Source organism: Acuticoccus sediminis, from assembly GCF_003258595.1.
In the GTDB taxonomy this organism is placed as follows: domain Bacteria; phylum Pseudomonadota; class Alphaproteobacteria; order Rhizobiales; family Amorphaceae; genus Acuticoccus; species Acuticoccus sediminis.
Window position 1 is genome coordinate 1 of sequence record NZ_QHHQ01000013.1, and the last position, 56,086, is coordinate 56,086.

Here is a 56,086-nt window from a genome sequence, read left to right on the forward strand (position 1 = left end):
GAGGACGGGCGCGCGGTCGGCGTCGTCTACCGCCGCGACGGCGAGCGCGTCACGGTGCGCACGGCAGGCGAGGTCATTCTCGCAGCGGGCGCGATCGGCTCGCCGAAGATCCTGCAGCTCTCCGGCATCGGCGATCCCGCCTGGCTCGCGGACGCCGGCATCGAGGCGAGGCACTACAGCCCCGGCGTCGGCCGCAACCTGCAGGATCACCTGCAGCAGCGTGCGATCTACACCGTGACGGGCATCAAGACGCTCAACCAGTCCTACCACTCGCTCGCCGGCCGCGCGCTGATGGGCCTCGACTACGCGGTGCGCCGGCGTGGTCCGCTCACGATGGCGCCGTCCCAGCTCGGCATCTTCACCCGCTCCGACCCGCAGCAGGCCCGGCCGAACATCCAGTTCCACGTCCAGCCGCTGTCGCTGGACAAGTTCGGCGACCCGCTGCACACCTTCCCCGCCATCACGGTGAGTGCCTGCAACCTGCGCCCCACGGCGCGGGGTACGGTGCGCCTCGCCTCGGGCGATCCGTCCGCGCCGCCCGTCATCGCGCCGTGCTACCTCAGCACCGAGGACGACCGGCGCGTCGCCGCCGACGCGATCCGCGTCACGCGCCGCCTGATGGCACAGCCGTCGCTCGCCGGCATCCACCCGGAGGAGTACCTCCCCGGCCCCGCCGTCGGCGACGACGAAGAGGCGCTGGCGAAGGCCGCAGGCGACATCGGCACGACGATCTTCCACCCCGTCGGCACGGCGAAGATGGGTCACGACGACGACCAGATGGCCGTGCTCGACGCGCGGCTCCGGGTACGCGGCGTCGGCGGCCTTCGCGTCATCGACGCATCGGTGATGCCGGCGATCACCTCCGGCAACACCAACACGCCGACCGCGATGATCGCCGAGCGCGGAGCCGCGCTGGTGCTGGAAGACCGCCCCTAGGCGCCGTCGGCCGGGCGTCCGGCGCGCCGTCAGTAGGTCGCGCGGCCACCGGAGAGGTCGAACACCGCGCCCGTGGTGAAGGTGTTGGCCTCGCTGGCGAGCCACACGATCATCGCCGCGGCCTCGTCCACCTCCAGGAATCGCCCGCGCGGGATCTTCGAGAGCATGTAGTTGATGTGTTCCTCGCTCATCTGGTCGAAGATCCGCGTGCGCGCCGCCGCGGGCGTGACGCAGTTCACCGCCACATCGACGTCCGCCAGCTCCTTGCCGAGGCTCTTGGTGAAGCCGATCACGCCCGCCTTCGAGGCCGAATAGGCGGAGGCGTTCGGGTTGCCCTCCTTGCCGGCGACGGAGGCGATGTTGACGATGCGTCCGTAGTTGCGTGCCCGCATCCCCGCCGCGACGACCTTGTTGGTGTGGAAGGTGCCGAGAAGGTTGATGGCGCAGATCCGCGCGAACTCCTCCACGGGGTAGTCGGCGACGGTGGCGTTCATCCCGGCGATGCCGGCGGAATTGACGAGGACGTCCACCTCGCCGAGCCTGGCGACCGTGTCCTCGTGCGCGGCGGCGACGCTCTCCCAGCTCGCGACGTCCACGTCGAACGCCGCGGCCTTGCCGATGCGCGCGGCGTGCTCCTCGGCGAGCGCGCGGTCCATGTCCCACAGCGCGACCGTCGCGCCGGCCGCCGCGAGCTGGGTGGCGACGGCGCCGCCGATCCCCTGCGCCCCGCCGGTGACGACGCACACACGGCCGGAGAAGTCGTAGTTTATCATTATCGTTGGCCTCGTCCTGAGTGCGGAACCGTCCAGATGGCGGCCCGTTGCTTCACCTGATCGCGAAACGTGGGCGGCGATCAAGACCGACGACGCGTGATCGCAGGCCGCGCTTCACAACGGCACGCGCTGTTCCCACGTCCATGGTGCCGGTCGCGGCGCGCCGCCGCGCTCCGAGCAACGACGAGTCCGAGTGGGTGTGAGGTCATGTCCCTGCAGAACGCGCGGTCCCCGCTGAGTCTCCCGCCGTTCATCGAGCGCCGGCTCGACGAGGCGGTGCTGCGGCTGACCCGGCCCGCCGACGCCGGGACGATCGACTTTTCCGTCCCGGCCGGAGAGGCGGCGCTCATCGCCCCGGACTCGATCTCCTGGAAGATCTTCAGGAACCCCGTCGCCCTCTTCTGCGGCGGGGTGGCGGCGGTGATCCTGGAGCTCGCCGAGCCCTCGGTGCGGACCGGCGTCTGGGAGCATTCGTCCTTCCGCCGCGACCCGGTGCGCCGCCTGCAGCGGACGGGACAGGCGGCGATGGTCACCGTCTACGGCCCGCGCAGCGTGTCGGAGCGGATGATCGCAGGCGTCGTCCGGATGCACGAGCACGTCAGCGGCGAGACACCCGGCGGCGTCCCCTACCGCGCAAACGACGTCGCGCTGCTCGACTGGGTGCAGGCGACGGCGACATTCGGCTTCGCGACCGCCTACAGCCGCTACGTCCGGCCGCTGGACGACGCGGCCCTCTCCCGGGTCTTCGCCGAGGCGCGGGCGTCGGCGCAGCTCTACGGGGCGGCCGGCGCCCCCGGTTCGGTCGAGGAGTGGCGGGCGATGCTGGACGGGATGCGCGGGCGGCTCGAGCCCTCGCCCATCGTCTTCGAGTTTCTCGAGCTGATGCGCACCTCGCCGGCCCTTCCCGGGCCGCTGCGCCCGCTGCAGCGCCTCATGGTCCGCGGCGCCGTCGAGCTGGTGCCCGCATGGGTGCGCGAGCGGCTCGGCCTCTCGGACCGCGACCGGGCGAGCCGGGCCGAGCTCGCGGTGCTTCGGCGGCTCGGCCGCTCGGCCGACCGTGTGCTTCTGCCGTCGTCCCCCGCGGTTCAGTCGTGCCGGCGGCTCGGCGTGCCGACGACCGTCCTCACCCGCTGGTGAGCTGGGTCAGCGGGGCCGCTGGTACTTGATGAACGGGGTGAGCTGGCCGATCCGGTCGTAGAGCCGGCGCGCGGTCTCGTTGAAGTGCTGCGTGGTCCAGTAGACGCCCGGCGCCCCCGCGTCGTCCGCCGCCTTGTAGACCGCCTCGATCAGCGCGCGGCCGATCCCGGCGCCCCGCACCTCGGGGTCGGCATAAAGGTCCTGCAGGTAGGTGATCCGCTCCTCACGCCAGGTGTGGCTGTGGAAGAGGTAGTGGACGAGGCCCACCGGCTTGCCGGCCACCTCGGCGATCAGTCCGAACGGCTGCCACGGGTCGTCCCCCAGGAGACGCGCGAACGTCGTCCGGTAGACCGCCTCGGGGACCGTCGTCTCGTAGAAGACGAGATAGGCCTCGAAGAGGCGCCGCCACTCCGCCTCGTCGGAGGCAACGATCGGTCGGACGGTGACGCTCTTCGACATGGACGGATCCTCGCTGGCGGGGGCGGACGATCCCGGCTCCCGGCCGTCGATGCATGCCGCCGCAGCGCCCACAACGCAAGGCACCGGGCGCCGAGGGTCCGCCCCTCCGAAGGGCGATGTGCTGGGGAGCACACGGCGAACCGCCCGCCCTTGAAAGGATCATCCGCGACTGCAAGTTAGCGCCGCCGCCCGTGACCCGCCGCCGATCCGCGCCGGGCCGCAGGCACCGCCGTCCCTGCTGCGCGAGGCTTGCGCCCCGCCCCCGTTTCCGGAGTACCCCATGCCCGAACAATCCAGCGGATCCGCGATCCTCTACGGCTTCGTCGCCGTCGCGATCCTCTTCCGCCTCGTCTCCCTCGCCGTCTCCATACGCAACGAGAAGGCGCTCAAGGCGGCCGGCGCGGTCGAGTACGGCGCCGGAAACTCCAAAGCGATCGCGATCGCCCATGTCGGATTCTACCTGGCGGGGCTGGCGGAATACCTCCTTCGCCCGGTCCCGTTCGACGTGATCTCCGGCCTCGGGATCATCCTCTACGCGTTCGGTGCGGCGATGCTGGTGGTCGTGATGGTGCTGCTCGGCCGCTTCTGGACGGTCAAGCTGATCATTGCGAAGGACCACGACCTCGTCACGCACCCGCTCTTCCAGGCGGTGCGCCACCCCAACTACTACCTCAACATCCTGCCGGAGCTGATCGGCTACGCGGTGGCGCTCCACGCCTGGGCGACGCTCGTCGTGGGGCTCTCCATCTACGCCATTCCGCTGATCACCCGCATCCGCCAGGAGGAGCGGATCATGCACGACACCTTCGCGCAGTACTGAGGCCTCAGGCTGTCAGCGACGCTGCCCGTCTCGCGATCCGCGCCACGTCGCGGCTGAGCACGAGGGTCCGGCCGAGCTCGGCAAGCGGGACCCAGCGGGCGTCGAGCGCATCGTCCGCTGCGGCCGGCTCCCCGGCCTGCCACCGGCAATGCACCGCGATGAGGGTGAAATGGGCCCGCAGGGTGCCGTCGTCCGCGATGTCGTAGGCATCGACGGCGTCGATCACCTGCTCCGCCGTGCCGGTGACACCCGTCTCCTCGAGGAGTTCCCGTTCGGCGGCGCGCAACAGCGCCTCGCCGAACTCGACCTTGCCGCCGGGAAAGCCCCAGAGCCCGGCGTCCGGCGGGTTGGCCCGCTGGATGAGGAGCACCTCGTCACCCCGCACCATCACCGCGAGAACCGCCGGGATGGGGCGCACAGGCTGGCCGCTGGCGGACGCCGTCATCGCTCGATGCTCAGACGCCGGCCGCGCGCCAATTGTTCGAACAATTGGGCCCGGTCACTCCCACTCGATTATTTCCTAGCATCGTAACCAATTGAAAATTCAAGAGAAAAAATTTTCCGGCCTCCTCGATACCGTCAGGCGCACCGTCAAAAACACCGGCTATTGAAAACACTGGTTTTTTGACCGATTTCCAGAATCTGACCCTTCGCGGTCTATCGCCCAGCACGGAAATCCAGTGCCGCCCAGGATCGCATTCAGGCCTCCCGCCGCTTGTACGCCGCGGTACGACGGAGGCTCTGCATCGTCCGCCCCGCTATACCGTCAGACCCGCGCTAAACCGTTCAACCTATGTCGTTTTTGCTCCGCTGCAGCATGCTGCCTTCACTGCCACTTCGCCGGAGGCTCAGACCTCCATGTCGGTTACCGACCGCACCTCAGCCGAGCAAGACCTCGATCTCCTTGTTCTCAACAAGCGTGCTGATCTCACTGTAGAGATCGACAGCCTGACCGGGAGCGGAGATCGAGATGACCAGAGCGTACCTCGCTTTGTCAGCCACCCGCTTTTGGCCAACATGCGACTTCCACCATCCACCGACCGGATAGACCGCGATCGCGTCGTGCCCTGCCAGTTCGATCGCCCTACCGCGCCAGAGGTCGCAGTGCAGCGAGCCCGCCTGGATTGCTTTTGGGCCCAGAAGCCAGCAACTGGCCTCGCCATCGGCTTCGGTGCCGTCCTTGGCCTGGCTCGCGGAAATCCGGCTACGAAAGCGGGCAGCCGTCTCGGTGCGCTTCTTCATGTCAAACCGCAGCCCGAAGGAACGATATGTGTCCGGTCGGGTCGCCGCCTTGCCCGCCAAGTTCGGCTCGATGAAATACGACAAGGTCACCTTCATCGTGACAATCTCGTTTTCGAGCGCCTCCAACGCTGCTTTCGGCCAAGGCAGATCGTAGAAATGCATCTCATTGAACACGCCGGTCCGGCCGTCAGCTCCGATCGCGAAGGGCTGAATCTCGGCTTGGGCGACGAGCGTGGCGTCATTGCGCGCCGAAAGGATCGCTCGCTCGATGTCCGGCACGCCGTAGCCGAACTCGCGAAGCATCCCCTGCTTCTTGGCCTTGGTGGCCGCTTTACCGGTCTTCCAGTGGGCTCCGGTGCCGATGAACCCTTTTCGTATCGGTTCGGGCCATCGGGCAGAATCCACGGTCAATGCGCGATGCGTCTCCGCCCAGAGGTCGGGCCGAGCCGCTTGCAGGCGGCCGATGAAGTTTCCGGCCATGCCGGCGGCCGCGCTCGTTGCCCAGAACGGGACGAGCGGTTCAGTCGCGACATCGGAGCCGGCCGACAGGAGGGAGACGGCCGGGTCCCAGCCGCAGAAGCCGGTCGCGTCCGACATCATGTTGCCGGCCTCGAACAACACTTCCGGCTTGATCGGCGTCAGGTCGTCGGGCAGCGACTGTGAGCCACGACTGAAGGGGCTGCGGTGATTGGCCGGGACCGCGGCCTGCAACACAGGCGGCGGTGCCGGCGGCTGCTCCTTGCGCGTGAAGCCCCCAATGGTCAGGGCGTTCCAGCTCTGTGACGGGTCTTCCAACGGCTGCGATGGCAGGACGTCGACGGCCATGCCCCCGGAGACGTTTCCGGTGGCGACGACGATCAGCCTCTTGGGGCGCTCGGCCGCCGGGACGGCGTCGTCAGCCTCGCCTGGCATGGCACCCGCCGCGATCTGGTCGATCGCGCCGCTCCAAGTCGATGGCCGGCTTGGAGGAAAATCGGTGGCGGACGTCGCGATGCAAAAGCTGCGCACCACATCAGGGCGCTCGATCTCGACCGAACTGACAGCGCCCTGGGTCACCACGCCGTAGCTGGGCGGCTTTGTTGGCGGAAACCCGCCGGGCGGCAGCAGCTTCATGGATTCCGCGCCATGGGTAAGTTCGACAGGGCGCGCATTGTTCATCAACGGTTCGAGGTCGCCATAAAGGACCAGCCCCGCAAGCGGCGTGCCGTGACCGCCGTGCGGCTGGTGATCGTCCGCACCCCAGTCCGGATCATAAGCCCAGGCGCCGCGCAGGCCGGGCGCAATCAACGGATGAGCCGCCATGACACCCGTGTCGAGCGTACAGACCACGGGAGCATCAGGAGACGGCGGGCTCACGCGCTGCGCCAACTCCTCCACCCAGTCATGCTGTCCAAGACCGGTCTCCCCACGGTCGAGGAAAGGCTCGATCGTTCCCGTCGCGCGGCGAATTTCGGTGATGGCGCCCGGCACGCGCCCCGCAAACGCCGCCACTGCCGCAGCGGCTGCATGAATGAAGACGACCGTCGTATCGGGAAAGATCAGGCGATCGCCGTGCACATCGATGTTTGCGTTACGGGCCGCCACCACCAGGCGATCTGCCAGTGCGACCGGCTGGCGAACCCACAGCTCCCACCAGAGGATGTCGGGCGCGGCCAGATCCACCTCGCCGGTGAACAGCGATACGGCTTCGACCGCCCTGACTTCCTCGATAACCTCGAACCGCTCGACGTCGGGGCGTCTCTGATTGCCGGGATTGCGTCCATAGTCAGCGATGCGATTGCGCAGGAAGGCGCGTGCATCGTCCGGCACGAACACCAAGGCGCTTTCGGTGCGGTCCTCGTTACGCTCCGATCGCAGAATCACAACGTCCTGTGTGGGAAATTCCAGCGCCGCGGGCACCTTCACAGCCTTGGTCCGCGAGCCTTCCGCCGGTGGCAGCGTCGTGACCTCCACGACAGTACCGGATTTCAGCCCCTGTACGGACAGGCGCGGGTCGGCGCCGGCAGCCGGAACCGTCCCCAGCGCTGCTGCGAGCTGGTCGAGGAGCTGCGTCGCATGCGCCGCATAGTCGCCGCGGAGGGGTTTGCGTTCCTGATTGCGTGAGGGAAAGGTATACGCCGCGGTCTCACGAAAGACATCGATCGAGATATGCGCACGGTCTCTCGTGTCGAAATTATCGGGCTCCGCCATAGGCTCCTACTTCTTCATTCGCGTTCCGTTCGATCCGTTCGGCGGAGCCTGCCTAACGGCCGGGTTGGCGACGGAACTTGCCCTTCAAAGTCTGTCGATTTTCGAGCGCGTCGCGCAAGGCATCGGGCGATACCTTCGAGGCACCTTCCAGAATGGCGTCCTTGACGACGGCATCGGCCGCGCGGACTAGTTCGCCCTGACTCAGCCCTTCTAGTACGCTTTCAATGCCGGGCCACGCCTTCGACGCGAACTTGAATTTGCCAAGCCGGCGTTCAAGGATGGCCCGCGCTGACGCCGCGTCCGGCAATGTATATTCGACCACTTCGTCGAATCGGCGCGCTAAGGCTTCGTCCAGGATCTCGACATGATTGGTCGCGGCCAGCACGAGACTGTCGGTTGAGTTCGGCTCCTCCATGAAGGCCAGCACCGAATTCAGAACCCGTCGTATTTCGCCGACATCGTTCGGGTCGCCTCGGCGAGAGCCGATCGCGTCGAACTCATCAAGCAGATAGACGCCGCGCGTCTGCGCTATCTGGTCGAAGAGCAGGCGCAGCTTGCCTGCGGTCTCGCCGAAAAACCGGCTGAACAGCGATTCGAGCCGTACCGTGAACAGCGGAAGCCGCAATTCGCCGGCCAAGGCCGAGGCCGTCATGGTCTTGCCCGTGCCGGGCGGCCCAACCAGGAGCATGTGCGTGGCGGGGGTCTGTCCGTGCTCGCGCAGGGTCGCACGCTCCTGCTGCTGGCGGACAACGCGCCCCAGCCGCTTGGCGATCTCGTCGGAGAGCACCATGCTCGAGAGCGCAAGCTTGGGATAGGCGCTCTCGACGAGGCCCTGCAATTCGCCGCGCGGCCGGGCGAGCGGGATCGGGGTCTGCCCACCGGCCGGTTTGCCGGTCCCTCGCTGATCACGCGCTTTTTGGACAAGCCGTTTCAGCTTCTCAGCGTCTTCCGGACGGCCCTGACGAGCTTCCTGAGCGGCGATCTGCAAGGCGATCGACAGGAGCTGGTCCTCATCCCCGTCGATGTGCGAGTTCAGGAGTGCGAGAATTTGCTTAGTCGACATGCTCGCCTCCTTTCTGTGGTTGGGCCCCGCTATACTGTTGCCTGCTCAGATGCTTTTGACCGCCGCTTGCTTCGCCGACGCTATCGGAATCCGCCCAAAAGTGCCACCGTTTCCTCTCTACCACAGAGTTTCCTAACCATTCTTTCGACCCGTGGGACGCAGAGCTCCAGCGGTCGCCCAGCCGGCCGGTCCCACGACGAGCATTTCCGGTCCTGGCAGATTCGATGGGCGACATCGCGACGGGCCTTGACTCTTTCGACCAAAGACGAGAACAAACAGAGAACATGATGCTGAACCCATGCCCGGAGGTCAACGAGGAATTTGCGGCCCGAGCCCGCCATAGAGTCATTGCGCGCACAGATCGAGAAGATCGAAGGCAGAGGCCGGCGCGTGAAATCGGTGCTTCCGTTCGGGATCGCCGACATCGACTCGCGCCTTCCAGGCGGAGGCCTGACGCTCGGCGCGCTCCACGAGATCGCCGGCGGCGGTAACGGCGCGGTCGATGGCGCGGCGGCGGCACTCTTTGCTGCCGGGGTCGCCGCGCGAACCAGGGGCAAGGTCCTTTGGGTCATCACGCGGCCCGATCTCTTCGCACCAGCGCTGGCCCAGGCAGGCCTCGCGCCTGACCGCGTGATCTACGTCGAGGCCGGCAACGACAAGACCGTGCTCGCCTGTGTCGAGGAAGGTCTCCGTCACGGCGGGCTCGGTGCGGTCGTCGGCGAAGTGGCGCGGCTCGACATGACCGCATCGCGGAGGCTTCAGCTTTGCGCGGAGGGAAGCGGCACGATCGGCATCGCATTGCGCCGTTGGCGCCGCCAGACCGAGGCCTCCGATTTCGGTCAGCCTACGGCCGCCGCTACGCGATGGCGCGTCTCCGTCATGCCCTCGGCCGCATTGCCCGTTCCCGGCGTCGGCCGCCACCGCTGGCTTCTGGAGCTGATCCGCGCCCGGGCGGGCGAAAGTGCAGATTTTGAAGTGGAGGCGTGTGATGACTCGGGTCGTCTCGCTCTTCCTGCCGAGCTGGTCCACCGACCGGCTTCGGCGGAAGGCTGGCGACGCGGCGCCTCCGGCTGAGGCACCGCTCGCTCTGATAGGCCGTGACGGAAGAAAGCAGGTGGTGCTGGCGGCGGACGCCGCGGCCCAGGCTGCCGGTGTGTGCGTTGGAATGGCGGCGACGAAGGCGCGCGTCCTCGTCCAGGGCCTGATTGTTCACGATCATGACGCGATCGCAGACGCCCAGGCGCTCGACCGCCTCGCGCTGTGGATGCTCCAACGCTACGCGCCGATCGTCACCGCCGACCCTCCGGAGGGCTTGGTGATCGATTCTACCGGCGCCGATCATCTCCATGGTGGCGAGGACGCCATGCTCGCCGGGCTGATCGACCGGCTTGCCGCATCCGGCGTACACGCGCGAGCCGCGATCGCCGACACCTGGGGCGCGGCGCACGCTTTGGCTCGCTACGCCGCCAAGCCTGCGCTGGTTGCACCGGCAGGCCATGGCAGCGCGGTCCTGGCGGGCCTGCCGCTCGCGGCCCTTCGTTTGCCCGCCGACATGGTCGCGGCGCTCCATGTCCTCGGCTTCGAGCGCATCGGCGATCTCCTTGCGCAGCCGCGCGCGCCGCTCACCCTACGCTTCGGGCCGCAGCTCGGCCGGCGCATCGATCAGGCGCTGGGGGCGCTCAGCGAGCCGATCGACCCGATCCGGCCCGACGAGCTGATCGAGGTGAAACGCAATTTCGCCGAACCCATCGGCGCGGCCGAGACCATCGCCCGCTACATCGGCAAGCTGGTCGTGCAGCTCTGCGCCGAGCTGGAGGCGAAGGGGCTCGGCGCCAAGCGCCTCGATCTGATCTGTCGCCGCGTCGACAATCGGCTGCAGGCCGTCCGCGTCGGCACAGCTATGCCCGTGCGCGACGTGAGGCGCCTCACGCGGCTTCTGACCGACAAGATCGAGACGATCGAGCCCGGCTTCGGCATCGAGATCCTCAGCCTGACCGCGACGCTGGCCGAACCGCTCTCCGAAAAGCAAACCCTGACGGCGATGGTCGACGACCGAGTGCCGGACGTGTCCGACCTAGTCGACACGCTCATCAATCGGGTCGGCGAGCGCAGCCTCTACCGTGCCGCGCCGATCGCGACCGAGGTGCCGGAGCGCTCGGTGCGCCGGATCGCGCCGATGGCGCCGGACACAGGCGCGACCTGGCCGGGCCATTGGCCGCGGCCTTCGCGGCTGCTCGCATCGCCGGAGCCGATCGAGACGATGGCGCTGCTGCCGGATCATCCGCCGGTCGCCTTCACCTGGCGCGGTATCCGGCGACGCGTCCGTCACGCGGATGGGCCCGAACGCATCAGGGGTGAATGGTGGCGGCGCGATGCCGAGCTGACAGCCGTGCGCGACTATTTCCGCGTCGAGGACGATGCCGGCGAGCGCTACTGGATCTTCCGCTCGGGCGATGGAGAGGACCCCAATAGCGTCTCCCAGCGCTGGTTCCTGCACGGGGTGTTCGGATGACCAGCCCGTCCCGCTACGCCGAGCTTCAGGTCACCTCGCATTTCTCGTTTCTGCGCGGTGCATCGTCTTGCGAGGAATTATTCGCCCGGGCCGCGATCCAGGGCATCGAGGCGGTCGCCGTCGTCGATCGCAACTCGCTCGCCGGTATCGTACGCGCCTTCGAGGCCGCGAAGACGACCGGCGTGCGGCTTATCGTCGGCTGTCGTCTCGATCTCGCCGATGGCGCCTCGATCCTGGTCTATCCGACCGATCGCGCCGCCTATGGCCGGCTTTGTCGGTTGCTCTCCCTCGGCAAGAAGCGCGGCGGCAAGGGGAAGTGCATCCTCGAATGGGCAGATGTCGTCGCGTACAGCGACGGCCTGATCGGCGTTCTCGTTCCCGATGAGGCCGATGAAACCTGTGGCTTGCGCCTGCGTCGGCTGCGCGATGCGTTCGGCGACCGGGCCTACCTCGCGCTGACGCTGCGCCGCCGGCCCAACGATCAGCTCCGCATCCACGAGCTGTCGAACATGGCCGCGCAGATCCGCGTGCCGACCGTCGTCACCAACGACGTGCTCTACCACGCGCCCGACCGCCGCATCCTGCAGGACGTGGTGACCTGCATCCGCCATGGCATCCCGATCGACGAGCTGCGCGACCGGCGCGAGTACGGCGACCGCTATTTGAAGCCGCCGCAGGAAATGCATCGGCTGTTTCCCCGCAATCCCGAGGCGGTCGCCCGCACGGTCGAGATCGCGGCGCGCTGCCGCTTCGACCTCAAGGAGCTCGCCTACCAATATCCGGAGGAGCGCGACGACCCGACGCTCACCCCACAGGAGACACTGGAGAAGCTCACCTGGGAAGGCGCTGAAGCGCGCTACCCCGAGGGCGTCCCGGACAGCGTGCGGGCGTCGTTGCAGCACGAGCTCCGCCTGATCGAGAAGCTGCAATATGCGCCATACTTCCTGACGGTGAACAGCATCGTCCGCTTCGCCCGCTCGAAGGACATCCTCTGCCAGGGGCGCGGCTCGGCCGCCAACTCTGCCGTCTGCTACGTGCTCGGCATCACCTCAATCGATCCCGGTCGCAACGACCTCCTGTTCGAGAGGTTCGTGAGCGAGGAACGACGCGAGCCGCCCGACATCGACGTCGATTTCGAACACGAGCGCCGCGAGATCGTCATGCAGTGGGTGTTCGACACCTATGGCCGGGACCGCGCCGCGCTGTGCTCGACGGTCATCCGCTATCGCACCAAGGGCGCGATGCGCGACGTCGGCAAGGCGCTCGGCCTGACCGAGGATCTGATCAAGACGCTCTCGGGCCAGGTCTGGGGCTGGTCGGAAGGCGTCGAGGAGAAGCACGTCGAGGCGCTCAACCTCAATCTCGGCGATCGGCGCCTGCGCCTGGCGCTCGATCTCGCACGCCAGCTCATGGGCGCGCCGCGCCATCTGTCGCAGCACCCTGGTGGATTTGTTCTCACACACGACCGGCTCGATGAGCTGGTGCCGATCGAGCCCGCCGCGATGGTGGACCGCCAGGTGATCGAATGGGACAAGGATGACATCGACGCCTTGCGCTTCATGAAGGTCGACGTTTTGGCCTTGGGGATGTTGAGCTGCATGAAGCACGGCCTCGACATGCTCGCCGACCACAAAGGCATCAATCTCGACCTCGCTACGATCCCGGCCGAGGACCCGCGCACCTACGCGATGATCAGGCGGGCCGATACGCTCGGCACCTTCCAGATCGAATCCCGCGCGCAGATGTCGATGCTGCCGAGGCTGAAACCGCGGACCTTCTACGACCTCGTGGTGCAGGTCGCGATCGTCAGGCCCGGACCAATCCAGGGCGACATGGTGCATCCTTATCTGCGTCGGCGCGAAGGCCTGGAGCCCGTCGTCTTCCCTAAGCCAGAACTGGAGAAGGTGCTGGGAAAGACCCTGGGCGTGCCGCTCTTTCAGGAGCAGGCCATGCGCGTCGCCATCGAGTGCGCCGGCTTCACCCCCGGCGAGGCCGACATGCTCCGAAAGTCGATGGCTACCTTCAAGTTCACCGGCGGTGTTTCCAGCTTCAAGGAGAAGCTGATCAAGGGGATGGTCGGCAACGGCTATGAGCGCGATTTCGCGGAGGCGACGTTCAAGCAGCTCGAAGGCTTCGGCTCTTACGGATTTCCGGAATCGCACGCAGCCTCTTTTGCGCTGATCGCCTATGCCAGCGCCTGGCTGAAATGCTGGCATCCCGATGTCTTCTGCGCCGCGCTGCTCAACGCCCAGCCCATGGGCTTTTATGCCCCGGCGCAGATCGTCCGCGATGCGTCGGAGCATGGCGTCGACATCCGGCCCGTTTGCGCCAATGCCTCGCGCTGGGACTGCACGCTGGAGCCGACGGACGACGACGGCCGCTTTGCCGTGCGCCTCGGCCTGCGCATGGTCAAAGGTCTCGCCAACGCGCACGGAGCGGCGATCGTCGGCGCGCGGGCCGATCAGCCCTTCGCCTCGATCGACGATCTCTGGCGTCGCGCAGGAGTGCCATCCGCTGCCTTGGTCCAGCTCGCCGAGGCTGACGCCTTCCGTCCCGCGCTGGGGCTCGCCCGCCGCGAGGCGTTATGGGCAATCAAGGCCCTGCGCGACGAGCCGCTTCCGCTATTCGCGGCCGCGTCCGCCCGTGAGGCGGAGGTCGTGCCCGAGGTGAACGAGCCCGCCATCGCGCTGCGGCCCATGACGGCGGGCAGCGAGGTGGTTGAGGACTATGGCCATGTCGGGCTGACGCTCCGATCCCATCCGTTGAGCTTCCTGCGCGAGGATCTGCGCCGCCGGCGGATCGTCTCCTGTGCCGAGGCCATGGCGACCCGTGACGGGCGTTGGCTGGAGGCGGCCGGCATCGTCCTGGTCCGCCAGCGCCCGGGCAGCGCCAAAGGCGTGATGTTCATCACTCTGGAAGATGAGACGGGCATCGCCAATCTCGTGGTCTGGGCAAAGGTGTTCGAGGCGAACCGCCGCGCCGTACTGTCGGCCAGCATGATGGCGGTTCGCGGCCGCATCCAGCGCGAGGGCGATGTCGTCCACCTGGTCGCCCAGCGCATCAGCGACCTCTCGGCCGACCTCGCTAGCGTCGGCAGCCGCGACGCAGCGTTCCCGCTGCCCCACGGCCGCGGCGACCAGGCCCGCAACGGCGGCGTCGGTCCCGATCCGCGCGAGCTGCCGCCCAAGGGGCTGCGCACCCGCGACATCTACATCCCCGACCTGCATATCGACACGATCAAGGTGAAGGCGCGGAATTTTCATTAGCGGCGCACTTCGGTCGCGCGCTTATACTTCCACCTGCCACGCGGTTGTTTTCCAACGACGAGGCAGTGGATGACGCGACATTATATTTCGCAGCGCTAGTTTCAGGAAATATTCCTACGATAGAATGCATTGCGCTGCGCTACCGTGCAGTTGCATCACCGGCGACGGAGCGGGACAACAGAAGGAAGGACACCAGGGGGGCGCATGATCAATCGCGGTTCGGAATGGCACCGCTGGGAGCCGCATATCCACGCGCCCGGCACTTTGTTCAACAATCAGTTCAAAGGTCCGAATGCCTGGGGCGACTACCTCACCAGCCTCGAACAGGCGACGCCCGTTATCCGCGCGATCGCAGTGACCGACTATTATTGCACCGATACCTACCAGCACGTCGTGCGGGAGATGAAGGAAAACGGCCGCCTGCCGGAAGTCGCGCTTGTCTTCCCCAATGTCGAGCTACGGCTCGATGTCGCCACGGTGAAAGAACGCTGGACCAACATCCACCTTCTCGTCTGCCCCGACGATCCGAAGCACATCTCAGAGGTCGAGCGCTTTCTCAGCCGGCTGCGATTTGAGGCGTTTGGCGACAACTTTGCCTGCACGCGAGAGGATCTTGCCAAGCTAGGACGGAAGTCCAAGCCGGATCTGACCGATGAGCGGGCCGCGTTCCGCAACGGCGCCTCGCAGTTCAAGGTCAACTTTGGAAAATTGCGCGAGGAGTACGGCCGGAGCGATTGGGCGAAAGAGAACATCCTGATCGCAGTCGCTGGCGCCGAAACCGATGGCACTTCCGGTATCCGCGGCGCCAATGACGCGACCCTCCGTCAGGAGATCGAGAAGTTCGCGCACGTCATTTTTGCCAGCAGCCCGGCGCAGCGCGATTTCTGGCTCGGTCGGAAAAGCGGCGTCGGAGAGGACGTCCTTCGTGAACGATATGACGGATGCAAACCCTGCCTGCACGGCAGCGATGCGCATGAGCAGGCGACCGTCGCCAAGCCCGATGGCAATCGCTATTCCTGGATCAAAGGCGCGCTGGAATTCGATGCGCTACGCCAAGCCTATATCGATCCTGCCGGTCGGGCTTATGTCGGCCCTCATCCCCCGTTTCGGGCGACGCCCGCCCGCGTCATCGCGGAGGTCGAGTTGACGGGCGCAGACTGGGCGCAGACGCCGAAGCTCGCCCTTAACCCCGGTTTGGTCGCCATCATTGGCGCCCGGGGCTCCGGCAAGACCGCCCTTGCGGATGCGATCGCGGCGGGATGCGACGCGACGGATGGCCGATTGAGCAATGCGTCATTTATCGTGCGAGCGCGCGAGCATCTCGACGGCGTGGGCGTGCGGCTGAACTGGGAGACCGGAGATCCGTCGGTGCGCCCCTTGCTCGCCGACTCATTTGATCCGTCGCTCTATCCGCGAGCGCGGTATCTCTCCCAGAAGTTCGTCGAGGAGCTTTGCTCGGCCGATGGCCTGAAGGACGAGTTACTGAGCGAGATCGAGCGGGTCATTTTTGAAGCGCACAGCACGCTCGAACGCGACGGCGCGACGGATTTCGGCGAGCTGCTGGAGTTGCGGACGACCGTGTTGCGCGACAACCGCGACCGCGACGAGGAGGCTATTGAGACACTCTCCGATCAAATCGGGCTCGAGCGCGAGAAGCAAAGCCAGATCGCGGGCCTCAAATCGCAGATCACTCAGAAGGACGCGCTGATCGCCGGCTATATCAAAAGCCGGGACAAGCTGGTGACCGCAGGCAGCGCGGAGCGCGTCGCGCGGCTGAACGCGCTCACCGACGCGGCCGATTATGTCCGGACGCAGATTCGGCTCTGGTCGCAGGAGAGTCAGGCACTGCGCTCTTTGCAGAACGACGTGGCGGATTTCCGAACAAATCGCGCGCCGATGGCCCTGCGAACGACCAAGCAGAACTTCGTCGGTGCACATCTCGACGACACGTCGTGGGAGGTATTCCGGCAGACCTACGCCGGCAACGTCGACGGGACATTGACCGAGCGGCTGACCAAGGCTGAGAAAGCAACGGCCGGGTGGCGGGGTAAAGAGCTGCCGCGTAAGGCGAGCGACCAGGAGCCCTATGTTGCCGACGATGCCGAGCTGAAGCAATTGTCGTTGGGCGAACTTGAGGCCGAGATCGGCCGCATCCAGCGCCTTATCAACATTGATACCGACACCGCCAATCGCTTGCGCACGATAACCACGAAAATCGGGGACGAGAACGCGGCGCTGAAACGCCTGAAGGATTCGCTGGCCGATTGTGAAGGCGCCGCGGCGCGGACCACCCAGCTCCAGTCCGATCGAGAGAAGGCCTATTTGCGCGTCTTCGAATCCATCGTCGCCGAAGAGCAAGTGCTGCACGCGCTCTATCGACCGCTCATGGACCGGCTTGCGCAGGCGTCCGGGACGCTGCGCAAATTATCGTTCTCGGTGTCACGCCATGCGGACGTGCATCGCTGGGCGACGGAGGGCGAAGGTCTGTTCGACAAACGGCGTACCGGCCCGTTCAAGGGCGTCGGTACGTTGGAGGCCTGGGCCAACGCGCTGCTGAAGCCCGCGTGGGAATCGGGCGATCCAAGAGCCGTTGCCGAGGCCATGGCGGGATTTCGTCAGGCTCATCAGGCCGAGCTGCTCGATCTCTCCGAGGTGCCGCGATCACAGCAAGCGGATTATCGCTCCTGGCTGCGACGCTTCGCCAAATGGCTCTATGGCACCAGCCATATCGAGATCAGCTACAGCATCGACTACGAAGCCGTCGACATCCGCAAGCTCTCTCCGGGCACGCGCGGTATCGTCCTGCTGCTGCTCTATCTTGCCTTGGACGACAGCGATGACCGCCCGCTGATCATCGACCAGCCGGAGGAAAACCTCGATCCAAAGTCGATTTTCGACGAGCTCGTCGACCTCTTCATCGCCGCGAAAAACGTGCGCCAGGTCATTATGGTGACGCACAACGCGAACCTCGTCATCAACACGGACGCCGACCAGGTCATCGTCGCGTTTTCCGGCACTCATACGCCGGGCAAGCTGCCACCCATCCGCTACCTGTCGGCTGGCCTCGAAAACGCGGATATGCGCAAGCACGTCTGCGACATCCTTGAAGGTGGCGCGCGCGCCTTCAAGGAGCGAGCCCGGCGTCTTCGCGTCCGCCTCGACAGATAGGGCAGCGAGATGGCCGCGCGCGACATCGCCGTCTCCGATACGCGACACCCTTTCGGCACGTTGGCGGAGCGCGGCTGGTCTCTTCATTGCACCGAGGGCGCGGACGCCGACGCGACAATGAGCGAACTCGGCAAGCTCGGCGATCGCCTCGGCACTCGCGTTGCCGGCCGCGCCGGCTCGATCGGTGAGGTCATCGAGCCTCATGGCGCCGACGATGCGCATCCGCGATCCTTGAGCGCCCGCTATGGCCTGGACGCCTTGCCTTTCCACACAGAGCTCAGCCATCGCACCAGACCCTGCCGCTACCTTCTCCTCGGGTGTATCGATCCAGGATCGCCGGAAGCGGCGACGATGCTCCTCGACTGGCAAACGCTGAGCCTTTCGTCGGAAGAGCTTGACCTTCTCGAAGGCACGCCGGTGCTCGTTCGTAGCGGCCGGCGTTCCTTCTACTCGACGATCCTCGCGCCGGGAGGAGCCTTCCTGCGATACGATCCCGGCTGTCTCGAACCCGTGGATCAGCGCGGCCGCATCGCCCTGGAGCTGATCGAGAACCGGATCGCCGGTGCTTCGTCCGAAGCCCATCACTGGCGCGAGGGCGACATCCTCATCATCGACAACTGGCGCGTCCTTCACGGGCGCAGCCCGTCGGACCGAGGGTCCGGCCGACGCCTCGCAAGGATTCTCATTGATGCCTGAAGACGTCTTCATCGCCATAAACGGCGACGCGCTCCATGCAAAATCGAAGGTCTACGTCGGCCGTGCGTTGGCCCGCAAAGGCGCCGGCGATCTCGACGAGTATCAGCTCTGGGCGTCCCTCGCGCTCGAGCTGCTCGGCAAGGCCGCGCTCGCTCGCAAGCATCCGAGCCTCGTGGTCGATCCGACCCATTGGCAGTCGATGTTCGTCGCAGCCGGCATCAACGTCACGACAGACGTGAAGACAATCACCGCCAAGACCCTGTTCGAGCGCCTCGCCCATCTCGTCCCCCGGTTCGACAAGACAGTCCAGAAATTCTGCCAGGACATCGCTGAGCGTCGAAACGCCGAGCTGCACTCGGCCGATCTTCCGTTCCGGACGATGCGTCTCGACGCCTGGGAGGCACGCTATTGGCATGCGTGCGACACCATCTTGCACCAGATGGGTTCATCCCTGGAGCAATGGCTCGGCGCGGCCGATGCAAAAGCGCCCCGCCAGCTTCTCGATGAAGCCGCCAAGGCCCTCGAGGCCGCCGTCAAGCTGCGCGTCGAGGCCGCCCGGGAGCAATTCGAGGCGTTGAAGAAGGCGGAGCGCGAGCGCCTGACCGGCGAAGCGGAATTGCGCGAACCGCAGCACCAGGTCGGAATTTTCAAGGGCCGCTATGACGAGATCTGGGCGGAGAGCTGCCCGGCCTGCAAATGCCGAGCCTTCATGACCGGCGAGCAAACCGGCGAAGACATCAGCGAGGAGCGCGATGAGCATGCAATCTGGGAAGCCGTCGACCGAGAGTTTGTCGGTGAAGAGTTTCGCTGCCCGACATGCGATTTGACGCTGATGGGAAGCGACGAAATCGAAGCCTCTGGACTGAACTACATCCACGAGGACCAACAAGAACGTGAAATGGAGTACGAGCCGGACTACGGGAATGACTGACCGCAAATGGAGACAGACGCAACGGGGCAAGGCCTATGCCGGTTTACTTCATAGGCGAGGATGAAAACGGGTGCTCGCCGATCAAGGTCGGCGTTGCCAGGGACATCGGTCGCCGAAAAAGCGACCTGCAGACCGGCAATCCGCTCGAACTCAAGCTCCTCGGCTGGATCACGTCGGCCGACGATTTCAAAACCGAGCGCGACCTGCATCGTCGCCTCGCATCCCGGCGCGGCCGCGGCGAATGGTTCTACATCGAGCCGTCCGACGTCCTGCCTTTCCTGATGGAGGTCGGACAGCGCGGATTCGTCGCGAAGAATGCCGATGCCTTCGAGATCACCGGCTACGATCGCGATGCCATCCCCGAATACCTCGGTGTGTGGGAATGGGCCGACCTCGAAATCGACGAATGCTGTCCCTTCTGCGGATGCCTGTGCGGCATGCATTTTCAGGAGGCCTCTCAGATGTACTACTGCATCCAGTGCGACACGCTCACCGACTTCTCGGAACTGTCCCCGGATGACCGCGACGCGCCAGCGGACTGACGGCCTCAAGACCAACAACGAATGGGCGCATAACATGAGCATGCAATGGCTGTTGGCGCGCGCACCGGGATTCCAGGCGCTGCCCGAAGAGGACCGCGCAGCGATCTTCAACTTCATCTTCCTGTGGAGTCTGTTCGAGGCCCAGGTCATGGGCAATTTTGCGCGCGCCGATCTCATTTGCGCGAGAGCCGGCGACTGGCGCGATGCGGGTACGCTCGACGCCGACCAGTATGATGGAGAGCTGGCCTATTTTCGGCAGCGCTACTTCGCAAACGGGCAATTCACGCACCACTTCGCCCACCTGCATCTGCGCCCCGCCGACCAGCCCGACCTCGTCCGATCGGTCCTCGACGGGAGCAACAACGACCCGCGCGATCGGCTGCTGACCGTGATGATGATCGTCTGGCGCTTCGCAACAATCTGTTCCACGGCGAGAAGTGGGCGTACCAACTCCAGGGCCAGCACGCGAATTTCACCCACGCCAATGCCGTGTTGATGCGGCTCCTCGAACGGCATGGGCAGTTGGCAGCCTGACGGCGTTAGGTGCTCCGCGGCTTCCGCCAGAATGGCTCGTCCGCATAGATGCTGACACCCATCTGCCCGCGCGGATTTTCGGCCGCCCAAGCCAGCACCTCGTCGGTCGGGACGACCAATCTGGTCTGGCCGGTGGGCTCCCAGCAGTTCTTGCCGGACTTCATGTAGAAATCGCCGACACCTTCCACGTTGATCCGGCCGGTGCCCGTGCGCCGCAAGCCGAAGGTCGTGATCTGATACGTCAGGATTCCACCGTGGGTCCGGCGAACGACGGCCGGCGATCCCTCGGGCTGATTACGGTAGTAGTTCTCGATCTCGGCCTCGGCCTGACGGGCGCATGGTGAAAGCTTACGGTCTGGCACGGCAATCCTCTCGTTCGGGGGCTCTCGGCCCCTCCGCCACGCGCAGGCGGCGACTAATCCCTGGTCGCGAACACCTTGCGCGTTCCCTTGAAGTCACCGCCCTTATCTAAGTATCCGTCCGACGAGGATCGAACCTGATCGTCGAGAAAAGCATCGAAGATCGACGCGATCTCGGGCGGCGTGAAATGAAAAAGCTGAGTCATGCTTTGCGTGTCTGACGCGATGAGAAGGCCATCGGGCATAAATGCATTGCCGGACAGCACGCCGATCACCCGCGCGTGCAGCATCTTGTCGGATATGATCTTCGGTATCCGCTTCTCCGCGTGACGGGCCGACAGATCATAGTTGTTGAAGATTTCGCTGGCAGTGCGGCTTACGAACGGCTCGCGCCAATCCGCGTCGCCCTTTGCAAGCACCTCGTGGACCTGAAGCGCCGTGTCGCGAAAACGATCTGTCACCAGGCGACACTCGATAAGCCGCCGCATGCAGACCGCCGCAACCCCGATTGCCCGTTCGAGCATGTGGTAGGGATTGTGCTCGGTTTCCGCGTCCGTCAGGGCTTCATCAAGGTGTAAACCGACGCGCCGCTTTTGTTCGGACAGCTCGTTCTTCCATGTATAGGCCTGCCACTCGGAAGAGCTGACGCTGCCCATTTTGCGCATCTGCTCAAGCTCTTTTTCGATTTTCTCTTGCTGCATCAGAATCCTTAGCCCCGTTTACGATGCAGATATTTATCCAACCTGAGCAACCTGCAAGGCTCCCGCAGGGAGCGGCCGGATCAGCGACTGCGCCGGCACCGACGGATCGAGCCAGTCGGCCCAGGCAGTGCGTTCGAGGATGACGATCTGCCGGTCATGGTACGGCGCGATGTCAGGCCCAGGCTCCATCGTCAGCATGGTGAAGGCCTCGCCGACATCCATCGTCTCGCGCCAGATGCCGGCGATGCAGAAGATCGGCTCATCGCGCTTGGTGAAGAGCCACTTGTCCTTGCGCTTCTTTCCCTTCTCGGTGGGGTCGGTGAACTCGTAGAATCCGTCGGCGACGATCAGGCAGCGGTTAGACGTGAACTCTCGACCCTCCGAGCGGAAATTGTAGACTGGCCGCTTGTTCTGCCCAGGCCAGCTCCACCGCCGCTGCACCAGGTCGCCTTCGCCGCGCACGCCATCGACCGTGCGGATGATCGGCGCGACATCCGTGATCTTGATGTCGTCGCGCGCCTCGATGTTCGGGGTGCCTTCGCCGAAGCGGATCTTGATCTTCAGGTCGGCGAAATCCTCCATGATCGAAGCGACATCCACCTTCAGTCGATAGTCATTGCACATCGGTCCTCCGTATCGATCGCCATTGCCTTGCGATCATGTTCTTGTTATGTTCGCAGATTATGAGCGCTGATGTATTCGATTCAGACGCACCGCTCGACGAACTGCGTGTCATCATAAGGCGCGACGGCGGCGATGTTGAGATGGTGAAGCTCCCCTGGGGCTTGCAGCCTCGCGAGCGTGGCGGCCGCCCCTTCACGGTCGTGCGTTCCGAGGGCCGGACCTCCCCGGCCTATCGCTGCCTCGTACCGGCTTCAGAATTCCGCCATCGCAGCCACGGCAAGCACTACAGCTTCTCGCTCGCCGACGGCGACTGGTTCTACTTCGCGGGCATCTGGAGGCCGGCGACACTGGAGTGGCCGGAAGCCTACGCGATCCTGACGACGGCCGCCAATGACGACGTCGAGCCCTATCACGATCGGCAGATGGCCGTGTTGCGGCGGGATCAGCGGATGGAGTGGCTCGATCTCGCAGTCCCCGAGCAAGAACTCCTGCAACCTCTTCCGGTCGGCAGCTTCAAGGTTGAGCGGCTGCGTGAGCCGGTGGCGCCGCCGGCGTTCGCCTTCTAGGCATCGAGCCTTGCAGAGACGATCTTGAGGGGAAAGCCTTCCCCTGCGGCCGAGCCGAAGTCTCGGCCGACCCCTTCGAGCGGGGAGATCCCCGCAACGCCCCCAGAGTGAGAGAGCGGACCGGATTTCCGTGACGGGTTGAGGGCTGGAGGGAGGTCTCCGGCGCCCGTCGTGGAGATGCCCCATGACCCAAGTCGAAGTTCTGAGCAGTGCCCGCGACCGCGTCGGCGGCTACAAGGTGGATGCGACCCGTGGCCAGCGCGTCGGCCGCGTGTCGTCAGAGTGGTTTTCGCGCCCGGCGGACGAGCGTTACCTGTCCCTGTCCGACCTCTACGCCGCAGTGCGCGGCCGTGCCGAGCGCAGCCGGACGCGGACGGTGGAGAGCGCCGCGATCCGGGTGGAGGCGAGTCGCGACGATGCCAAGCGCCTGGCGCTGATGCTGCCCGGCACCGACGTTCCGATCGCGCCGACCCATTGGAGCTTCGGCCAACTCGCAAGCCTCGTCGGAGCTCCGGCCGCCTATATACGCCAGCTTCCCGCACCGCTCGCCGGCATCAACCTGCAATACGGCCTGACCTCCCGCCGAGCCGAGCAGGTGAAGACGCTGGAAGTCGAGGACGGCCGTGTCGAGCTGCGCGCCGTTACCGGGCCCGACTATGGCCGCATCTTCGACCACGAACTCGTCTCCGCCGTGCAGCGCATTGCCGGCAATGGCACCGGCGACACCCGCTGGAAGGTGCCGGGCGTGCTCGACTGGTCGACCGGCATCTACAATCCGCGCGTCGACATCACGAAGGACACGACGACCCTCTATGCTTCGGATAGGGACGTGTTCCTCTTCCTCGTCGACGACCTCAATCCGATCGAGGCCGGACGGCTGCCGGACGGCTCGCCGGATCTCTATTTCCGCGGCTTCTACTGCTGGAACTCCGAGGTCGGCGCGAAGACGCTCGGTATCGCGAGCTTCTATCTCCGTGCGGTGTGCCAAAACCGCAACCTCTGGGGCGTCGAGGATTTCGAGGAGATCACCATCCGCCACTCCAAATACGCCGCCTCCCGCTTCGCGCACGAGGCGGCGCCGGCGTTGACCCGCTTCGCCAACTCCTCTCCGATACCCTTCGTCAACGGCATCAGGGCGGCGCGGGAGAAGATCGTTGCCCGCAGCGACGACGATCGCAGCGAGTTCCTGCGCAAGCGCGGCTTCTCCAAGGCCGAGACGGCAAAGATCATCGACACCGTGCTCACTGAAGAAGGCCGCAAGCCCGAGAGCGTGTTCGACTTCGTGCAGGGCATCACCGCAGTCGCGCGGAACAAGACCCATCAGGACGCGCGGCTCGACCTGGAGGCGCGCGCAAAGAAGCTGCTCGACAGGGCAGCCTGACATCCTGAATTCCGGAGATGCGGACATCCGTGTCTCCGGCAACGTGCGTTCCCGTCTTTCCGGATCGTCGGGTTTGCGGCGCTGCCTTCAGTGAGAGGGCGGCGCCGCGCTTCGTGACGGGTTGGAGGCTGGGAGAGAGTTCCCGGCCGCCCGTCGCGGAGATCATCCCGATGGCTATCGCGAAGCAGAAGATCGCCCTGTCGTCCTCGCGCGACATTCCGTTCAATCAGCTTGTGCTGAGCCAGGCGAACGTCCGGCGCATCAAGGCGGGTATCTCGGTCGAGGAGTTGGCCGAGGACATCGCCCGCCGCGGCCTGCTGCAGGGCCTCAGCGTCCGGCCGGTCGCGGACGAAGCCGGCAACGAGACCGGCATGTTCGAGATTCCCGCCGGCGGCCGGCGCTACCGGGCGCTGGAGCTGCTGGTGAAGCAAAAGCGCCTCGCCAGGACCGCGCCGGTCCCCTGCGTCGTCCGCGAGGGCGGCATCGCCGAGGAAGACTCGCTGGCCGAAAACGTCCAGCGCGCACCCTTGCATCCGCTCGATCAGTTCAGGGCGTTCCTGACGCTGCGCGAGAAGGGCCAGTCTGAGGAGGAGATCGCCGCGGCCTTCTTCGTCCCGGTCAATGTGGTGAAGCAGCGGCTGAGGCTCGCTTCGGTCTCACTGAGGTTGCTCGACGTCTATGCCGAGGACGGAATGACGCTGGCCCAGTTGGAAGCCTTCACCGTCTCGGGCGACCACGCGCGGCAGGAGCAGGTGTTCGAGCGCTTGCAGCATTCCTACGACAAGCAGCCCTATGTCATCCGCCGCATGCTCACCGAGGGCGCTGTACGCGCCTCCGACAAGCGAATTCAGTTCATCGGCATCGACGCCTATCTCGATGCCGGCGGCACGGTGCTGCGCGACCTGTTCCAGGGTGACGATGGCGGTTGGCTCCAGGATGTCGCGCTGGTCGACCGGATGGTGGCCGAGAAGCTGGAGGTCGAAGCCGAAGCGATCGCGGCGGAGGGCTGGAAGTGGATCGAAGTCGCCCCCGACTTCGCCTATGGCCATGCCTTCGGTTTGCGCCAGCTTCGTGGTGCGGCCGTCGCGCTTACGGCCGAGGAGGAGGCAACCCGCGACGCGCTCCAGGCCGAGCTGGACCGGCTGTCCGACCAGTATCAAGACGCCGACGAACTGCCCGACGAGGTGGACGAGCGGCTGTCGGAGCTGGAAACGGCGATCGAGGGCTTCGAAAACCGGCCCGTGCTGTTCGACGCCGGCGAGATCACCCGCGCAGGCGCCTTCGTCAGCATCGCCGCCGACGGCCATCTTCGAGTCGAGCGTGGCTACGTCCGACCGGAGGACGAACTGACGCCGGATGCGGAGTCCGAGCCGTTGGAGGATAGCGATGCGGACGGCGCCATGGCTGCAAGCTATGACGGCCACGAAACCGCCATCACCGCCGAGCCCGCCACCGATCTGGAGGAGGACGAGGGTCTCTCGCCGATCTCGGACCGGCTGATGACCGAGCTGACCTCGCATCGCACGCTCGGCCTGCGTCAAGCGCTCGGCGAACGGCCTGACGTCGCTTTTGTCGCGGCGCTGCACGTCCTGACGCTTAAGACCTTCTACCACTATGGTTCGGATAGCTGCCTCGAGCTGGACCTGAAAAGCGTGAGCTTCAGCGCACAAGCACCGGGGTTGAACGACAGCGCCTCGGCCGAGGCGGTCCGCGTCCGGCACGAGAACTGGGCGAAGGTGCTTCCGAAGGAGTCAGTCGATCTCTGGGATACGCTGCAGCAATGGGACAGCGACAGCCGGAGCGGGCTGTTCGCGCATGTCGTCAGCCTTTCCGTCAACGCTGTGCACGACGCCTGGAACCGGCGCCCACGCGCATTCGCCCATGCTGATTACCTCGCTCAGGCGGTCGATCTCGACATGGCCGCAGCCGGCTGGAAGCCGACCGTCGACAACTTCCTTGGTCGCGTGACCAAGGCTCGGATCCTCCAAGCCGTGGTGGAGGCGAAGGGGCAACGCGCGGCCGATCGGATCGAGCATCTGAAGAAGGGCGACATGGCAGCGGAAGCGCAGACGCTGCTCGCCGATACCGGCTGGTTGCCTGAACCGTTGCGCACCGCCGATCGGAACGCGTCGAATGTCGAGTCCACCATGACCAGCGAATCTGTTGAGCCGAGCGAACAATCGACGGCAATCGACGGCGAAACGGCCATGGCCGAAGACGAGCCGTTCGCAGAGAATGGGATCGCCGCCGACGTTCCCCACGCGGTCGCGGCCGAATAACCGTCAACGACTTGCGAGACTGGCCCGCCGGAGACGGCGGGCCTTTTCGCATGGGAGACGACCATGGCGCAAAATCCGCATGATCTTGCGCGCCGTCTCGCCGATCGTGCCGAGGCGGTGTGCCAGCACTACCTCTCCAGCGGTCGCCGCGAAGGCCGCTACTGGCTGGTGGGTGACGTGCGCAATACGCCCGGCCGCTCAATGTACGTCCGGCTGAAGGACACGCCGAAGGGCCCTGCAGGCAAATGGACCGACGCGGCGACCGGCGAGCATGGCGATCTCCTCGACGTGATCCGGGAGAGCTGCGGTCTTATCGACTTCAAGGATGTCGCCGACGAAGCGCAGACCTTCCTCAGCCTGCCGCATCCCGAGCCGGAAACGCGAGCATCCCACCGCCAATTCCCTGCGCCACATGGATCGCCTGAGGCGGCCCGTCGCCTCATCCGCGTGTCGCAGCCGATTTTCGGCACAATCGTGCAAGCGTATCTGCGCGAACGCGGCATTACGGATTTACGCGGGACCGGAAGCCTGCATTTCCACCCGCGCTGCTATTATCGACCCGACGAGCACTCGCCGACCGAAACTTGGCCGGCGATGATCGCCGCTGTCACCGACCTGGGCGGTAGGATCACCGGAGCGCATCGCACCTGGCTAGATCCCCGCCGCCGCAACAAGGCCCCGATCGACACGCCGAGGCGAGCAATGGGCGATCTTCTCGGCAACGCAGTGCGCTTCGGCATTGGTGGCGAAGTGATGGCGGCCGGCGAAGGCATCGAGACCGTATTGTCGCTCCGGCAGGTGCTTCCAGACATGCCGATGCTGGCGGCGCTCTCGGCGGCTCATCTCGCCGCGATACAATTCCCCGACACGCTGCGGCGGCTCTACATCGTCCACGACAACGATCCGGCCGGCGACGGGGCGCGCGACACCCTGATCGAACGGGCGAACGCGGCCGGCATCGAGGCGATCGTCATCTCGCCGGAGCGGGGCGACTTCAACGAGGATCTGCGCACTCTCGGCCTGGATGCACTGCGCATGGAAGCCCGTTTGCAGGTCGCGCCGCAGGACGTCGCTCGCTTCATGGCGTTGGCGGCATAGCCGGCAGGAGAACGGGTGTGCGGGTCGCCGTGCTCGGCGGATGCGTCAATCCATCGGAGGGGGACCGCGCCTCGGCCTTCGAGAGGGCGATCGGCCCACAAGCCGGCCAGCCGGGCAATGGCGGCGGCCGACTATTTTCCGGCGCGGCCTGAAGGCCGCTTTCCATCGCGAGACAAAATAGCCGGCCTTAGCCATCGAGCCCTGCGCTCGCGCTCCGGGTGCCCGGCCGTCCGGCCCGTGGGCTTCGTCGCCATGAAGGCCGCGACGGTCGCGGTCCAGCCGACGGAGCATCCCATGCGCGAGCACGACGACTATGAACCGCATCACGAATCCTCACCCACCGACCATGTCCTCAACGAACTCCAGCTTCACGGCTACCGGCCCTTCGCTGACGAGCCCGACCAGCGGCTTCTGCCCGACGGCAACCAGGTCGCGGGCGCCGTCGCCGACATCTTCGACGTCTTGATCGGCACCTTGGAGGACACGCGCCTCGAACCCGACCTCGACGATCTCCTCTGGTCGACCGTCAACGTCTTCCACCGCGCCAACGACCGGATCGGCCGGGAACTGGACGACAACGAGCAGGCCCAGAAGCGGGCGCAGCGCGAACAGGACGGCAGCGAGGTGAAGGCGGTCGAACTCGAGCGCCTGATCGCCGAGGGCATTACCCTGATCGAGCGGCAGAACGCCTTCGAGCTGATGCGCGATCAGGCCGCCGAGCACTACGAACGCCATCTCGGCAAGCCCTGGCTCCCGCGCAGCGGATCGAAGGTCAACCATCGCAATCTGACCTCCGCGATGATCGACAGCCGCGATTTCCTGATGGCGAAGAAGCGCGCCGACCAGGAGGTGCTCCTGCCGCCGGGCCCGAAGATCGTCGTTACCGGCGGGCTCGACTATGACGACCACCGGCTGATCTGGGCCAAGCTCGATCAGGTGCACCAGAAGCATCCCGACATGGTGCTGATCCACGGCAAGTCGCCGAAAGGCGCCGAGAAGATCGCCTCGCTCTGGGCGAAGAACCGCAACGTCCCCCAGATCGGCTTCGCACCCGACTGGACGAAGCACGCCCGGGCAGCGCCGTTCAAGCGCAATGACGAGATCCTGGAGATCGTGCCGAAGGGCGTGATGCACTTCCCGGGCACCGGAATCCACGACAATCTCGCAGACAAGGCCAAGAAGCTCGGCATCCCGGTCTGGAAGTTCGGCGGCGCGTGAGCGCCGCTTAGCTCAAGTCGATCTTCCAGAATCTCAGCACGTCCTCAACCTCAGCTCTCGGGTAGTGGAGATACTCGGCATTTGCCAAATCCGATCGCATCTTCGACTTCCGCTTCGCGATTTCACGTTCAATGCGCTGCGTGAACGGTGCAGTGCCGGGCGGCAGGATGCCCGGGCGATCGGGGCTCGGCCAGCTCTCGGGGTAGTCGGACGGTGTCCAACCTGATCGGACCTGTTCCGCCTGCGATTGCACGGATTCATGCTCGCATGCCCACCCATAGAGATGAAACGAGCAGACCCGCAGCATCGTCTTGATCTCGGGGAGAGTGTCAGTGAATCCCTTCAGCGATGTCGGCAACCACACCATGTTCGCCACGCACGAGAAATAGCGAGGGTCCTGGACGACACTGCTGCGCTGAGCGAACGACGGATCGTCGTAACCCCAGATATGGCAGACGGTCCAATTCTTCGGCTTGGGGGCGGCCACATCGAGCGCAGTTACTAGGGCATTGAGCGCCGCCACGTTACCTTCGAACTTCTCGGCAGTGACGCCCGTCGCCTTACGCGTGTTGGTATATCGGCGAGACCAGCCGGCATCGTAGAGTGGGCGACCTCGCGCCGTGTGCGGTGCCCACACCGGAAGCGCGCGGAAAGTGTCTGGATGAACCCACCGCGCGGTTCGCTCGATCAGCTCGACGATCGCGGGAATGTCGGCCCGCAGCGCCTCGTTGCCGTCAGGCACATGAAATCCACTCGCCACGGTTCCCCTGCCGATAATTGTCGCCTCGGCTGCGCGAGACGTCCGGCTGAAGTCTTGGCACCTGGGCTGTTGAGATGATCATCGACTACCATTTCGGACTGGCCGACGCACCCCCGCTTTTCTGCGCTGATCCTTGGTCAGACTGACCGCTTGACGCCATCAACCCGTGAAGGGTCGGCTATGCGAGCATGCCGCCGCTGCGGCTTCGCCTGCGCGGTGATTGCAGCGCTCAGCCCGACACATCGGGCGCCTGTCAGCGGGGGATGGTCCTCCGCTCGAACAGGAGCCGGATCGATGTCCCTCAACGACGCCCACGCCTTCGCCTTCAGCCTCGCCACCACGCTGATGGCCGCCATCATCATCTTCCAGGCCGGCGACGGCACGCTGTCGGTCACGCCCGCCAGCGAATATGACGGCGACACCGCCGCCATCGTCCATGAGATCGACCCCTTCGCCCCCTGACCGGGGCGACCCGGTCACAGGTGCGGAAATCGCCGGCGATTTCCGCTCCCGGCACGCGCGCTCTTGCGCTATACTTCAGCCGCGCCGTGGTGGTGCTGGAAGGCGCGACCGTCAGACTTGGTCCTAACGGAGGCCACCACCATGATTATCCTCGCAATACTTGCATCCCTCGCAGCGATCGGCCTTCTTTGCTGGCTGCTGTTCACGCTGGCCGTCTTCGCGCTGCCGGCGTTCGTCGGCGTGACCGCGGGCACCTGGGCGCACGGCACAGGCGCCGGCACCCCCGGGGCCATCCTGGTCGGGGCCGTCGCGGGGGCGATCACGCTCGCCGCCGGCCATCTACTCATCACCTTTGTCCGGCCCATGTGGTTGAAGCTGATCGTGGCCGCAGCCTTCGTCGCGCCGGCGGCGATCGCCGGTTTCCATGCCACCCACGGCATCGTGAAGCACCTCATGCCGTCCGACGCGTGGCAGATCGCGTTCTCCGTCATCGGCGCTGCCGCGGTAGGCGTCACCGCCTTTGCGCGCGTCGCTGGAATGGCGGCGGCTCCGGCCCCGTCCGACCGGGATCTTGCGCGGGCCTGATCTTCGTCATCGCCGTCAGGAGGATCAGGGCAACCGTTGTCGTGGTCGCTCCCGTCGTCTCATGTCGGAGCGATGGGCGTGTAGGGCACGGACCGACGCTGGTCCGGAAAGGCGGTCCTCTTGGAGCGCCGCGGGAGCAGAGCCGTGTCTTGGCGGGCACCGGGCATCGGGCGCGGCGATCTCCTTGGTGGCGGTGGGAGGCCAGGATGCAGCAGCGTCGGCCTGGCGGAGGAGACGAAGCCGGTGAGCCTGCCGTGACGCCGGTTTGCCGTTCCGGGATGGCCGCCATCTTCTGCGTTACCTGACCGTGCCTCGACCGCTCCAAACGGCCTCTTCAATGGCCTGATCTGGCCGCAGGTCGGCTTCGCCTCGATCGCCTATGACGCAACAGCCGCGTCAAACTTTCTTCCCCTGCCGGCTGCGCCGCCATTCCTCGCGAGGCAAGAAAGCTCTCCTTAGCTGTCAGGCCCCTGCGGGGTGCGCCGTCGATCGCCTCCGGCCTGCCGATCGCCATCGAGGCCGCAATGGTGCGGGCTCGAGAACGGAAAACGGAGACTTACAATGGCGACCATCGGCACCTTCAAGAAGTCCGGCTCGAACGAGTTCACCGGCGAAATCGTCACCCTCAGCGTCCAGGCCAAGAACGTGCGCATCGTCCCCGACACCCGCGCCACCGGCGAGAACGCCCCCAGCCACCGGGTCCTGGTCGGCCGCGCCGAGATCGGCGCCGCCTGGTCCAAGCGCTCCAACGAAGGCCGCGACTATCTGGGCCTCAAGCTCGACGATCCGAGCTTCAACGCCCCGATCTACGCCAACCTCTTCGACGACGAGGAAGGCGACACCTTCTCCCTCATCTGGTCCCGCCCGAACGGGCGGCGCGGCGACTAAGGCCCCGCGCGAGGCCCCGGCCGGAAGGCCGGGGCCTTCAGCTTTGCGGCGACCGAATCAGTTGCGGTCCTTATCGGTTGAAGAGAGCCAGGACAGCCACTTCCAACTGGAAAGCTCAGCCTAGAACGACTATTATAGTCGTAGTTTTGGCGTATGCGTAGGTCCGTGTGGGAGGTGATCATGCATGATCACCGCCCGACAATCGCGGGCCGCACGCGCGTTGCTGGGTTGGACACAGGAGACGCTCGCGGACAAGGCCCGAGTATCATTGACCGCACTCAAGCGCCTCGAATCCGCAAGCGGCCTCGAGGTGTTTGAAAGTACGCGCGACGAGGTTCGGCGTGCGTTCGAGCGGGGCGGGATCGTCTTCCTGAACTCCGACCAGGGCGTGGGAGTGATGCTTGTCGAGAGGAAGAAAAAAAGCTGACGCATCGGCGTGCCTGTGCACCGCTCCGACGCCATGAGTCGCATTAGCCGCTAGGCGGCTTCCTCAAAACAGCGTTAGCAATTCCCTTCAAAATGGATACATCCACCGTCGGGGGATGCCGTGATCAAGGAAGACTTTCTCGACCAACCGCCCGGCGGCGCCGCGCTGACCGCCTACGATCAGGCGCACCTGAGGCTTTATTTGCGCCTGCTCGACGCGGACGCTGAAGGTGCGGACTGGAAAGAAGTAGTCGAGGTACTCTTCGGCATCTGTGCCAAAACAGAACCAGAGCGCGCCGCGCGCGTCCACACCGCCCACCTCGCCCGCGCAAAATGGATGACCGAGAACGGCTTTTCCGAGCTCCTGGGTCCTCGCCTGCACTGAGGTGATGCAGAACACGCATCACGTTGATTCGATTTCGTTCTTCCCAGCCAAATTTCAACTTGGAATCGTCACGTCCGCGCAACTCGCGTTGCATCAACATTACGCGGAGGCGATGGAGGATGTCCGAGGATGAAAGTTGGCGGTCTGACGCCGCCTATGACTATATCGACAAGCTGACGCCCGGCGATCTCGCCTGGGAGTTCCTGCGTCGTAATCCCGATTACAGAAAATCCTATCAGGAGCTAGTGGCCGTCGGGCGGTTGACCGAGGATATTGCGCGCGAGTTCGCCCAGCAATGGGGGTTACGATTTCGTGGCCGACCCGCGCAACTCGGCGCTCATCCAGCCGATCTTCTGGACCCCGCAAGCCGACCCGGCAGCGCTCATATTCACCGCTGGTCCGAGCCCGGCGGGAGATATCCGCATCAATGCTGAGGATCTGCGCACGCGTGCTGTCTTCGAACACGATGCTGATCTGATCCGGCTCGCTCTGCGGGGCGAGCCGTATGATGTCGCCCTGACCGACGCAGATGATGCTCGTCCCCTTGGCGCATTCGTCATGTTCGACGAATTGACGCCGGACCGGCTGACGGCAGTCGAGCGTCTCTGGTATGCGATGTTCGGCAAGCGCGTCCCGACCGATCCGCGCATGACGCCACAGAGGCGTCAGCGTGCGCGCCAGATGCTCCGCGCCATCGATGCGCGACACGCCGGCGCCATTTATCGCGTCGTCGCCGAGCATCTCTTCCCCCAGCACAAAATCGACGCGGCGTCCTGGGTCGGCGACCCGATCCGGGAAATCACCATCCGTCTCGCGCGCGACGGCATGAAGCTCGTTCGCGGCGGCTACCGGTCATTGCTACGGCGACCACGCCGGGATCGCTGATACCCGCTCGGGTGTCGATCTTAGCCGTCTTACTTCGACATCGTTGGAGGCGCCGTCTTCGCGCCACCGTGCTCGCAACCCGCCGCTCATCCGCAGCGGCCGCCCGCGAGACCACGGAGGTTCGATCATGGCCGAAAAAGCCGCCAATCTACCGCCACGCTACCTGAGAACGCAGGAGGCGGCGCGCTTCCTCGGCCTCTCCGAACGCACGCTTGAGAAGCACCGCACCTACGGAACCGGCCCGACGTATCGCAAGCTCGGTGGCCGCGTCGTCTATTCCCTCGAGGACCTGCAGGGTTGGGCAGATCGAGGTCTCGTTACTTCGACCTCCGATCCGCGCGGCGGCACCGTTCTCCCAGCCAAGCGCCAGACCAATCCATCCTCCGCCACCACCAGCGGCCGCTTCGCGCGCTGAGGTGGCTGGCCGTGTTGTCCCGCCACACCCATCACGATGAGCGCGCGCAGCTCGATCTGTTCCGGGCTCTGCCCGGCGATCTCGCGCCGCGCGATGCGCAGGACCTCATGGCCTACCCCTTCTTCTCGCTCGCCAAGTCGAAGCGCCTCGCGCCGATCGACTTCAAGGCGGGCTCGGTGAAGATCCGCGTCGAGGCCGTGCCTGAGCATGGCATGGCCACGATCTGGGACGCCGACGTCCTGATCTGGGCGGCCTCGCAGATCGTCGAGGCGCGCGACGTCGGCCTGCGCCCGTCGCGCCTGATGGCCACCACACCCTATGAGATCCTGAACTTCATTGGCCGCGGCGTGTCGCTTCGCGACTACGATCGCCTGAAGGCCGCCCTGGACCGGCTGCAATCGACAACGGTCGCCACCTCGATCCGTCAGCCGACCGAGCGGCGGATGCACCGTTTCTCCTGGATCAACGAATGGAAGGAGCGCGCCGATCATCGCGGCCGCCCGCTCGGCCTCGAGCTGATCGTCCCCGACTGGTTCTACGGCGCCGTGCTCGACGACGCGCTCGTGCTGACGATCGACCGCAAATATTTCGATCTCACCGGCGGGCTGGAGCGCTGGCTCTACCGGCTCGTGCGCAAGCACGGCGGCAAGCAGGAATTCGGCTGGAGCTTCGACTTCCCGCACCTCCACGCCAAGTCCGGCAGCCTCTCGCCGCTCAAGCACTTCGCCTACGACCTGCGCGACATCGTCCGGCGGCAGCCGCTGCCCGGCTATCGGCTGACCATCGAGCAATGCCTCGGCGGCCCGGAAATCCTCTCCTTCGCGCCCACCGATCCCGACGCGCTCGGCGTCCCGCGCCGCCGTCGCCGCTCAACAACTCGCCCTGGGGATAAGCTGTGAATCGTCTCGTGCTATCAGGGACCGGCACTATCGTGCCATCGGGGACCGGACTCTCGTGCTATCGGGGACCGGAATCGTCGATTCCTCGCGCTGAATCAGCAGCTTGCGGCCCCCGTAACTTATCTAACCTAGATTCCTTCGGAATCTTTCTAACGGACCGCCGCTTTTCCACGCCTGCGGATAACCCGCCGCCGGCAAGGAGGAGCGCGCCATGATCGTCGCGCTGCTCAACCAGAAGGGCGGCGTCGGCAAGACGACGCTCGCTCTGCATCTCGCCGGCGAATGGGCTCGCCGTGGCAAGCGCGTCACGCTGATCGACGCCGACCCGCAGGGCTCGGCGCTCGACTGGTCGCAGCAGCGCAGCCGGGAGGGGCTGGGGCGGCTGTTCGGTGTCGTCGGCTTGGCGCGCGACACGCTCCACCGCGAGGCGCCGGAGCTGGCCCGTGACGCCGACCATATCGTCATCGACGGGCCGCCGCGTGTCGCCGGGCTGATGCGCTCGGCGCTGCTCGCCGCCGATCTCGTGCTGATCCCGGTGCAGCCGTCGCCCCTCGACGGTTGGGCTTCGGCCGAGATGCTCGCGTTGCTCGGCGAGGCGCGCATCTACCGCCCTCAGCTCGCTGCCCGGTTCGTGCTGAACCGCTGCGCGGCCCGCACCGTGCTGGCGCGCGAGACGGCCGAGACGCTCGCCGATCACGACCCTCCGCTGCTCGCGACCACCATCGGCCAGCGCATCGTCTTCGCCGATGTCGTGCAGACCGGCCGGCTCGTCGCCGAGCAGGACGAGGACTGCCCGGGCGCGCGCGAGATCGCCGCGCTGGCGGCGGAAGTGGCGAGGATCGGCGCATGAGCGAGCGGTCCCCGAAGCGCAGCTTCGCGTCCCGGCCTGCCGATCCGGAGAGCTGGATCAAGGCGCCCGATCGCCAGGCGCAGCACGTCCACCCCGCCGAGGAGTTTTCCGCCCGGCTGACGATCGACGTCACCACCGATATGCGCGGCCGGATCAAGATCGCGGCCTTCCAGCGCGGCCAGACGGTTGCCGACATGCTGCGCGCGCTGTTCGAGCGCGAATTCCCACCCCTCTCAGGAGAAGGACCATGATCGGCCTTGCCGCCGCATCCGCGCGCGTCGGCCGCGCTGGCGCCGCGCCGCCGCCAGACGAGCTCACCCACGTCGAGCTCGTCTGGATCGAAAAGCAGATCGAGCACTGGATCCGCTTCGGCTGCGAGGTCCGCGAACAGGTCCTCGACCGCCGACGCCGCATCCTCTTCTTCCGTCCCGGCAGCGTCTTCGCGCTGGTGCGCTGGGCCGCGAACGAGCACGGCACCGTGCTCTCGCGCCTCGACATATTGCGCGCCGTTCCGTGCAGCGCGCCCTGCCAGACGGTCCACACGGTGACACCCGGCGGCGACATCCTGCTGCGTGTCGATGGCTGGCCGAAGGTCGAGCACGTTCTCCAGCTCATCGACGCGATCGAGGCGATCGGCATCCATCCGGCCGAGGTCGCGCCCGATCATTGGCGGCACGTCCACAACCGTCTGGCCGCCGGCGAGACGCCGCGCGCCTACACGATGCAGCGCCATCGCGCCTTCCTCCTGGCCCGGAGGATCGGCGTATGACCCGGCGCGGCTACACCATCACCACGGCCACCGCCGTGTCCCTGCTCGGCATCCTGTCGGTCGTGTCCTTCGCACCGAAACTGATCTGGAACGCATCGGCCAGCGCGCCGATCGGGCTCTACGCAATCGAGCCCGAGCGGTCCCCTGAGGTCACCGATCTGGTCGCGGTGCGCGCGCCCGAGCCGCTGGCGGGCTTTCTCGCTGACGGCGGCTACCTGCCGCGCGGCGTGCCGCTGCTGAAGCGCGTCGCAGCGCTGCCCGGGCAGCGCGTCTGCCGGACGGGCCTCGCGATCACCGTCGACGGCGTGCCGATGGGCGAAGCGCTCGAGCGCGATCGGCGCGGCAATTCGCTGCCGATCTGGCAGGGCTGCCGCGTCGTCGTCGAGGGCGAGCTGTTCCTGATGAACTGGCAGGTCCGCGACAGCCTCGACGGCCGCTACTTCGGGCCGCTTCCCGCCTCCGCCGTGATCGGCCGGGCGATCCCTCTCTACACCGACGAGGACGGCGATGGCCGCTTCGTCTGGCGCGCGCCGACGCGGTGACGACGTGCCCAGTCCCAAACTCACCGCACCCCAAGGAGGCTACCCATGTCCCTGATCGGTCAATTCACGCGCGACGACGGCGGCTTCATCGGCCACCTGGAAACGCTCCTGCTGCACCAGGACATTATCATCATTCCGGCCGAACCGTCCGACGCCGAGAATGCGCCGGATTTCCGCGTCCACGTCTTCGATGGGATGACGAACCAACCACGAGCCGAGCTCGGCGCGGGCTGGAAGCGCACCGGCGAGAAGGCCGGCGAGTACGTCGCGCTGCAGCTCGACGATCCATGCTTTCCGCAGCCGATCCGCGCCAACCTCTCCCAGTCGGCCGACGACAAATCGACCTGGGGCCTGCACTGGAACCGTCCGCCCAAGCGCGGCGAGCGGGACTGAGCGATGCCGGCCCGCCGCATTCGCGCTGCCGCCGGACGGTTCATCACCGTCCGGCATGCAGCCCTCCTTCTCCTTTCCGGCCTGGCTCTCGCGATGCCGCTCGCCGCCCGCGCCCAGACGCAGGATGCACCGGCCGGACGCACAACTGCCGCCGATCCCTATGCGAGCCACATCGCAGAGGCGGCGCGGCGGTTCGGCATTCCCGAAGCGTGGATTCGTGCCGTCATGCGCGTTGAAAGCGCAGGCGATGTGCGCGCGATCTCATCCGCCGGCGCCATGGGCCTGATGCAGATCATGCCCGCGACCTGGTCGGAGCTGCGCACCCGACACGGTCTTGGCAATGATCCCTATGACCCCCGCGACAACATCCTGGCAGGCGCTGCCTATCTGCGCGAGATGCACGACCGCTACGGCTCGCCGGGGTTTCTGGCGGCCTACAATGCCGGTCCTGGCCGTTATGAGGAATTTCGCGCGACCGGCCGCCCGTTGCCGGCCGAGACACGCGCCTATGTCGCCGCTCTCGCGCCGACCATCGGCGGCGGCGATTTCGCTGCCCCCGTCACGGTAGCGACCGCCGATCCGCTCGCCTGGACCCGTGCGCCGCTCTTCATCGTGCAAGCCGCCAGCAGTGCGGCTGAAGATCGGCGGCCGCGTGACGACGCGCCGGCCGCGCCGTCGTCGCAACCTGCCCAGCGCGATTTCGCACCAGCCGATCCGCAGACTAGCGGCCTGTTTGCCATTCGAACCGCCAGTGCGGGGCCGCAATGAGGTGCTTCCCATCGTATGCGGCGATATCGGGCTCTGGCGTAGGTTTGGCCGGCGAGCGGGAAAGCGCAGGCACCACAACCGCACGATGGCAGGATAAAGGGCCGCGATGTGCGGCCTTGTGCGGTTGTGGTTTTTCAAGGGGTTATGGCGCCTTTGCGCGATGCGCGCCTGATCGGCGCAGCCTGCGCGCGCGGCGCTTTCCTAACGATTTCCTCAGCTTTGCGCGATGTGCGGGGCTGCGGCCATGAGCGCCGAGGACGATTTCCGCATCCGGCCAGGCCGCATCCGTTCGACGCGCGCCCAGCAAGTCAGGCCCTTCATCGCGCAGGCGCTTGCGGCCGCGCAGAAGGCCGGCGGCGCAGTGTCCCGGCAAGGAAGGATCGGGCCGGGCAACCGCTCGCGCTTCGGCCGCGGCCAGCGCGCGGCGGTGCAGGCCAACCGGCTGCTGACCGCCCGCTCGCGCGGCGCTGTCGTCAAGGCGCGGGTCGTGCGCCAGGGTGGACGCAACGCGCCGCTCGGCACCCACCTCAATTATCTGCGCCGCGAGGGCGTGACCCGGGATGGAGAGAAGGCCCGGCTATTCGGCCCCGGCGGGGATGACGCCGATCCCAAGGCGTTCGCGGAGCGGTGCGAGGATGACCGCCACCATTTCCGTTTCATCGTCTCTCCCGACGACGCGGTGGAGATGGCCGACCTCAAGGGCTTCACCCGCGAGCTGGTCGGGCAGATGGAGAAGGATCTCGGCACCCGGCTCGATTGGGTCGCTGTCGTTCACTGGAACACCGAGCATCCCCATGTCCATCTGATTTTGCGCGGCGTTGGCGACGACGGCGAGAACCTCGTCATCTCGCGCGACTACATCAAGGAGGGCATGCGCGACCGCGCGCGGGATCTGATCACGCAGGAGCTGGGGCCGCGTACCGATCAGGACATCCGTCGCACCATCGAGCGCCAGATCGAGTCCGAGCGCTGGACCAATCTCGATCGTCAGCTCGCGCGAGACGCCTACAGGACCGGCGTCGTCGACCTCGCCCCGCATCCCGATCGACAGCCCGATGAATTCCACGCCCTCAAAGTCGGGCGGCTGCGCAAGCTCGAAGGCCTCGGCCTCGCCGACGAGATCGGTCCCGGCCAATGGACGATCTCGGAGAAGGCGGAGGCGACGCTGCGCGAGCTCGGCGAGCGCGGCGACATCATCAAGCGCATGCACCGCGCGCTGACCGATCGCGGCATCGAGCGCGGCGCAGCAAGCTATGTCATCGCCGGGGAAAGCCTGAACGACCCCGTCGTCGGTCGGCTGGTGACGCGAGGCCTCGACGACGAGCTCAAGGGCACGGCCTATGCCGTGGTCGACGGGGTCGACGGCCGCACGCATCACATCAAGCTTCCCGACCTCGAGGCCGCCGGTGACAGCGCGCCGGGTTCGATCGTCGAGCTGCGCAAGTTCGACGATGCGCGGGGGCAGCGGCGCGTCGCGCTTGCCGTCCGCTCGGATCTCGACATCTCCGCACAGGTTACCGCGACCGGCGCGACCTGGCTCGACCGGCAGGCGATCGCCCGCGAGCCGGTGGCGCTTGGCGGTGGCGGGTTCGGCACTGAAGTGCGCGACGCGATGGACCGCCGCGCGGAACATCTGATTGAGCAGCGCCTGGCTGAGCGCCACGGCCGCAGCGTCATCTTCTCCCGCAATCTCATCGACACGCTGCGCCAGCGTGAGGTCGAAGCGCTCGGCGCGAAGCTCGCGGCCGAGACCGGACGCCCGTTCGCCAAGGCGGGGACCGGGGAATATGTCGCCGGCGCCTATCGGCAGCGCATCGCCCTCGCGTCAGGCCGCTTTGCCATGATCGACGACGGCCTCGGCTTCCAGCTCGTGCCCTGGTCGCCGTCTCTCGAAAAGCACCTTGGCCAGCAAGTCTCTGGCGTCGCCCGTGGCGATGGCGGCGTCGACTGGAGCTTCGGCCGCAAGCGCGGTCTCGGCCTCTAATCTCGTAGAAAGGACCCTTGCATGTCGGCGACGAAAATCCTCTGGGGCCAGATCCTCACCGTCTTCATGATCGTACTCTTCACGACCTGGGCGGCCACGCAATGGACCGCGTGGCGTCTCGGCTTTCAGGCGCAGCTCGGGCCCGCATGGTTCGATCTGGCCGGATGGCCGATCTACTATCCGTGGTCCTTCTTCCCGTGGTGGTATTTCTATGACGCCTATGCGCCGCCGATCTTCGTCGAGGGCGCCTATATCGCCGCGTCGGGCGGTTTCATCTCGATCTCAGTCGCCATCGGCATGTCGGTCTGGCGCGCGCGTGAAGCGAAGAATGTCGAGACCTATGGTTCAGCACGATGGGCGCGTGATGAGGAAGTGAAAGCAGCCGGCCTGCTCGGGCCGGACGGCGTCGTGCTCGGCAAGCTCGACCGCAACTATCTTCGCCATGACGGCCCCGAGCATGTGCTGTGCTTCGCGCCGACCCGCTCCGGCAAGGGCGTGGGCCTCGTCGTGCCCTCGCTGTTGACCTGGCCGGGCTCGGCGATCGTCCATGACATCAAGGGCGAGAACTGGACGCTGACGGCAGGCTTCCGATCACGACACGGGCGCGTGCTGCTGTTCGATCCGACCAATCCGAAGTCGGCCGCCTATAATCCGCTGCTCGAGGTGCGCCGCGGCGAATGGGAGGTCCGCGACGTTCAGAACATCGCCGACATCCTGGTCGATCCGGAAGGATCGCTCGAAAAGCGCAACCACTGGGAAAAAACCAGCCACGCGCTGCTGGTCGGCGCGATCCTCCATGTCCTCTACGCCGAGGCCGACAAGACGCTCGCCGGCGTCGCCGCCTTCCTCTCTGATCCCAAGCGGCCAATCGAGTCGACGCTGGCGGCGATGATGAAGACCGCGCATCTCGGCGAAGCTGGTCCGCATCCCGTCATCGCCAGCGCCGCGCGGGAGCTGCTGAACAAATCGGACAACGAGCGCAGTGGCGTGCTCTCGACTGCGATGTCGTTCCTCGGTCTCTATCGCGATCCCGTCGTCGCAGAGGTGACCCGGCGCTGCGACTGGCGCATCGCCGATATCGTCGGGGGCAAGCGGCCGACCACGCTTTACCTCGTGGTGCCGCCGTCGGACATCAACCGGACCAAGCCGCTGATCCGCCTGATCCTCAATCAGGTCGGCCGGCGTCTCACCGAGGACCTGCAGGCGAAGGGCGGCCGGCATCGACTACTGCTCATGCTGGACGAGTTTCCGGCGCTCGGGCGTCTCGACTTTTTCGAATCTGCGCTCGCGTTCATGGCGGGCTACGGCCTGAAGAGCTTCCTGATCGCTCAGTCGCTCAACCAGATCGAAAAGGCGTATGGGCCCAACAACTCAATCCTCGACAACTGCCATGTCCGCGTCAGCTTCGCGACCAACGACGAGCGGACGGCTAAGCGCGTGTCGGACGCGCTCGGCACCGCGACCGAGATGCGCGCAATGAAAAACTATGCCGGCCACCGGCTCTCGCCATGGCTCGGCCACATGATGGTGTCGCGCTCGGAGACGGCCAGGCAGTTGCTCACGCCCGGCGAGATCATGCAGCTCCCGCCCTCTGACGAGATCGTCATGGTCGCCGGCACGCCGCCGATCCGGGCCAAGAAGGCCCGATACTACGAGGATCGCCGGTTTCAGGAACGGGTGCTGCCGCCGCCCACCATAACGAAGCCGGATGTGGTCTCGACCGACGACTGGAGCAAACTGGCATTGCCGCCGTCGCCAGATATCCTGACAACGGCGACGGGAGGTAATCCGGACGAGGAGGACACGACCGATTCCGAGCGCCGCCGCCAGCCCGAGCTGAGCCGCGTGCAGCGGATCGCCAAAGTGGCGCCGATCGAGAACGAGTTCGAGATCGACCCGGCGGACGATGCCGATGACGACGCGGCGCGCGTCAGCCGCATGAACCAGAACATGCGGCAGGTCGCGCGCCAGGCTTCGCTCGACCCGGGCGACGGCATCGAGCTTTAGGAGAGCCGCGATGACGAAATCCCCGAAGAAGCAGCGTCTCTCCGTCTATCTCGAGCCCGAGGTCATGAAAGCTCTCGCTGCGCACGCGGCTCGGCGTGGCCACTCGCTGTCACTGATCGCAGAGGCAGGCATTGCATCCTTCCTGTCGCCCGACGCTGCGGAACGTCAGGAGGCGGCGATCACCAAGCGGCTCGATCAGATCGACCGGCGCATGAGCCGCGTGGAGCGCGACGTCGGCATCTCCGTCGAGACGCTGGCGATCTTCGTCCGCTTCTGGCTGACCACAACGCCTGCGCTTCCCGAGCCTGCCGCTCAGGCCGCTCGCGCCAAGGCCGGCGAGCGGTACGAGGCGTTCATCGCGGCTCTGGGTCGCCGACTCGCGAGCGGCCCGAAGCTCAGGCAGGAGATTTCGGAAGACATCGATCCCGCGCGCGACGCGGAATAATCGTCGGCAAGGGTATCGCAAGTATAGAGAGGTTCCGCCGTTTCCCTGTCTTTGTACGCCACAGTACGACGACCACATTTCGGTTGTTGTCACGCCCTGATTTCTGCCTCTTCTACTCATCCCCGATCCAGGGCCGCACTTCGCGGGCCCGCACGAGAACGGGGACGACGTGGCGGCCACTCACCAGAAATCGGAGGCAATCCTTCGCGGCGCACGCATGCTGCGCACGGCCCTCGGGCCGGCGATCGCCCAATTTCTGGAAGATCCCGCGATCGTCGAGGTGATGCTCAACCCCGATGGGCGGCTCTGGATCGACCGCCTGTCCGAGGGACTATCCGACACGGGTGAGAGGCTGTCGCCGGCCGATGGCGAGCGCATCGTTCGCCTCGTCGCGCACCATGTCGGCGCCGAAGTTCATCCAGGCAGCCCCCGCGTCTCTGCCGAGTTGCCGGAAACGGGAGAGCGGTTCGAGGGCCTTCTGCCCCCCGTCGTCGCCGCGCCGGCCTTCGCGATCCGCAAGCCTGCGGTCGCTGTGTTCACGCTCGACGACTATGTCGCGGCCGGCATCATGGCGGACGACCAAGCTGAAGCACTGCGGGTCGCCGTCGCCGAGCGCCGCAATATCCTGGTCGCCGGGGGCACCTCGACTGGCAAGACCACGCTCACCAACGCGCTCCTCGCCGAGGTGTCAAAGACGTCCGACCGCGTGGTGCTGATCGAGGACACACGCGAGCTGCAATGCGCGGCCCCGAACCTCGTCGCCATGCGCACGAAGGACGGCGTCGTCTCGCTCTCCGATCTCGTGCGCTCCTCGCTGCGCCTGCGCCCCGACCGCATCCCGATCGGCGAGGTGCGCGGCGCCGAAGCGCTCGATCTGCTCAAGGCCTGGGGCACCGGACATCCCGGCGGCATCGGCACCATTCACGCCGGCACCGCCATCGGCGCGCTCCGCCGCCTCGAGCAACTCATCCAGGAAGCTGTCGTCACCGTTCCGCGCGCCCTCATCGCCGAGACGATCGATCTAGTTGCAGTGCTCTCCGGCCGCGGCGCCTCGCGCCGCCTCGCCGAACTTGCCCGCGTCGAAGGGCTCGGCCCCGACGGCGATTACCGTGTCCTGCCCGCCACCCAGCCCCCCACAGGAGATCCGTCATGATCCAGCATGCCATGCGTATTCGCCGTCACGTAGCGACGGCGGCCTCCGTCACCTTCCTCACCTTGGCGCTCGCGCCCGCCGCCCACGCGTCCGGTTCGTCCATGCCGTGGGAAGCGCCGCTGCAATCGATCCTCGAGTCCATCGAGGGGCCCGTCGCCAAGATCGTCGCGGTGATCATCATCATTGTGACTGGCCTCACGCTCGCCTTCGGCGACACCTCGGGCGGCTTCCGGCGCCTGATCCAAATCGTCTTCGGCCTGTCGATCGCCTTCGCCGCGTCCAGCTTCTTCCTGTCGTTCTTCTCGTTCGGCGGCGGAGCGCTAGTCTGATGGCGACGTCGGCCGAGACGGCGAGCGAAGTGCCGGGCTTTTCGGTCCCTGTCCATCGCGCGCTGACCGAACACATCCTGCTCGGCGGTGCGCCTCGCTCGATCGCCATCCTGAATGGGACGCTGGCGGCGGCGCTCGGGCTCGGCCTTCGCCTCTGGCTCGTTGGAATTGGCCTCTGGGCGATCGGCCACTTCGCCGCCGTCTGGGCCGCCAAGCGCGATCCGCAGTTCGTCGATGTGGTGCGCCGGCATCTGCGCATCCCCGGTCATCTGTCGGTTTGAAGGCGCGCGGCCATGATGAACCTTGCCGAATATCGCAACCGCAACATCCGGCTCGCCGACTTCCTCCCCTGGGTCGCACTGGTCGGCGAAGGCGTCGTCCTCAACAAGGACGGGAGTCTGCAGCGGAGCGCGCGGTTTCGCGGCCCCGATCTCGACAGCGCCGTGCCGGCCGAGCTGATCGCGGTCGCCGGACGGCTCAACAACGCCTTCCGGCGCCTCGGCTCAGGCTGGGCGATCTTCGTGGAGGCGCAGCGGCACGGCGCCGCTACCTATCCCGCCAGCATGTTCGCCGACAGCGCCTCCGCGCTGGTCGACGCCGAACGCAAAGCGGGCTTTGAGGAAGCCGGAGCGCACTTCGAGTCCAGCTACTTCCTGACCTTCCTCTACCTGCCCCCAGCCGAGGATGCCGCCCGCGCCGAGACTTGGCTCTATGAGGGCCGCGATCACGCCGGCGTCGACGCCCACGAGATCCTGCGCGGCTTCGTGGATCGCACCGATCGCATCCTCCAGCTTATCGACGCCTTCATGCCGGAATGCGCCTGGCTCGATGACGGCGAGACGCTGACCTATTTGCATTCGGCGGTCTCGACAAAGCGGCATCGCGTCCGCGTGCCCGAGACGCCGATCTATCTCGATGCTTTGCTCGCCGATCAGCCTCTCACCGGCGGTCTCGATCCGCGCCTTGGCGACACGCATCTGCGCATCCTCACCATTGTCGGCTTTCCGAGCGCGACAACGCCCGGCATCCTCGACGAACTGAACCGGTTGGCCTTTCCCTACCGTTGGTCGACACGAGCCGTTCTCCTCGACAAGACCGACGCCACCAAGCTGCTGGCCAAAATCCGGCGGCAATGGTTTGCCAAGCGCAAGTCCATCGCGGCCATCCTGAAGGAGGTGATGACCAACGAGGCGTCTGTGCTGGTCGACACCGACGCCGCGAACAAGGCGGCCGATGCAGACATGGCGCTACAGGAGCTCGGCGCGGACTATGCCGGCCAAGCCTATGTGACGGCGACGATCACCGTCTGGGACGAGGATCCGCGTATCGCGGCAGAGAAGCTGCGCCTCGTCGAAAAGGTCATCCAGGGCCGCGACTTCACCGCTATGCCCGAGACCATCAACGCCGTCGACGCCTGGCTCGGCAGCCTCCCCGGGCACGCTTATGCCAATGTCCGGCAGCCGCCCATCAACACGCTCAATCTCGCCCACATGATCCCGCTGTCGGCGGTATGGGCGGGACCGGAACGGGACGAGCACTTCGCAGCACCACCACTGCTGTTCGGCAAGACCGAAGGATCGACCCCGTTCCGGCTTTCCATCCACGTCGGCGACGTCGGCCACACGCTGATTGTCGGACCGACCGGCGCCGGCAAGTCCGTGCTGCTGGCGCTTATGGCGCTGCAGTTTCGCCGCTACGAGCGGTCTCAGGTCTTCGCCTTCGATTTCGGTGGGTCGATCCGGGCCGCGGCGCTCGCAATGCGCGGCGATTGGCACGACCTCGGCGGCGGGCTCACCGAAGGCGCCGATGACTGCGTGTCGCTGCAGCCGCTTGCCCGGATCGACGGTGTCGCGGAACGCGCCTGGGCGGCTGACTGGCTCACTGCCATGCTGGGACGCGAGAGCGTGGCGATCACGCCCGAGGTGAAGGAGCATCTCTGGTCGGCGCTTTCGTCGCTCGCCTCCGCGCCGATCGGCGAGCGCACACTGACGGGCCTGTCGGTGTTGCTGCAGTCAAACGACCTCAAGCAGGCGCTTCGGCCCTACTGCGTCGGTGGCCCTTACGGTCGCCTGCTCGACGCCGAAGCCGAACATCTCGGGCGGGCCTCGGTCCAGGCGTTCGAGACCGAGGGACTGATCGGCACCGGGGCCGCTGCTGCGGTCCTCGCCTATCTCTTTCACCGCATCGAGGATCGTCTCGACGGCCGGCCGACACTGCTGATCGTCGACGAAGGCTGGCTCGCCCTCGATGACGAGGGCTTTGCGGGGCAGCTCCGCGAATGGCTCAAGACGCTGCGCAAGAAGAACGCCAGCGTCATCTTCGCCACCCAGTCACTGTCGGACATCGACGGCTCCGCCATCGCGCCCGCCATTATAGAGAGCTGCCAGACACGCATCCTGCTGCCGAACGAACGCGCGATCGAGCCTCAGATCACCGCGATCTATCGCCGCTTCGGGTTGAACGACCGGCAGATCGAGATCCTCGCCCGGGCCATGCCCAAGCGCGACTATTACTGCCAGTCGCGGCGCGGCAATCGCCTGTTCGAGCTGGGCCTTTCGGATGTCGCCTTGGCGCTCTGCGCCGCCTCTTCGAAACAGCATCAGGCCCTCATCGGCGAGGTGCATGCCCGTAGCGGCACCGACGGCTTTCTCGCCGAATGGCTTGCTGAAAACCGCCTCGGCTGGGCCGCTGATCTCATCGCCGATCTCACCAACGTCATCCCCCAAGCCGATCCGGAGGCACGCCCATGACCCGTTCCATTCATTCCCGCTCGCGCGCCATGCGCGTCGCCGCAATTCTCCTCGCCGCGCCGATGGCGCTGTCGCCGATCGTCAGCAGCCCGGCCGCGGCGCAATGGATCGTCTACGATCCGACCAACTTTGCGCAGAACGTCCTGACGGCGGCCCGCACGCTTCAGCAGATCAACAACCAGATCACCTCGCTTCAGAACGAGGCGACCATGCTGATCAACCAGGCGCGCAACCTAGCGAGCCTGCCGTATTCGTCGCTCCAGCAGCTTCAGCAGTCGGTGCAGCGCACCCAGCAGCTACTGCAACAGGCGCAGCGCATCGCCTACGATGTCCAGAACATCGATCAAGCGTTCCAGACCACCTACGGCAACGCCTCGATGTCCGCCTCCGATCAGGCGCTCGTGGCGCAGGCGCGCGAGCGTTGGCAGAACACTGTCGGCGGACTGCAGGATGCCATGCGCGTCCAGGCCGGTGTCGTCGGCAACATCGACACCAACCGCGCCGAGATGTCATCGCTGATCGGCCGGAGTCAGGGAGCGACGGGCGCGCTACAGGCGACGCAGGCCGGCAACCAGCTCCTCGCGCTTCAAGCGCAGCAGCTTGCCGACCTCACCGCCGTCGTCGCGTCGAATGGCCGGGCCCAGGCGCTCTCCGAGGCGGAGCGCGCCGCGGCTGCCGAACAGGGTCGCGAGCAGCGCCGCCGCTTCCTCACGCCCGGCTCCGGCTATCAGGCGGGGAACGCCCGCATGTTCCCGAATAGCGGCAACTGAGGGCGCAGCCATGGACGGCAAGATGCTCGCCCGAGTCGGCGCCGTGGTGTTCGTCGCGGTGGCCGTCACCGCAACGGCGATTGAGATGAGCCGCAAAGAGGAGCCGATGGAGAGCTGGGCTTCGTCACGGCCGAACACGTCTCCGTCCGACCCCTTGCGCGACGAGTTGTTCCGCTGCCAGGCCCTCGGAGAAGCCGGCCCGCGTGACGCGGCTTGCCTGCGGGCCTGGGCCGAAAACCGCAACCGCTTCCTCGCGCCGGGCGCTCGGCCGGCAGAGCGGCTGCCGGAAGCGGCGCCCGCTCCACGTCCGCCAGCGGACGCGGCTGTTCCGACCCAACCGGCGCCGGTGTCGCCGCCGACCGAGACGCGGTAGCGTCATGGGCAACACCGGCGTCATCGACCACTTCCTCGAAGTCTTCACCCGCTACATCGATTCCGGCTTCGGCCTGCTGAGCGGCGAAGTCGCCTTCATCGCCGCGACGCTGATCGTCATCGATGTCACGCTGGCGGCGCTGTTCTGGTCCTGGGGCGGCGATGACGACATCTTCGCCCGCCTGGTGAAGAAGACGCTGTTCGTCGGCGTGTTCGCCTACATCATCGGCAACTGGGACAACCTCGCGCGCATCGTCTTCGAGAGCTTCGCCGGATTGGGCCTCAAGGCCAGCGGCACGGGCTTTACGACCGCCGATCTTCTGCGGCCCGGCAAGGTGGCGCAGACCGGCCTCGATGCCGGGCGGCCGCTTCTGGAATCCATCTCCGGCCTGATGGGCTACTGGTCGTTCTTCGAGAACTTCATCCAGATCGCCTGCATGTTCCTCGCCTGGGCGCTGGTGTTGCTCGCCTTCTTCATCCTCGCTATCCAGCTCTTCGTTACGCTCATCGAGTTCAAGCTGACGACCCTCGCCGGCTTCGTGCTTATTCCGTTCGGCCTGTTCGGCAAGTCCGCCTTCATGGCCGAACGCGTGCTCGGCAACGTCATCTCGTCCGGCATCAAAGTGCTGGTGCTAGCCGTCATCATCGGCATCGGCTCCACCCTGTTCTCCGAGTTCACGGCTGGCTTCGGCGGCGCAACACCCTCGATCGACGAGGCGATGGCCATCGTCTTGGCCGCGCTGTCACTCCTCGGCCTCGGGATCTTCGGCCCCGGCATCGCCAGCGGCATCGTCTCAGGCGGCCCGCAGCTCAGCGCTGGCGCGGCGGTGGGCACGGGACTCGCAGCCGGTGGCATGATTGCCGCCGGAGCCGGCGCGGTCGGCGCCGTCGCATCCGGGGGCGCGGCGCTTGCCGGGGGCGCCGCAGCCGCGGCCCGAGGCGGCGCCGCGATGGCGGGCGGCGCATCCACGGCCTACAGCCTCGGCGCAGCCGGCCAGTCTGGCGTCAGCGGCGTCGCGTCAGGCCTTGGTGCCGTCGCCCAGGCCGGCGGCAGCGCAGCCGTCTCGCCCCTGCGCCGCGCCGCCTCACGCGCCGCCGAGAGCATGCGCTCGAGCTTCAATGCCGGCGGCAAGGCCGTGTTCGAAGCGACTGGCGGCTCCTCGACGATGGGTTCGGTCGGTGGCGACGCGGCCGGCGACGGAAGCGGCTCGGCCGCCCCGGCAGCCGCGGACGGACCGCCCGCATGGGCACAGCGCATGCGCCGCTCCCAACGCATGACCCACGCCGTCCAGGCGACCGCCCACGCCGTGCGCTCCGGTGACGCCCATGGCGGCGGCTCCTCCGTCAATCTCTCCGAAGGCGACCGCTGATGTTCAAACGACCCTCCACCCACTATGGCAAAGCCCCCGAACCTGAGACGCCCTATCAGCGCGCCGCGCAGGTCTGGGACGAGCGCATCGGCGCCTCGCGCGTCCAGGCGAAGAACTGGCGGCTGATGGCCTTCGGTTCGCTGATCCTCTCCGCCGGTTTCGCCACTGCGCTGGTCTGGCAGTCGGCACGCGGCACGATCGTCCCCTGGGTGGTGCAGGTCGACCGGCTTGGCCAGGCCCAGGCCGTGGCGCCGGCTGTTGCGGACTATCGTCCGACTGACCCGCAAATCGCCTTCCACCTGGCGCGCTTCATCGAGCAGGTCCGCTCGATCCCGGCCGACGCCATCATCGTGCGGCAGAATTGGCTGCGCGCCTACGACTTCACGACCGACCGCGGCGCGGCTGCGCTCAACGACTACGCGCGGGCCAACGACCCGTTCACCAAGGTGGGTCGCCAGCAGGTCGCGGTGGAAGTCTCGAGCGTCATCCGCGCGTCTCCGGACAGCTTCCGTGTCGCCTGGGTCGAGCGCCGTTACGAGAACGGCCAACTCGCCACGACCGAGCGCTGGACCGCGATCCTGACGATCGTCGTGCAGGTCCCGCGCAACGCCGATCGGCTCAGGGCGAACCCGCTCGGCATCTACGTCAACGCCATCAACTGGTCACGGGAGCTTGGGCAATGAAGCCGTCTTTCCGTAAAGCCGGAAACCCGGCTTCACACATTTCCGCAGTCCCGGCTTTGCGCCGAGGCGCATTGCCGCTTCTGATGTTGGCGACGTCCGCCTTGGCCGGCTGCGCCACCAGCACTCCGCCGCCCGAAATCTCTTACGATACCGCCGCGCCCGCCGTGCAGACTGTCGACCCACCGCCGCCAGTCACCGTGGTCGAGATCCCGCGACCGCTTCCGCTGCCTGGGCAGATGCAACGCGTCGAACCGTCTCGAACGACACCGGAGCCGACCGATCCGACCGCCCGGGTCAACCAGGCCAACGCCGCTGCGCGCATACAGCCCGTGCGCAACGGCTTCATCAACTCGATGCAGGTCTACCCATTCACTCAGGGCGCACTCTATCAGGTCTACACCGCGGTCGGGCAGATCACGGACATCGCATTGCAGCCGGGCGAGCAGTTGGTCGGCTCGGGTCCGGTCGCCGCCGGCGACACAGTCCGCTGGATCATCGGCGACACGCAGAGCGGCGCCGGGCCGACGCTTCAGGTCCATATCCTGGTGAAGCCGACCCGGCCGGACCTGATGACCAATCTCGTCATCAACACCAACCTGCGCACCTATCACATGGAGCTGCGCTCGACCGAGCGGACCTATATGGCCTCGGTCTCCTGGCAGTATCCGCAAGACCAGCTCATCGCGCTGCGCCGCCAGAACCAACAGGCTGAGGCCGCGCAGCCGGTCGCATCCGGCGTCGACCTCGCCAACGTCAACTTCCGCTACGCGATCGATGGCGACCGCGCGCCTTGGCGGCCGCTGCGCGCCTTCGACGACGGCCGCCAGGTCTTCATCGAATTCCCACGCGGTATTGGCCAGGGCGAGATGCCGCCACTGTTCGTTGTCGGTCCGGAGGGTAACACCTCGGAGCTGGTGAACTACCGGGTGCGCGGCCATCACATGATCGTCGATCGGCTCTTCGCCGCCGCCGAGTTGCGGTACGGCTCCGGCGATCGGCAGAAGCGCGTCCGCATCGTGCGTACCGATGGGAGGCCGGCATCGTGAGCGAGACAGAGCCCCGGAAAGAGGAAGGGCCGGACGAGGAGGCTCGGCCGTTGACCGGCGAGCCCGTCGGTCCCGCGCCGATGCGGCTGCGCGCCGAACCTCCGCGCGTCACCCGACTGTCGCGAAAGGTGCTGGCGGGTCTCGGCCTGGTCGCCAGCGTCGGGATCGGCGGTGCGCTCATCTATGCCCTTCAGACCCGCGATGGCGGCCGGTCGAACGAGGAGCTCTACTCGACCGAGAACCGCTCGACAGCCGATGGCATCGCCGGTTTGCCACGCGATTATAGCGGCGTGCCCCAGCTCGGTCCGCCGCTCCCCGGGGACCTCGGACGCCCAATTCTTGGAGCGCAGAATCGCGGCCAGCCCGTGCCGACGCCAGGCATGGCCGCCCCGAATCCCGGCCTCAGCCCGGAAGAGCAGCGCCGCATCCAGGAGCTTGAATCCGCCCGCACAGCCAGGCTCTTCGCCTCCACCGAAACGCGAACGTCTGCCGCGACGCCGTCCCAGGCGACGCCCGGCGCGCCGCCGATGCCCGATCTCACCAGCCTGGGACTGGCTCCGCCACCCACGACACCGACAGCGCAGGACCGGCAGAATGCCTTCCTCAATGCCGCCGCCGATCGGCGTACCGTCGCGCCCGATCGCGTCGCGGCGCCGGCGTCGCCTAATATCCTGCAGGCCGGGGCCGTGATCTCCGCCGCGCTGATCACAGCGATTAGATCCGGCCTCCCCGGCCAGATCACCGCCCAGGTGACCGAAAATATCTACGACAGCCCTACCGGACGGATCCTCCTCGTGCCGCAGGGCACACGCGTTATCGGCCAATACGACAACAACGTGCAGTTCGGGCAAAGCCGCGTGCTACTTGTCTGGAACCGGCTGATCTTTCCGAACGGCAGGTCGATCGTTCTCGAGCGCCAGCCGGGCGCAGACGCCGAGGGCTATGCAGGCTTGCAGGATGGCGTGGACTACCACTGGTGGGATCTCGCCAAGGCAGCCGGCCTTTCAACGCTGCTCAGCGTCGGCGCCGAACTCGCGACCAACGACGATGATCGCCTGATCCAGGCGATCCGCAACGGCGGACAAGACACGATAAACGATGCTGGACAACAGATCGTGCGTCGCCAGCTCAACATCGCGCCCACCCTCACGATCCGCCCCGGCTTCCCGGTTCGCGTGATCGTCACCCGGGATTTGGTGCTCGAACCATACGGAGGAGCATGATGGCTAAGCTCAAACTCGGGGCTTTCGCCGACGACAAACCAGTCAGGGTTACAGTTGAGTTGTCTGGATCTTTGCACCGTGATCTGGTCGCTTACGCCGAAGTATTTGCGCAGGAAACCGGGCAACCTGTGGCCGATCCCGCGAAGCTCATCGCCCCCATGATCCAACGCTTCATTGCCACCGACCGTGGTTTTTCTCAAGCCAGACGGCGATCTACCAGTCCCGAATGATCTACAGCACTCGATCAATCAGTCGCCGCACTTTTTTCCTGTTGTTGATCGGCGCGCTTGATTGAGGCTCATCTCAACCAGATGCTTGAGCGCCGGATTCTGATTTGATGCGGACCAAACCACACTGGATGATACTTTATCTTCGCTGCTGATAATCGGCAGGAATCGAATGTTTGGATATGTAATGCCCAATGTCGAATCGGTCGTCAAAGTGATTCCGAAGCCACGGTCAACCATGTTGAGTAGGTTCTCTCGCCCCACGCGCTGAACAGAGATTTTCGGATGAAACGCAGGTCCGGACAACTGCCGGACCAGATAGTCCTCTATCTCGGGTCCCGCTGCGTCGGCAGTCACGAGAAATGTCTCGTGCCTAATGTCGTCCCAAGTTGCCGCTGCCAGAGCGGCAATAGGATGAGCATAAGGGACTGCGACAAATATTTTCTCATCCCACAGCTTCTCAGCCCTGCAGCCAGGTAGCTTTGGATCGCCGGGCATAAATGCGGCATCGAGCCGTCCGTTAAGCACGGCGCAGGCACTCGCTTGAGACGTCACCTCTTCGATTTTGATATCAACTGCGGGGAACCGGCTATGGAAAGCACCCAACAGTTCTGCAAGAAACCCGCTTGCCAATGATGCCATGATTCCGATGCAAATCTTGCCAGAATGACCGCGTTTGACGAGAGCAAGACCGTTCACGGCTTGATGAAGATGATCAGCACCGACCGCGGCGTCCCTTAAAAAGCGTTCGCCTGCCAGTGTGACGCGAGCTCCTGATCGGCCGCGCTCAAAAAGGGGAATTCCGATACGGTGTTCGAGCAGTTGGATACGTCTACTGACGGTGGATTGAGGAACATTGAGCATTTCTGCGGTACGGCGGAAGCTTCCGTGCTCAGCAGCGAGCATTGCGTATTTAAGATAACGCAGATCAAGAGCGATATCTGGCATCCTGATTGCTTTCATCAAGGGATCGACCGCGCCGCCGCAAAGCAGCCAAGCTATTCACTGTGCCAGTACCTGCCGATGAACCGAAACAACGTGGCCTTTCCTTCGTACCAGCGCGGCGATCTTCTGGTTCTAGCTCGACGCGCTTTCCCATTTGCGAAACATGCTTGGCTACTGCTGGCGCTCTCCCCGCCTACGATTTGGCGAAGGCGAGCAGGTCGGGATTGATGACGTCGCCTTGCGTCGTCAGCATGCCGTGCGGAAAACCCGGGTAGGTCTTCAGCTTCGCACCCCTGATGAGCTTGACCGACAAAGGCCCTGAATTGGCCAGGGGAACGACCTGGTCGTCTTCACCATGGAGCACGAGCGTCGGCACGGTGATGGCCTGGAGATCTTTGGTGAAGTCGGTTTCTGAGAAGGCTTTGATCCCCTGGTAGTGGGCGACAGCGCCCCCATTCATGCCTTGGCGCCACCAGTTCTCGATCACACCCAGCAGCGGCTTCGCCCCCGGCCTGTTGAAGCCGAAGAACGGGCCAGAGGCGAACCCGTGGAAGAACTCAGCTCGGTTCGCGGCGAGGGGCGCACGCAGGCCATCGAACATGTCGATTGGAATGCCCCCGGGGTTGGCGGCCGTCTTGAGCATCAACGGCGGTACGGCGCTGACGAGAACGGCTTTGGCGATCCGCTCAGGGTGACGAGCGGCATAGCGCGCCACCTCGCCGCCGCCCGTTGAATGGCCAATGTGAATGGCGTTGCGCAGGTTCAGGTGCGACGTCAGAGCGGCCACGTCGGCGACGTAGTGGTCCATGTCGTGCCCGTCCGACACCTGGCTGGAGCGCCCATGGCCGCGTCGGTCGTGGGCGATCACCCGATAACCTTTCTGGAGGAAGAAGAGCATCTGCCCGTCCCAGTCATCGCCACTTAGTGGCCAGCCGTGATGGAAAACCACGGGCTGGGCATTCTTGGGACCCCAGTCTTTGTAAAAGATCTCGACGCCTTCCGGAGTGGTCACAAAGGCCATGTCTGCACCTGAGGAAGAGGTCGGCGCGGCCGCGGCCGGCGCCGATCTGATTAACTGCGCAACGACGGCAAGGCCGAGAGCCGTATCGCCGACCGATAAGTTCGATGCCACGTTGAAAACAGGTTGTCGAAGAGATTGCTAGGCAGAGATGACCGCTTGGCGAAGCCGGTCTGAGGTAATGACCGCTGATAGCCCGAGTATGATCGGCAGGCCGCCAGCCCCGACCGAGTTGGGGCCGATATGGCTGTTCTGAGATGCTATGGCGCGAAGGCCTTCAGGAACGCTTCGGCCTTAGCATTCGCCGCCTCGGCCAGCTGTCCCGTAAGACAGTTGAAGCCATGAACACCGCCCGGGTAGACCGCCAGTTCAGAGGGGTTGCCGGCAGCCTGCCAACGCATGTGCATGAAGAGGCTGTCGTCGAGAAGCGGGTCAAGCGTGCCCACACTGAATAGCGCCGGCGGGAGGTCCCGAAGATCCGCGTAAAGGGGAGACAACGCCGGGTGATCAGGATCGGCCCCGCCGCTGAATGCCGCGATGAACCGCTCAGTCCCGGCGCGGTCGATGACGGGCGTTTCGGCCGCCATCCGAAGACTCGGCGTGAGCCCGAGATCGAAACAGCCGTACATCAGATTGGCGGCTTTGAAGGGCTTGCCCAGACCGGCGTCACGCAAGCGGAGCAAGGTCAGGGCAGCCAGGTGCGCGCCTGCGGACTCGCCGCCAATGAGCAAGCATGACGTCCCAAACTCTCTTTCAGCGTTCTCGACGAGCCACGTTGCTGCCGCCACGCAGTCGTCCCGCGCCGCCGGGAATGGGTGTTCTGGAGCGAGGCGGTAGGCCACACTCATGCAGGCCAAGCCAGCGTTGCGGACGAGGCTCTCAAGCATGTCATCCCACATGTCGTTGGCACCCAGGACCCAGCCGCCGCCGTGGATGTGCAGGTAGATCCCCCGCACGACTTCAGGAACCAACACGCGAACACCGATGTCACCGGCCGCGGTGCTCAGCGTTTGACTTCGAGCGCGAGAGGACTGAGGCGACACCGGGATGCCGGATGCGCCTGTTGCGAACGCGTGGCGGGCGGCATCAAGGCTGTCAGGCTGCGGCGCTGCTGCGATCTGTGCCTTCAGGGCATCGTTGACCTGCCGGGTTTCCTCCGAGATGGCGTCAGGCCCAAAGAGTTCGTGAAGCGAGGGCACATCAGCCTCCAGCCCGGGTGGGAAGAAACCGGCGACCGCGGCGAACCCTTGGCGCCGAGCCCGCCACAACGTTCGGATGGCGCTTCATCGGCAAACTTCGATCGGATGATCTGGGGTAAGCGCGAGGTCACGCCGAATGCGAGCCGGTACGCCGCCTGAAGTTAGGCGAGGGTCCAACAGTGCCGCTACTTATCTGCGGTATCATCCGTCCTTACTGCGCTGCGGGTTCGCCCATCTTGTTTCGCCGCTTAGTGTTCCGACGCGGTGCAATGCCGCTCGCCCCTCCCTTCCTGATTGGCAGGCCCATGGATCCTCGGCATGCGATGCCCGTCTGTAGGTTCTGGCCGGACGTCAGCCATGTCCAGCTCGCCTGATTCTACCCGATCCATGTGGGCGCCGGCCATCATTGTGACGGTGCTTTTGGTGCTATCGAATGCGCCGACTCCGCTCTACGTCTTCTGGCAGGCCCAGCATGGCTTTTCTTCGGCTGTGCTGAGCGCTCTGTTCTCCAGCTATATCATCGGACTGCTGCTTTGCCTGCTCGGGGCACCTTGGCTGGAGGTGCGCATCGGCGGCCGTCTGATGCTACTGGCGTCGCTTGCAGCCGCGATGCTCGCCTGCCTGACGTTCATTGCCGCCCGCACGTTAGAGGCGCTCGTTCTGGCTCGCTTCATTTCAGGCGCCGCGGTCGCGACCGCGCTCACCGTCGGTGTGGAAGCGGTGCTCGACGCCGGCAGGGATAAGGGAGCAAGCGCCGGCTCCCTTGTCGCCTCGGGGGCGGTCAGCCTCGGCGCGGCCCTTGGTCCGCTTCTGGCCGGAAGCGTGGCGTTCGCAATTCCAGAGCCCTCCGCAGCTGTCTTCTTGACCGAGTTGCTCCTTCTGGTCGGCGGGGTTGCGGCCTTCGCTCGCCTTCGGCATCGCGAGCGGCGTGGCCGCCCGGGGCCCGGCGGGTCAGCTCTTCAAGGCTTCTCCGATAAGCGAGTCATCGCGCCGGGCGCCGCCATGTTCGGCGTGAGCCTATCAGCGACCGCCTTCTCCCTGTC

At 65.9% G+C, this 56,086-nt stretch carries 58 protein-coding genes (1 of these 58 cut by a window edge); 46 read left to right on the forward strand and 12 right to left on the reverse strand.

The features are described 5' to 3' along the window. On the forward strand, nt 1-936 hold a 936-nt coding region (locus tag DLJ53_RS32285; RefSeq protein ID WP_202913474.1), incomplete at its 5' end, for a GMC family oxidoreductase. Between the two features lie 29 nt (nt 937-965). Here DLJ53_RS32285 and DLJ53_RS32290 read toward each other — a convergent pair. Then, nucleotides 966-1,709 (reverse strand): SDR family NAD(P)-dependent oxidoreductase, encoded by a 744-nt coding sequence (locus DLJ53_RS32290; RefSeq protein ID WP_111352457.1) that lies wholly within the window; start codon nt 1,707-1,709, stop codon nt 966-968. A gap of 207 nt (nt 1,710-1,916) precedes the next feature. Here DLJ53_RS32290 and DLJ53_RS32295 point away from each other — a divergent pair, with 207 nt between their 5' ends. After that, nucleotides 1,917-2,846, forward strand: coding sequence for an oxygenase MpaB family protein (locus DLJ53_RS32295; protein WP_111352458.1), 930 nt, complete (start codon nt 1,917-1,919; stop codon nt 2,844-2,846). A 6-nt stretch (nt 2,847-2,852) separates the two neighbouring features. Here DLJ53_RS32295 and DLJ53_RS32300 read toward each other — a convergent pair whose 3' ends face one another. Beyond that, nucleotides 2,853-3,305, reverse strand: a complete 453-nt coding sequence (locus DLJ53_RS32300; RefSeq protein WP_111352459.1) for a GNAT family N-acetyltransferase — start codon at nt 3,303-3,305, stop codon at nt 2,853-2,855. Nucleotides 3,306-3,585: 280 nt separating this feature from the next. Between DLJ53_RS32300 and DLJ53_RS32305 the strand changes: the two genes are divergently transcribed. Beyond that, on the forward strand, nt 3,586-4,125 hold the full coding sequence (locus DLJ53_RS32305; RefSeq protein WP_111352460.1) for an isoprenylcysteine carboxyl methyltransferase family protein: 540 nt from the start codon (nt 3,586-3,588) through the stop codon (nt 4,123-4,125). Nucleotides 4,126-4,129: 4 nt separating this feature from the next. Here the strand turns inward: DLJ53_RS32305 and DLJ53_RS32310 are convergent, their stop codons facing one another. The 3 genes from DLJ53_RS32310 to DLJ53_RS32320 form a co-directional block, all read right to left on the reverse strand. Then, nucleotides 4,130-4,570 (reverse strand): NUDIX hydrolase, encoded by a 441-nt coding sequence (locus tag DLJ53_RS32310; RefSeq protein ID WP_111352461.1) that lies wholly within the window; start codon nt 4,568-4,570, stop codon nt 4,130-4,132. Nucleotides 4,571-5,004: 434 nt separating this feature from the next. Beyond that, entirely contained in the window at nt 5,005-7,557 is a 2,553-nt protein-coding gene (locus DLJ53_RS32315) for a S8 family peptidase (protein WP_111352462.1), read from the reverse strand. A 52-nt stretch (nt 7,558-7,609) separates the two neighbouring features. Further along, the gene (locus DLJ53_RS32320) at nt 7,610-8,620 is read right to left on the reverse strand and encodes an AAA family ATPase (protein ID WP_111352463.1); all 1,011 of its coding nucleotides are present in this window, start codon (nt 8,618-8,620) and stop codon (nt 7,610-7,612) included. Nucleotides 8,621-8,941: 321 nt separating this feature from the next. On the opposite strand from DLJ53_RS32320, the gene DLJ53_RS32325 reads away from it, so the two are divergent. The 8 genes from DLJ53_RS32325 to DLJ53_RS32360 all read left to right on the forward strand — a co-directional run bounded on the left by DLJ53_RS32325 (nt 8,942) and on the right by DLJ53_RS32360 (nt 20,231). Then, complete coding sequence (locus tag DLJ53_RS32325; protein WP_111352464.1) at nt 8,942-9,694, forward strand: ImuA family protein; 753 nt, start codon at nt 8,942-8,944, stop codon at nt 9,692-9,694. After that, nucleotides 9,609-11,132 (forward strand): DUF6504 family protein, encoded by a 1,524-nt coding sequence (locus DLJ53_RS32330; protein WP_111352465.1) that lies wholly within the window; start codon nt 9,609-9,611, stop codon nt 11,130-11,132. Before DLJ53_RS32325 ends, DLJ53_RS32330 begins: the two co-directional genes overlap by 86 nt. Further along, entirely contained in the window at nt 11,129-14,398 is a 3,270-nt protein-coding gene (locus DLJ53_RS32335) for an error-prone DNA polymerase (protein WP_111352466.1), read from the forward strand. Before DLJ53_RS32330 ends, DLJ53_RS32335 begins: the two co-directional genes overlap by 4 nt. 204 nt (nt 14,399-14,602) lie before the next feature. Continuing rightward, the gene (locus tag DLJ53_RS35810) at nt 14,603-17,566 is read left to right on the forward strand and encodes a TrlF family AAA-like ATPase (protein WP_111352467.1); all 2,964 of its coding nucleotides are present in this window, start codon (nt 14,603-14,605) and stop codon (nt 17,564-17,566) included. Nucleotides 17,567-17,575: 9 nt separating this feature from the next. Next, nucleotides 17,576-18,262: a TauD/TfdA family dioxygenase gene (locus DLJ53_RS32345; RefSeq protein ID WP_111352468.1), complete on the forward strand. Its 687-nt coding sequence runs from the start codon at nt 17,576-17,578 to the stop codon at nt 18,260-18,262. Further along, the gene (locus DLJ53_RS32350; protein ID WP_111352469.1) at nt 18,255-19,193 is read left to right on the forward strand and encodes a hypothetical protein; all 939 of its coding nucleotides are present in this window, start codon (nt 18,255-18,257) and stop codon (nt 19,191-19,193) included. Before DLJ53_RS32345 ends, DLJ53_RS32350 begins: the two co-directional genes overlap by 8 nt. A gap of 35 nt (nt 19,194-19,228) precedes the next feature. After that, complete coding sequence (locus tag DLJ53_RS32355; protein WP_111352470.1) at nt 19,229-19,735, forward strand: GIY-YIG nuclease family protein; 507 nt, start codon at nt 19,229-19,231, stop codon at nt 19,733-19,735. Next, entirely contained in the window at nt 19,710-20,231 is a 522-nt protein-coding gene (locus DLJ53_RS32360) for a hypothetical protein (protein ID WP_244935213.1), read from the forward strand. Before DLJ53_RS32355 ends, DLJ53_RS32360 begins: the two co-directional genes overlap by 26 nt. A gap of 43 nt (nt 20,232-20,274) precedes the next feature. Here the strand turns inward: DLJ53_RS32360 and DLJ53_RS32365 are convergent, their stop codons facing one another. From DLJ53_RS32365 to DLJ53_RS32375, 3 genes are read right to left on the reverse strand one after another with little or no spacing between them, the layout of a single operon-like run. Continuing rightward, nucleotides 20,275-20,631, reverse strand: coding sequence for a hypothetical protein (locus DLJ53_RS32365; protein ID WP_111352471.1), 357 nt, complete (start codon nt 20,629-20,631; stop codon nt 20,275-20,277). A gap of 53 nt (nt 20,632-20,684) precedes the next feature. Beyond that, a complete protein-coding gene (locus DLJ53_RS32370; RefSeq protein WP_111352472.1) occupies nt 20,685-21,329 on the reverse strand; it encodes a hypothetical protein in 645 nt (214 codons plus the stop codon). Between the two features lie 33 nt (nt 21,330-21,362). Then, entirely contained in the window at nt 21,363-21,953 is a 591-nt protein-coding gene (locus DLJ53_RS32375; RefSeq protein WP_111352473.1) for an SOS response-associated peptidase, read from the reverse strand. 56 nt (nt 21,954-22,009) lie between these two features. On the opposite strand from DLJ53_RS32375, the gene DLJ53_RS32380 reads away from it, so the two are divergent. From DLJ53_RS32380 to DLJ53_RS32400, 5 genes are all read left to right on the forward strand, one after another. Continuing rightward, nucleotides 22,010-22,519: an SOS response-associated peptidase family protein gene (locus DLJ53_RS32380; RefSeq protein WP_211100716.1), complete on the forward strand. Its 510-nt coding sequence runs from the start codon at nt 22,010-22,012 to the stop codon at nt 22,517-22,519. A gap of 184 nt (nt 22,520-22,703) precedes the next feature. Beyond that, complete coding sequence (locus DLJ53_RS32385) at nt 22,704-23,900, forward strand: DUF932 domain-containing protein (RefSeq protein ID WP_111352474.1); 1,197 nt, start codon at nt 22,704-22,706, stop codon at nt 23,898-23,900. A gap of 170 nt (nt 23,901-24,070) precedes the next feature. After that, the gene (locus DLJ53_RS32390) at nt 24,071-26,179 is read left to right on the forward strand and encodes a ParB/RepB/Spo0J family partition protein (RefSeq protein WP_111352475.1); all 2,109 of its coding nucleotides are present in this window, start codon (nt 24,071-24,073) and stop codon (nt 26,177-26,179) included. Between the two features lie 63 nt (nt 26,180-26,242). Beyond that, the gene (locus DLJ53_RS32395; protein ID WP_111352476.1) at nt 26,243-27,277 is read left to right on the forward strand and encodes a DUF7146 domain-containing protein; all 1,035 of its coding nucleotides are present in this window, start codon (nt 26,243-26,245) and stop codon (nt 27,275-27,277) included. Nucleotides 27,278-27,571: 294 nt separating this feature from the next. Then, nucleotides 27,572-28,495 carry a DUF2493 domain-containing protein gene (locus DLJ53_RS32400; protein WP_111352519.1) on the forward strand — a complete coding sequence of 308 codons (924 nt, stop codon included), beginning with the start codon at nt 27,572-27,574 and terminating at the stop codon, nt 28,493-28,495. A gap of 7 nt (nt 28,496-28,502) precedes the next feature. On the opposite strand, the gene DLJ53_RS32405 is transcribed toward DLJ53_RS32400, so the two are convergent. Next, nucleotides 28,503-29,237: a hypothetical protein gene (locus DLJ53_RS32405; protein WP_244935214.1), complete on the reverse strand. Its 735-nt coding sequence runs from the start codon at nt 29,235-29,237 to the stop codon at nt 28,503-28,505. Between the two features lie 312 nt (nt 29,238-29,549). On the opposite strand from DLJ53_RS32405, the gene DLJ53_RS35655 reads away from it, so the two are divergent. From DLJ53_RS35655 to DLJ53_RS32550, 29 genes are all read left to right on the forward strand, one after another. Continuing rightward, nucleotides 29,550-29,717: a hypothetical protein gene (locus DLJ53_RS35655; protein ID WP_008125146.1), complete on the forward strand. Its 168-nt coding sequence runs from the start codon at nt 29,550-29,552 to the stop codon at nt 29,715-29,717. A gap of 141 nt (nt 29,718-29,858) precedes the next feature. Next, on the forward strand, nt 29,859-30,302 hold the full coding sequence (locus tag DLJ53_RS32410; protein WP_111352520.1) for a hypothetical protein: 444 nt from the start codon (nt 29,859-29,861) through the stop codon (nt 30,300-30,302). A 561-nt stretch (nt 30,303-30,863) separates the two neighbouring features. Then, nucleotides 30,864-31,190, forward strand: a complete 327-nt coding sequence (locus DLJ53_RS32420; RefSeq protein ID WP_111352478.1) for a DUF736 domain-containing protein — start codon at nt 30,864-30,866, stop codon at nt 31,188-31,190. A gap of 184 nt (nt 31,191-31,374) precedes the next feature. Beyond that, on the forward strand, nt 31,375-31,617 hold the full coding sequence (locus DLJ53_RS32425; RefSeq protein WP_111352479.1) for a helix-turn-helix domain-containing protein: 243 nt from the start codon (nt 31,375-31,377) through the stop codon (nt 31,615-31,617). 120 nt (nt 31,618-31,737) lie between these two features. Continuing rightward, a complete protein-coding gene (locus tag DLJ53_RS32430) occupies nt 31,738-32,001 on the forward strand; it encodes a DNA -binding domain-containing protein (protein WP_111352480.1) in 264 nt (87 codons plus the stop codon). 119 nt (nt 32,002-32,120) lie between these two features. Beyond that, on the forward strand, nt 32,121-32,435 hold the full coding sequence (locus DLJ53_RS36240) for a transcriptional regulator domain-containing protein (protein WP_244935215.1): 315 nt from the start codon (nt 32,121-32,123) through the stop codon (nt 32,433-32,435). A 4-nt stretch (nt 32,436-32,439) separates the two neighbouring features. Further along, nucleotides 32,440-32,886, forward strand: coding sequence for a DUF2285 domain-containing protein (locus DLJ53_RS32440; protein ID WP_244935216.1), 447 nt, complete (start codon nt 32,440-32,442; stop codon nt 32,884-32,886). A 127-nt stretch (nt 32,887-33,013) separates the two neighbouring features. Next, entirely contained in the window at nt 33,014-33,301 is a 288-nt protein-coding gene (locus DLJ53_RS32445; protein WP_111352482.1) for a helix-turn-helix transcriptional regulator, read from the forward strand. An 11-nt stretch (nt 33,302-33,312) separates the two neighbouring features. Then, nucleotides 33,313-34,200, forward strand: coding sequence for a replication initiator protein A (locus DLJ53_RS32450; protein WP_111352483.1), 888 nt, complete (start codon nt 33,313-33,315; stop codon nt 34,198-34,200). 211 nt (nt 34,201-34,411) lie between these two features. Further along, nucleotides 34,412-35,050 carry a ParA family partition ATPase gene (gene parA / locus DLJ53_RS32455; protein WP_111352484.1) on the forward strand — a complete coding sequence of 213 codons (639 nt, stop codon included), beginning with the start codon at nt 34,412-34,414 and terminating at the stop codon, nt 35,048-35,050. Further along, nucleotides 35,047-35,301, forward strand: a complete 255-nt coding sequence (locus DLJ53_RS32460; RefSeq protein ID WP_111352485.1) for a hypothetical protein — start codon at nt 35,047-35,049, stop codon at nt 35,299-35,301. Before parA ends, DLJ53_RS32460 begins: the two co-directional genes overlap by 4 nt. Then, complete coding sequence (locus tag DLJ53_RS32465) at nt 35,298-35,819, forward strand: DUF2840 domain-containing protein (protein WP_111352486.1); 522 nt, start codon at nt 35,298-35,300, stop codon at nt 35,817-35,819. The genes DLJ53_RS32460 and DLJ53_RS32465 overlap by 4 nt, the downstream gene beginning before the upstream one ends. Further along, nucleotides 35,816-36,361, forward strand: coding sequence for a S26 family signal peptidase (locus DLJ53_RS32470; RefSeq protein ID WP_111352487.1), 546 nt, complete (start codon nt 35,816-35,818; stop codon nt 36,359-36,361). The genes DLJ53_RS32465 and DLJ53_RS32470 overlap by 4 nt, the downstream gene beginning before the upstream one ends. A 45-nt stretch (nt 36,362-36,406) precedes the next feature. Then, nucleotides 36,407-36,754, forward strand: coding sequence for a DUF736 domain-containing protein (locus tag DLJ53_RS32475; RefSeq protein WP_111352488.1), 348 nt, complete (start codon nt 36,407-36,409; stop codon nt 36,752-36,754). Nucleotides 36,755-36,757: 3 nt separating this feature from the next. Further along, a complete protein-coding gene (locus tag DLJ53_RS32480) occupies nt 36,758-37,522 on the forward strand; it encodes a lytic transglycosylase domain-containing protein (RefSeq protein ID WP_111352489.1) in 765 nt (254 codons plus the stop codon). Nucleotides 37,523-37,766: 244 nt separating this feature from the next. Then, entirely contained in the window at nt 37,767-39,506 is a 1,740-nt protein-coding gene (locus DLJ53_RS32485; RefSeq protein WP_111352490.1) for a relaxase/mobilization nuclease domain-containing protein, read from the forward strand. Between the two features lie 21 nt (nt 39,507-39,527). Then, a complete protein-coding gene (locus DLJ53_RS32490; RefSeq protein ID WP_111352491.1) occupies nt 39,528-41,513 on the forward strand; it encodes a conjugal transfer protein TraG in 1,986 nt (661 codons plus the stop codon). A gap of 10 nt (nt 41,514-41,523) precedes the next feature. Beyond that, entirely contained in the window at nt 41,524-41,958 is a 435-nt protein-coding gene (locus DLJ53_RS32495; protein WP_111352492.1) for a CopG family transcriptional regulator, read from the forward strand. A gap of 217 nt (nt 41,959-42,175) precedes the next feature. After that, the gene (gene trbB / locus DLJ53_RS32500; RefSeq protein WP_425320982.1) at nt 42,176-43,111 is read left to right on the forward strand and encodes a P-type conjugative transfer ATPase TrbB; all 936 of its coding nucleotides are present in this window, start codon (nt 42,176-42,178) and stop codon (nt 43,109-43,111) included. Next, on the forward strand, nt 43,108-43,440 hold the full coding sequence (locus DLJ53_RS32505) for a TrbC/VirB2 family type IV secretion system protein (protein ID WP_111352494.1): 333 nt from the start codon (nt 43,108-43,110) through the stop codon (nt 43,438-43,440). Before trbB ends, DLJ53_RS32505 begins: the two co-directional genes overlap by 4 nt. Continuing rightward, a complete protein-coding gene (locus DLJ53_RS32510; protein WP_048649014.1) occupies nt 43,440-43,721 on the forward strand; it encodes a VirB3 family type IV secretion system protein in 282 nt (93 codons plus the stop codon). Before DLJ53_RS32505 ends, DLJ53_RS32510 begins: the two co-directional genes overlap by 1 nt. A 12-nt stretch (nt 43,722-43,733) precedes the next feature. Beyond that, a complete protein-coding gene (gene trbE, locus DLJ53_RS32515) occupies nt 43,734-46,190 on the forward strand; it encodes a conjugal transfer protein TrbE (RefSeq protein WP_111352495.1) in 2,457 nt (818 codons plus the stop codon). After that, on the forward strand, nt 46,187-46,960 hold the full coding sequence (trbJ, locus tag DLJ53_RS32520) for a P-type conjugative transfer protein TrbJ (protein ID WP_111352496.1): 774 nt from the start codon (nt 46,187-46,189) through the stop codon (nt 46,958-46,960). The genes trbE and trbJ overlap by 4 nt, the downstream gene beginning before the upstream one ends. 10 nt (nt 46,961-46,970) lie before the next feature. Next, nucleotides 46,971-47,333: a putative entry exclusion protein TrbK-alt gene (trbK-alt, locus tag DLJ53_RS32525; RefSeq protein ID WP_111352497.1), complete on the forward strand. Its 363-nt coding sequence runs from the start codon at nt 46,971-46,973 to the stop codon at nt 47,331-47,333. 4 nt (nt 47,334-47,337) lie between these two features. Continuing rightward, nucleotides 47,338-48,702, forward strand: coding sequence for a P-type conjugative transfer protein TrbL (trbL, locus tag DLJ53_RS32530; RefSeq protein ID WP_111352498.1), 1,365 nt, complete (start codon nt 47,338-47,340; stop codon nt 48,700-48,702). Then, nucleotides 48,702-49,385, forward strand: a complete 684-nt coding sequence (trbF, locus tag DLJ53_RS32535; RefSeq protein WP_106773537.1) for a conjugal transfer protein TrbF — start codon at nt 48,702-48,704, stop codon at nt 49,383-49,385. The genes trbL and trbF overlap by 1 nt, the downstream gene beginning before the upstream one ends. Continuing rightward, complete coding sequence (trbG, locus tag DLJ53_RS32540; RefSeq protein WP_111352499.1) at nt 49,382-50,431, forward strand: P-type conjugative transfer protein TrbG; 1,050 nt, start codon at nt 49,382-49,384, stop codon at nt 50,429-50,431. The genes trbF and trbG overlap by 4 nt, the downstream gene beginning before the upstream one ends. Then, nucleotides 50,428-51,654 carry a TraB/TrbI/VirB10 family type IV secretion system protein gene (locus DLJ53_RS32545; protein ID WP_111352500.1) on the forward strand — a complete coding sequence of 409 codons (1,227 nt, stop codon included), beginning with the start codon at nt 50,428-50,430 and terminating at the stop codon, nt 51,652-51,654. Before trbG ends, DLJ53_RS32545 begins: the two co-directional genes overlap by 4 nt. Continuing rightward, entirely contained in the window at nt 51,654-51,884 is a 231-nt protein-coding gene (locus DLJ53_RS32550) for a DUF2274 domain-containing protein (protein ID WP_111352521.1), read from the forward strand. The genes DLJ53_RS32545 and DLJ53_RS32550 overlap by 1 nt, the downstream gene beginning before the upstream one ends. A gap of 18 nt (nt 51,885-51,902) precedes the next feature. Here the strand turns inward: DLJ53_RS32550 and DLJ53_RS32555 are convergent, their stop codons facing one another. The 3 genes from DLJ53_RS32555 to DLJ53_RS32565 form a co-directional block, all read right to left on the reverse strand. Further along, nucleotides 51,903-52,844, reverse strand: a complete 942-nt coding sequence (locus DLJ53_RS32555) for a LysR family transcriptional regulator (protein WP_202913477.1) — start codon at nt 52,842-52,844, stop codon at nt 51,903-51,905. 175 nt (nt 52,845-53,019) lie between these two features. Further along, nucleotides 53,020-53,847 (reverse strand): alpha/beta fold hydrolase, encoded by an 828-nt coding sequence (locus DLJ53_RS32560; protein WP_111352502.1) that lies wholly within the window; start codon nt 53,845-53,847, stop codon nt 53,020-53,022. Between the two features lie 257 nt (nt 53,848-54,104). Further along, on the reverse strand, nt 54,105-55,043 hold the full coding sequence (locus tag DLJ53_RS32565) for an alpha/beta hydrolase (RefSeq protein ID WP_202913478.1): 939 nt from the start codon (nt 55,041-55,043) through the stop codon (nt 54,105-54,107). A gap of 357 nt (nt 55,044-55,400) precedes the next feature. Here DLJ53_RS32565 and DLJ53_RS32570 point away from each other — a divergent pair, with 357 nt between their 5' ends. Then, nucleotides 55,401-56,086, forward strand: partial view of an MFS transporter gene (locus DLJ53_RS32570; RefSeq protein WP_162409778.1) — the 5' end (the start) only. It continues 712 nt past the right edge of the window; the window shows 686 of its 1,398 coding nt (coding positions 1-686); it begins with the start codon at nt 55,401-55,403; the stop codon falls past the right edge of the window.

Excerpts from the sequence above, each read along its gene's own strand:
- DLJ53_RS32400 (WP_111352519.1), top strand. The coding sequence starts at position 27,572 with ATGCGCGAGCACGACGACTATGAACCGCATCACGAATCCTCACCCACC.
- trbF (WP_106773537.1), top strand. The coding sequence starts at position 48,702 with ATGTTCAAACGACCCTCCACCCACTATGGCAAAGCCCCCGAACCTGAG.
- DLJ53_RS32345 (WP_111352468.1), top strand. The coding sequence starts at position 17,576 with ATGGCCGCGCGCGACATCGCCGTCTCCGATACGCGACACCCTTTCGGC.
- DLJ53_RS36240 (WP_244935215.1), top strand. The coding sequence starts at position 32,121 with ATGTCCGAGGATGAAAGTTGGCGGTCTGACGCCGCCTATGACTATATC.
- DLJ53_RS32465 (WP_111352486.1), top strand. The coding sequence starts at position 35,298 with ATGATCGGCCTTGCCGCCGCATCCGCGCGCGTCGGCCGCGCTGGCGCC.
- DLJ53_RS32495 (WP_111352492.1), top strand. The coding sequence starts at position 41,524 with ATGACGAAATCCCCGAAGAAGCAGCGTCTCTCCGTCTATCTCGAGCCC.
- DLJ53_RS32390 (WP_111352475.1), top strand. The coding sequence starts at position 24,071 with ATGGCTATCGCGAAGCAGAAGATCGCCCTGTCGTCCTCGCGCGACATT.
- DLJ53_RS32395 (WP_111352476.1), top strand. The coding sequence starts at position 26,243 with ATGGCGCAAAATCCGCATGATCTTGCGCGCCGTCTCGCCGATCGTGCC.
- DLJ53_RS32350 (WP_111352469.1), top strand. The coding sequence starts at position 18,255 with ATGCCTGAAGACGTCTTCATCGCCATAAACGGCGACGCGCTCCATGCA.
- trbB (WP_425320982.1), top strand. The coding sequence starts at position 42,176 with ATGCTGCGCACGGCCCTCGGGCCGGCGATCGCCCAATTTCTGGAAGAT.
- DLJ53_RS35810 (WP_111352467.1), top strand. The coding sequence starts at position 14,603 with ATGATCAATCGCGGTTCGGAATGGCACCGCTGGGAGCCGCATATCCAC.
- DLJ53_RS32470 (WP_111352487.1), top strand. The coding sequence starts at position 35,816 with ATGACCCGGCGCGGCTACACCATCACCACGGCCACCGCCGTGTCCCTG.
- DLJ53_RS32290 (WP_111352457.1), bottom strand. The coding sequence starts at position 1,709 with ATGATAAACTACGACTTCTCCGGCCGTGTGTGCGTCGTCACCGGCGGG.
- DLJ53_RS32425 (WP_111352479.1), top strand. The coding sequence starts at position 31,375 with ATGATCACCGCCCGACAATCGCGGGCCGCACGCGCGTTGCTGGGTTGG.
- trbG (WP_111352499.1), top strand. The coding sequence starts at position 49,382 with ATGAAGCCGTCTTTCCGTAAAGCCGGAAACCCGGCTTCACACATTTCC.
- DLJ53_RS32315 (WP_111352462.1), bottom strand. The coding sequence starts at position 7,557 with ATGGCGGAGCCCGATAATTTCGACACGAGAGACCGTGCGCATATCTCG.
- DLJ53_RS32410 (WP_111352520.1), top strand. The coding sequence starts at position 29,859 with ATGATTATCCTCGCAATACTTGCATCCCTCGCAGCGATCGGCCTTCTT.
- DLJ53_RS32360 (WP_244935213.1), top strand. The coding sequence starts at position 19,710 with ATGACCGCGACGCGCCAGCGGACTGACGGCCTCAAGACCAACAACGAA.
- DLJ53_RS32320 (WP_111352463.1), bottom strand. The coding sequence starts at position 8,620 with ATGTCGACTAAGCAAATTCTCGCACTCCTGAACTCGCACATCGACGGG.
- DLJ53_RS32485 (WP_111352490.1), top strand. The coding sequence starts at position 37,767 with ATGAGCGCCGAGGACGATTTCCGCATCCGGCCAGGCCGCATCCGTTCG.
- DLJ53_RS32445 (WP_111352482.1), top strand. The coding sequence starts at position 33,014 with ATGGCCGAAAAAGCCGCCAATCTACCGCCACGCTACCTGAGAACGCAG.
- DLJ53_RS32355 (WP_111352470.1), top strand. The coding sequence starts at position 19,229 with ATGCCGGTTTACTTCATAGGCGAGGATGAAAACGGGTGCTCGCCGATC.
- DLJ53_RS32510 (WP_048649014.1), top strand. The coding sequence starts at position 43,440 with ATGGCGACGTCGGCCGAGACGGCGAGCGAAGTGCCGGGCTTTTCGGTC.
- DLJ53_RS32460 (WP_111352485.1), top strand. The coding sequence starts at position 35,047 with ATGAGCGAGCGGTCCCCGAAGCGCAGCTTCGCGTCCCGGCCTGCCGAT.
- parA (WP_111352484.1), top strand. The coding sequence starts at position 34,412 with ATGATCGTCGCGCTGCTCAACCAGAAGGGCGGCGTCGGCAAGACGACG.
- DLJ53_RS32385 (WP_111352474.1), top strand. The coding sequence starts at position 22,704 with ATGACCCAAGTCGAAGTTCTGAGCAGTGCCCGCGACCGCGTCGGCGGC.
- DLJ53_RS32555 (WP_202913477.1), bottom strand. The coding sequence starts at position 52,844 with ATGAAAGCAATCAGGATGCCAGATATCGCTCTTGATCTGCGTTATCTT.
- trbK-alt (WP_111352497.1), top strand. The coding sequence starts at position 46,971 with ATGGACGGCAAGATGCTCGCCCGAGTCGGCGCCGTGGTGTTCGTCGCG.
- DLJ53_RS32550 (WP_111352521.1), top strand. The coding sequence starts at position 51,654 with ATGGCTAAGCTCAAACTCGGGGCTTTCGCCGACGACAAACCAGTCAGG.
- DLJ53_RS32490 (WP_111352491.1), top strand. The coding sequence starts at position 39,528 with ATGTCGGCGACGAAAATCCTCTGGGGCCAGATCCTCACCGTCTTCATG.
- DLJ53_RS35655 (WP_008125146.1), top strand. The coding sequence starts at position 29,550 with ATGTCCCTCAACGACGCCCACGCCTTCGCCTTCAGCCTCGCCACCACG.
- DLJ53_RS32335 (WP_111352466.1), top strand. The coding sequence starts at position 11,129 with ATGACCAGCCCGTCCCGCTACGCCGAGCTTCAGGTCACCTCGCATTTC.
- DLJ53_RS32420 (WP_111352478.1), top strand. The coding sequence starts at position 30,864 with ATGGCGACCATCGGCACCTTCAAGAAGTCCGGCTCGAACGAGTTCACC.
- DLJ53_RS32295 (WP_111352458.1), top strand. The coding sequence starts at position 1,917 with ATGTCCCTGCAGAACGCGCGGTCCCCGCTGAGTCTCCCGCCGTTCATC.
- DLJ53_RS32475 (WP_111352488.1), top strand. The coding sequence starts at position 36,407 with ATGTCCCTGATCGGTCAATTCACGCGCGACGACGGCGGCTTCATCGGC.
- DLJ53_RS32310 (WP_111352461.1), bottom strand. The coding sequence starts at position 4,570 with ATGACGGCGTCCGCCAGCGGCCAGCCTGTGCGCCCCATCCCGGCGGTT.
- DLJ53_RS32505 (WP_111352494.1), top strand. The coding sequence starts at position 43,108 with ATGATCCAGCATGCCATGCGTATTCGCCGTCACGTAGCGACGGCGGCC.
- DLJ53_RS32370 (WP_111352472.1), bottom strand. The coding sequence starts at position 21,329 with ATGCAGCAAGAGAAAATCGAAAAAGAGCTTGAGCAGATGCGCAAAATG.
- DLJ53_RS32375 (WP_111352473.1), bottom strand. The coding sequence starts at position 21,953 with ATGTGCAATGACTATCGACTGAAGGTGGATGTCGCTTCGATCATGGAG.
- DLJ53_RS32330 (WP_111352465.1), top strand. The coding sequence starts at position 9,609 with ATGACTCGGGTCGTCTCGCTCTTCCTGCCGAGCTGGTCCACCGACCGG.
- DLJ53_RS32480 (WP_111352489.1), top strand. The coding sequence starts at position 36,758 with ATGCCGGCCCGCCGCATTCGCGCTGCCGCCGGACGGTTCATCACCGTC.
- trbJ (WP_111352496.1), top strand. The coding sequence starts at position 46,187 with ATGACCCGTTCCATTCATTCCCGCTCGCGCGCCATGCGCGTCGCCGCA.
- DLJ53_RS32300 (WP_111352459.1), bottom strand. The coding sequence starts at position 3,305 with ATGTCGAAGAGCGTCACCGTCCGACCGATCGTTGCCTCCGACGAGGCG.
- trbL (WP_111352498.1), top strand. The coding sequence starts at position 47,338 with ATGGGCAACACCGGCGTCATCGACCACTTCCTCGAAGTCTTCACCCGC.
- DLJ53_RS32560 (WP_111352502.1), bottom strand. The coding sequence starts at position 53,847 with ATGGCCTTTGTGACCACTCCGGAAGGCGTCGAGATCTTTTACAAAGAC.
- DLJ53_RS32305 (WP_111352460.1), top strand. The coding sequence starts at position 3,586 with ATGCCCGAACAATCCAGCGGATCCGCGATCCTCTACGGCTTCGTCGCC.
- trbE (WP_111352495.1), top strand. The coding sequence starts at position 43,734 with ATGATGAACCTTGCCGAATATCGCAACCGCAACATCCGGCTCGCCGAC.